The sequence below is a fragment of the Parasphingorhabdus flavimaris genome (assembly GCF_013371215.1).
In the GTDB taxonomy this organism is placed as follows: Bacteria; Pseudomonadota; Alphaproteobacteria; order Sphingomonadales; family Sphingomonadaceae; genus Parasphingorhabdus; species Parasphingorhabdus flavimaris.
In genome coordinates, this window is sequence record NZ_JABWMH010000003.1 from 652501 (window position 1) to 710171 (window position 57671).

Below are 57671 nucleotides of genomic sequence, written 5' to 3' on the forward strand. Positions count from 1 at the left end.
TTTGGTTTTTAAGAGCATCCGGTTTCAGAGATGGGCCGGTAGCTCAGTTGGTTAGAGCGCACCCCTGATAAGGGTGAGGTCGGAAGTTCGAATCTTCCTCGGCCCACCATTTCTAACTAGACAAGTTTAGGGGCCTTAGCTCAGCTGGGAGAGCACCTGCTTTGCAAGCAGGGGGTCATCGGTTCGATCCCGATAGGCTCCACCAGTTTTTCGGTTCAAGAGAACATGCGGGGCATGTTCTCCCGGAAAACTCCCGAGCGACAGCGAAGGGTTGTCGCTAGAACGCATTTCTCCAGAGATGAAGACAAAAGTTTCCTGCAGGTTACGATCTGCAGGCAAGCGAGGCTTCGGCCTCTATTTGACATTGTGAATGGGTTTTTTTAATCGATGCCGTGGCAATTTTGCGGTTTCGGTTCGGCGGTTTTCCGTCGGGTTGAAACACATAATTGGCACAAGTATTCAAATTATTTGAATTACTAAAAGGCTGAGTAATTAATTGTCCGCACTATACAGGCAAGGCCGAATTGGTCATCTGAAGCGCTTTTTTATGCAAGGAGCGTGGGAGGATTGGTCCAATCTTGTTGTTGGTGGTGTGGATTCTCAAGCGTGAGGTAAGAGCATTTGGTGGATGCCTTGGCACATACAGGCGATGAAGGACGTGGCACGCTGCGATAAGCGTTGGGGAGATGTGAGCAATCTTTGATCCAGCGATTTCCGAATGGGGGAACCCATCCTCACCATTTACTTTTGTTTTGAAGTCTTTCGAGATGACAAAATGAGAGTAAATGGGGAAGGATATTACCGAGTTGAATAAAATAGACTTGGTGAAGCGAACCCGGCGAACTGAAACATCTCAGTAACCGGAGGAAAAGACATCAACCGAGATTCCGTTAGTAGTGGCGAGCGAACGCGGACCAGGCCAGTGCCTGATTGTAAATTAGCAGAACATTCTGGAAAGTTTGACCATAGTGGGTGACAGTCCCGTATGCGAAAATGATCAATCAGGACTCGAGTAGGGCGGAACACGTGAAATTCTGTCTGAACATGGGGGGACCACCCTCCAAGCCTAAATACTCGTATGTGACCGATAGTGAACAAGTACCGTGAGGGAAAGGTGAAAAGCACCCCGATTAGGGGAGTGAAATAGTACCTGAAACCGAATGCTTACAAGCAGTGGGAGCCCCCTTGTGGGGTGACCGCGTACCTCTTGCATAATGGGTCAGTGACTTAATCTATCTAGCAAGCTTAAGCCGTTAGGTGTAGGCGCAGCGAAAGCGAGTCTGAATAGGGCGACTGAGTTAGATGGATTAGACCCGAAACCCGGCGATCTAGGCATGACCAGGTTGAAGGTGCGGTAACACGCACTGGAGGACCGAACCATTTAATGTTGAAAAATTATTGGATGAGTTGTGTTTAGGGGTGAAAGGCCAATCAAGCCGGGAAATAGCTGGTTCTCCGCGAAAACTATTGAGGTAGTGCCTCGGATGTTTTCCTATGGGGGTAGAGCACTGGATGGGCTAGGGGGTCGCGAGACCTACCAAACCTAACCAAACTCCGAATACCATAGAGACAAGTCCGGGAGACAGACGGCGGGTGCTAAGGTCCGTCGTCAAAAGGGAAACAGCCCTAACCTACAGCTAAGGTCCCCAAGTCATATCTAAGTGGGAAAGCATGTGGGAATCCCAAAACAACCAGGAGGTTGGCTTAGAAGCAGCCATCCTTTAAAGAAAGCGTAACAGCTCACTGGTCTAAATAAGGGTTCCTGCGGCGAAGATGTAACGGGGCTAAAGATATGCACCGAAGCTTAGGGTTCAGAATTTATTCTGAGCGGTAGCGGAGCGTTCCGTAAGCGGATGAAGCCGAAGGGTAACCGACGGTGGACGTATCGGAAGTGCGAATGCTGACATGAGTAGCGACAAACAGTGTGAGATGCACTGTCGCCGAAAGCCCAAGGGTTCCTGCTTAAAGCTAATCTGAGCAGGGTGAGTCGGCCCCTAAGACGAGCCCGAAGGGGGTAGTCGATGGGAACACGGTTAATATTCCGTGACCTGGTGGAATGTGACGGATCTCGTGTGTTGTCTGATCTTATTGGATTGATCAGGCTTCGAAGAGGTTCCAGGAAATAGCTCCACCATATAGACCGTACCCTAAACCGACACAGGTGGGCAGGTAGAGTATACCAAGGCGCTTGAGAGAAGTATCCTGAAGGAACTCGGCAAATTACCTCCGTAACTTCGGGAGAAGGAGGCCCTGTCAGAAGGCAACTTTTGGCAGGGGGCACAAGCTGGGGGGTAGCGACTGTTTAGCAAAAACACAGGACTCTGCTAAGTCGGCTTCAAGACGACGTATAGGGTCTGACGCCTGCCCGGTGCTCGAAGGTTAAGAGGAGGAGTGCAAGCTCTGAATTGAAGCCCGAGTAAACGGCGGCCGTAACTATAACGGTCCTAAGGTAGCGAAATTCCTTGTCGGGTAAGTTCCGACCTGCACGAATGGCGTAACGACTTCCCCACTGTCTCCAGGATATGCTCAGCGAAATTGAATTCTCCGTGAAGATGCGGAGTACCCGCGGTTAGACGGAAAGACCCCGTGCACCTTTACTGCAGCTTCAGAGTGGCATTAGGAAAGAATTGTGTAGAATAGGTGGGAGGCTTTGAAACTTGGGCGCCAGTCCGAGTGGAGCCATAATGTGAAATACCACCCTATTGTTTTCTGGTGTCTAACCTAGATCCGTTATCCGGATCAGGGACCCTCTGTGGCGGGTAGTTTGACTGGGGCGGTCGCCTCCTAAAGAGTAACGGAGGCGCGCGATGGTTGGCTCAGGACGGTTGGAAACCGTCTGTTAGAGTGCAATGGCATAAGCCAGCCTGACTGCGAGACTGACAAGTCGAGCAGAGACGAAAGTCGGTCATAGTGATCCGGTGGTCCCTCGTGGAAGGGCCATCGCTCAACGGATAAAAGGTACGCCGGGGATAACAGGCTGATGATTCCCAAGAGCTCATATCGACGGAATCGTTTGGCACCTCGATGTCGGCTCATCACATCCTGGGGCTGGAGCAGGTCCCAAGGGTTTGGCTGTTCGCCAATTAAAGTGGTACGTGAGCTGGGTTCAGAACGTCGCGAGACAGTTTGGTCCCTATCTGCCGTGGGCGTCGATAATTGAGAGGAGTTGACCCTAGTACGAGAGGACCGGGTTGAACATACCTCTGGTGTACCAGTCATGCCGCCAGGCGTGCAGCTGGGTAGCTATGTATGGACGGGATAACCGCTGAAAGCATCTAAGCGGGAAGCCTCCCTCGAGATAAGTTATCATAGAGTCGTGGAAGACCACCACGTTGATAGGCTGGGTGTGGAAGTGCGGTAACGCATGAAGCTAACCAGTCCTAATTACTCAATTCGCGCTTGTAGAATCCCGCCATCAACAACAATGTTGGAAACAGCATGTTGTCTGATTGAACGGACAATTAAGCTCGGCCCATGGTCAACATGCACGGATATTACCCCTCGGGATATATCCGGGCGTGATCTTGCCAACATCGATTAAAAGACCCGTGATTACAGCTTATGCGCCTGCTTCATTGCTTGGTGGCCATAGCGCCTGTGCCCCACCCGATCCCATCTCGAACTCGGCCGTGAAACCAGGTTGCGCCGATGGTACTTTGTCTCAAGGCATGGAAGAGTAGGACGTCGCCAGGCATTGCAGCAGGCGCATGGAGATGTAGTCACGAGGAAATAACCCATTCACCTTTTCAAAAGCGGCCTGTCCCCAAAAGGGCCGGCCGCTTTTTTATTTTCTGGATCTGCCAATATGGCCGTCCAGATATGTTGGCGCGGGATGGAGCAGTCCGGTAGCTCGTCAGGCTCATAACCTGAAGGTCGTAGGTTCAAATCCTACTCCCGCAACCAACATTCCCAATACATTCAAAACATTACAAGCCTCGCTGCTACCAGCGAGGCTTTTTTGCGTTCGGACTGTAAGCATATAGTAAGCAAGCTGGATGGGAAATACGGGTATTACAGAGTAATGCGAGGGGATTGTTGCTCTTCGGCTGCGAGGACCGAGATGCCCGCCGACCGTCGGTTCATTCTTGGAAGGCTGCAGTCATGTCAATTCTGCACTGAGAAGCCCATGCGCGGAAAATGAACGACGACGTGGCCAATGATCGCTACAGCAACCGCAAAACAGCGCGGTCCGGGCGCGAAGCCGACATTATGTTCGTCCTGTGCAAAAAACAGCTACTGTGCCGATTGCTGACTGACTGCTTCCGGGAAGGTTGTTGGCGTGAGCGGGCAATCGACTAGCAACGCAAGCTTGCGAATGACGACCCGGCAGGGTTGCGGAGGCTGCGTGTTCCGTGCAGATAAGTTCAGCCTGTTCAAATATGGACATGTGCGATTCAGCTCTGACTAAAGGGATGAGGCGATGAAATGCCGTTGGGGAATAGTGCTTCTTGCGTCTTTTGCGCTCGTGGCATGCGCAGCGCCGGCAACACTCGACCGTGAAGGGACCGGCTCTACCTCTCTGCATGAGAAGACGATCTTCGTCATAAGGCATTTGCAGAAAGAGCGAGGCGACGATCCTTCACTCACTAGCGAGGGTGCAGCAGCATCAGAGCGCCTTGCGAATATGCTGGCGGACAAAGGCATTTCTGCGATCTATGCTACTCCAACTCGCCGGGCGATGGAAACTGCCGCTCCGCTTAGCAAGAAGACCGGTGTCGCGATCTCAGAATATGACGCCAAAAACCCCGAAACTTTGGTCGCCTCCGTCGCAGAAAACGACGGAGCGGTGCTGGTTGTTGGCCACAGCAATACTGTTCCTGACCTGGTGGTCCGTTTCGGCGGGCGTTCGCAACCTCAAATGACCGATCAAGATTACGGGACGGTATTCCTCATCGATGCGGCGGGAGATGTCCACGAGTTCATACTCGATTGAACAACAACGCGGGTCACAAAACCCAACTGTAAGTTCGCTTATAGCCGGGTGCGCGATCTGACCCATGATCGTGGTGTGCAATGTCGGCGCTGGACAGATCGCTTGCCAATGTCCGGCACGCCTTGGCATCCCTGCTTCGACAATGTATGATATGGCTTTAGCCTGCCGCCACCGCACCGACCGAAAGCTTCGCCATGCCAAGCAAGACACTTCGCTCCGCTACTTTTCTCACCGCGCTATTGGTTCCTGCTTCCGCACTCGCCTTGCCGGAAGGCGAAGGGAGAGAGTTGGTGCAGGGTGTCTGCGGCTCCTGCCACGGCACAAGTGTTATCGAGAGGAGTTCTGGTTATTCACGCGAAGATTGGCGTTATCTGACGTCGACCATGCTTGATCTGTCTAACAATGAGGAAGGTCAGGACAAGATTCTTGATTACCTCGCCTCGACATTCCCGCCGAGCACGAACCGCGCTTCGACACAAGTCCGCGGACCACTGACCCTCCGGTTCGAAGAGTGGCAGGTTCCGACATTGGGCCAGCGTTCACGCGATCCGGTCGAGGCGCCCGACGGCAGCATCTGGTGGGTTGGTCAATGGCGCGATATCCTTGGCCGACTGAATCCCCAAACGGGCGAAATGGAAGAGTTTCGATTGCCCGCAGGTGCGAAACCTCATTCGGTGAGCATTGGCCCGAACGGAATGGCGTGGTACACCGGCAATCGCAACGCGACCATCGGTCGGTTTGACCCTGCGACCAAAACGATCACCGAATTTCCAATGCCGGACAAAACTGCGCGCGATCCGCACACGGCGGAGTTCGACGCAAACGGAACTCTCTGGTTCAGTCTTCAGGGCAGCAACATGATTGGCCGACTTGATCCGGAAACGGGAGAAGTTCGACTCGTCCGCAGCCCACGCCCAAATTCGCGTCCTTACGGCGTGAAAATCGCTGCGGATGGAATTATCTGGGTCGCCTGCAACGGCGCAAATTGCCTGTTGCGCATCGATCCGGATACGATGGAAGTCACCGAAATTACTCTGCCGGAAAAAGGCACCACGGTACGGCGACTCGATATCGATGCCGACGGAGATATCTGGTGGGTCAATTCAGGATTGGGGCGCCTGGGACGCTATCGCCCAGCAAAAGGCGAAATCACCGAATGGGCATCCCCAAGCGGACCTCGCTCGCATCCCTACGCAATAGCGATTTTTGATGGCGCAGTCTGGTACAACGAAAGTGGCGTGCGTCCGGACATGCTTGTTCGGTTCGACCCGGAAACCGAGACTTTTCAGAGCTGGCCCATCCCCTCGGGGCCGATCCACGCAGGTATTTTGCGCCACATGCGAACGACTCTGGACCGGCAAGCGTTGTTGATTCATCAAAGTGGAACAAACAATATCGCCCGGGTGACTGTCGTGCGTGATCAGGCCATCCCCTGACGTCGCGCTAATGGTACCTTTTCGCGAATGCCGAGAATCTGCTCAATGTCCGCCAGACCCGCTACGACCCGCTATTATTGCCGCGGCTTGACTCAAACGGGCAATGGACGGTTGATGCCTGGGCACCGCTCGACGGATTTACTTTGAAGGGGGACAATAGGCTTTGGTTTGGTGGAAAATGACGAATGCTATTGCGGTAGGAAGGGACAATCGCAGACTGATCGGCTCTGGCCTGATTGTTAACAGCTCGACGTTTTTCACCGAATGTCTGATTGTAAGATAGTCTGGATTATTTTAGTATAACTGAGATCGGGCGCATTTCGGACCGACCGCTTGTGGGCCGTTAGCGGAATGTCCGCATTTAATCTGCAATACCCATAAAGCGGGCGCTGTGGTTCGCGTTTCAGGAACTTCCGATTCCGCCGCAATTCCGGTCGTTTCAGGACCAAATTTGATCGCCGCGGAGCAGTCAATGACAGAACGGCGCTCGTTTCGGTGTTGGCCGTGTATATGAGAAACTCAAATCGCTTGCTGTTCGCCGCTGCCTTACCGCTTCGCCGATCAGCATCAGGGTGGGACCTGCTCCCAGGGCAGATTTCGCCGAAAGTGCCAACAGATCGAGGCGCGTACTGAATTGGTGTTCTTCGGGCAGGCTGGCATTTTCCATCAAAAGCACGGGGGTGTCTGCGGGCAATCCGGCGTCGATAAGCTGGCGTGAAATGGTGGCCGCTGCCGCTTTGCCCATATAAATTGCGAGCGTTGCCTTTGGATCTGCGAGCGCCTGCCAATCAAGATCGAGCTCTTCATCCGCTTTCGCGTGGGCAGTCACGAATATTAGTTTGCGGGCGAGCCCACGCAAGGTGAGCGATATGCCGGCGCTTGCAGCGGCAGCTGATGCCGCGGTTATGCCGGGGCAGATGTGGCAGGCAATGCCATGATTGGCCAGCGCATCCATCTCCTCTGCTGCACGGCCAAAAATTCCCACATCGCCGCCTTTGAGCCGTACCACTCGCTCCCCGGCCAAAGAGGCATCAACCAGCAAGTCATTGATGCTGCATTGGTCCTTGGAATGGCGGCCAGATCGCTTGCCGACGGGGACAAGCCTTGCAGAGCGCGGCGCAAGTTCGAGCACGCCCTTGCCAACAAGCGCATCGTAGAAAATGACGCTGGCAGCGCGGATCAGTTTCTCGGCCTTGCGGGTCAACAGGTCTGGATCTCCCGGACCTGCGCCGACTAACCAGATCGTTCCGGGCGGGATGACAGTATCGCTCATTCGGCGGCCTCCAATTTCGGTTCCAGTGTTTCCGCCAGCAATTTGGCAAGCGCGGGTCGGCAACTGCCGCAATTTGTTCCGGCGTTCAGGGCGGTTCCGACGTCTTCCAGACTGGTGAGCGATTGCTCGGCAATCGCGCCGACGATCTGCTTCACGCCAACGTTGAAACAGACACAGAGGATCGCGCCTTTGTCCGGCCCGGCAACTTTCGGGCGCGCTGCGAGCAGGGATGGAGCATCCGCCTGTTCGTCGCTGACCAATTGTGCCGCAATCCATTCGCGCGACGGAAGTTGACCGTTGCGCGTCACGAAAAGTGCTGCCGCCAGCCTGCCCCCGCTATCGCGCACGGCAATCCGCCGCATCCCGCGCTTCAGGTCTACTGCTTCCAGACGGTCGCCATCTGGCAACAGTCCGTCAACGTCAATATTGCCCTCGCTCGCCATTTCGGTGAGCCATCCACCCGCTATTCTTGCACTCGTCCAATATAGCAGGGCTGGCAAAGCCGGCCGGTTGCTGCTGACCAGGAAGGCCCGCCATTCCAATTCGACCGCTGCGATATTGCACGAACTGTTTTTATACGCAGGTTGTCCCGATACCGGGTCGACCGTTTGGTCGGGCAACCGGTTGGCACGGCCACCGCCGCTCATCTGATCGGTCCAGTGCATCGGGACGAACATCTCGCCTTTGCGTTGTGCGTCGGTGAGCTGCACCCGAAAAATGCTATTGCCCTGCGGCGTCATGATCCGCGCCAGAGTGCCATCTTCTATAGACCGGTCCTCGGCATCATCCGGGTGAATTTCAACCAGCGCTTCGCGGCGATGTTGTGACAGTCTTGGACTGAGACCGGTTCGGGTCATCGTGTGCCACTGATCGCGATAGCGGCCTGTGTTGAGACGCAGCGGTAATGCGCGATCAACCAGCTCTGAAGCAGGAGGAACAACGGCAACCAGCCTTGCCTTGCCGTCAGAAGAGGTGAATTTCCCCTCGGCAAAAGGAGATACGCCACCCCAGGCTTTCGGCACCCAATCGTCATATTCGCGATCGCTGGTGTCGGCCCACTCCGATATATCCAGTTTGCGCTGGCCATCATTGCGAAATCCGGTTTGCGCTGCATATTCACGGAAGACAGCAGCCGGCCCATCGAAGGAAAATGCGTCGTCAAATCCCATGCGACGAGCGACCTCCTGCACGATCCACCAATCGGCTTTCGCCTCTCCGGGCGGCGCAAATAGAGGGCGCTGACGACTGATGAGCCGTTCGCTGTTGGTGACGGTGCCGTCTTTTTCGCCCCAGGCAAGCGCTGGCAGTTTCACATCGGCATAAGCGGTCGTGTCGGTTTCGGTGATGACATCAGACACCACCACGAAATCGCAGCGGTTCAATGCCTCGCGGACATAATCAGCATCCGGCATCGAGACAGCTGGGTTGGTTGCCATCACCCAGATCGCCTTGATTTTTCCATCATGCACATCGCGAAACATGTCGACAGCCTTGCGGCCGGGTTGTCGTGCAATGGTCGGGCTGTTCCAATATAATTGTACGGCTTCGCATTCGGCGTCGGAAAAGCCCATATGCGCCGCCAGCATCGAAGAAAGCCCGCCAACCTCGCGCCCGCCCATGGCGTTGGGCTGGCCGGTGATCGAAAATGGCCCCATGCCGGGCTTGCCAATCCTGCCAGTAGCAAGGTGCAGATTAATAATGGCATTGCCCTTGTCGGTGCCACCGACGGATTGATTTGCGCCCTGGCTGAACAGAGTGACCATTTTGGGATGGGCGGCGACCAGATCGGCAAGCTTATCGAACAATCCCCGATCAATACCCGCCGCAGCCGGATCGTCCGTCAGCCTGTTCCAGAATCCGGCGGGCGTGTCGACATGATCGCGCAGATAGTCTTCGTCCAGCAATCCCCTTGTCATCATCTCGGCGAGCAAGGCGTTGAACAAGACCACGTCCCCGTCGAGCGCGATGGGTAAATGGAGATCGGCACATTCGGCTGTTTCGGTGCGGCGCGGATCAATAACCACCAGTTTCGTTCCGCGTTCGCTGCGGGCCTTTTCGATGCGCTGCCAGATCACCGGATGACACCAGGCGGTGTTCGACCCGACCAGCAGGATGAGATCGGCTGCTTCCAGATCATCATAGCTGCAGGGCACCACATCTTCGCCAAAGGCCCGCACATGGGCGGCAACCGCGCTGGCCATGCACAGGCGGCTGTTGGTGTCGATATTGGCGCTGCCGATAAAGCCTTTCATCAGCTTGTTGGCGACATAATAATCCTCGGTCAGCAATTGGCCGGAGACATAGAATGCAACGCTGTCCGGGCCATGTTCGCGCACCGTATCGGCAAGGCGCTTTGCCACCAGATCGAGCGCATTGGCCCATTCTACTCGCTCGCCGCCAATTTCCGGATAAAGCAGGCGCCCTTCCAGGCTCACTGTTTCCGCCAAGTGCGTGCCCTTGGAACATAGCCGTCCGAAATTTGCCGGATGCTCCTCGTCACCCTTGATAATGACCTCACGGTCTCCGGTGATTTCGGCTTTTATACCGCAACCGACGCCACAATAGGGGCAAGTGGTGCAAATTTTTGTCACGCTACCCCGGCCAAAGCGGCAACGCGTTCGATATAGATCCGGCCTGCATCAACCTTTACCGGAATGACGGGGACGCAGCCTTTATCTTCGCCCAATGCTTCGCCTGTCAGCAAGGAAATGCGCCAGTTATGTAGCGGACATGTAACGCTGGTGTCGTGCACCATGCCCTGGCTCAGCGGTCCGTCTTTGTGCGGACATTTGTTTGCCAAAGCATGTATGCTGCCGGTGGCGGTGCGGAATATCGCTATTTCCTGGCCACCTTGCACCGGCAGGGTCCGTGCTCCCAGGGCAGGCAGCTGCTCTACGGGTCCGATATCAATCCATTTTGCTTCAACCATCATGCAGGCTCCAGAATTGCAAAGGGCCGGATCTCGGCGATATGCTTGTGCAAGTGGCTTTCCGCACCGGCGACGCGCTCGGCCCAGGGATCTTTCTGATGCACCGACTGGGCAAACAGAAAACGTTCCTGCAGCGCCTTGCGTCCAGGCTCATCTTCAACAATACGGCCCTTGATATAGTCCATACCGACCCGTTCGACCCATGGCGCCGTACGATCCAGATAGCGGGCTTCCTCGCGATACAGCTGGACGAAAGCAGCAATATATTCGAGCGCAGCCTCTTCGGTTTCGGCCTTGCACAGGAAGTCGGTCCCGCGCAGATGGATGCCGCCATTGCCGCCAACGCTCAGCTCATAACCGCTGTCGACACAGATGATCCCGAGATCTTTGATCGATGCCTCTGCACAATTGCGCGGACAGCCCGACACGGCGATCTTGAATTTATGGGGCATCCAGCTGCCCCAGGTCATCTGTTCGGCCTTGATCCCCAGACCGGTCGAGTCCTGCGTACCAAAGCGGCACCATTCGCTACCGACGCAGGTTTTTACGGTGCGCAGCGCCTTGCCATAAGCATGGCCGGAAACCATGCCGGCGGCGTTCAGGTCGGCCCAGATCGAGGGCAGATCCTCTTTCTTGATACCGAATATATCAAGCCGCTGCCCGCCGGTGACCTTGACCAGCCGCGCTTCATATTTGTCAGCAGCATCGGCAATTGCCCGAAGTTCGTTGGGCGTGGTAATCCCGCCCCACATTCTGGGAACCACCGAGTAGGTGCCGTCTTTCTGGATATTGGCATGCATCCGCTCGTTGACGAACCGGCTTTGCGGGTCTTCCTCATGTTCGGTGGGCCAGGCACATAGAAGATAATAATTGAGCGCCGGACGACAGGAAGCGCAACCATCGGGCGTGGTCCAGTGCAGTTCCTGCATTACCTGCGGAATGGATTTCAGCTCTTTTTCAAGGATATTGCGCCGTACATCCTCGTGGGTGAAACTGGTGCACTGGCACATTGGTGTGACCGTCCGTGCGCCGCCATAATCTTCGCCGAGCGAGATGCTCAGCAAGCTTTCCACAAGGCCGGTACAGGAACCGCAACTGGCGGAGGCCTTGCAACCGGCCCGAACGCTATCGAGGTCATTGGCTCCACCATCGATGCACGCGACCACCTGTCCCTTGGTTACGCCGTTGCAGCCGCAGATTTCTGCGTCAAGGGACAATGCTGCAACGGCGCTATCAGGGTCCAGCGTGGCCCCTCCCGAAGCAAAAGCCTGGCCGAAAATAAGCGCTTCGCGGATATCGGATATGTCTTCCTGGCGTTTCAGAAGATCAAAATACCAGCTGCCGTCTGCCGTGTCTCCGTACAGCACGGCTCCGATCAAGCGGTCTCCCTTCACCACAACCCGCTTGTAAACCCCGCGGGACGCGTCGCGCATGACGATGTCTTCGGTGTCGTCGCCACCAGAGAAATCGCCAGCGGAGAACAGATTGATCCCGGACACTTTCAGCTTGGTCGCGGTGACCGAACCGACATATCCGGATGGATCGCTGGTCATGAAATCCGCAAGAGCCCGGCACATTTCCCACAGAGGTGCGACCAGCCCGTAACAGGCGCCACGATGCTGCACGCATTCTCCGACCGCCAATATCGCCGGATCGCTGGTGACCATATCGTCGTCCACGACGATGCCGCGCTCGACTTCCAGTTCAGCCGTTTTTGCAAGATTGACAGACGGCTTGATCCCGACGGCCATGACGACAAGGTCAGCGTCGATTTCGGTCCCGTCCTTCAGCTTTACGCCGGTGACATGGCTATCACCCATTATTTCGGCGGTATCGGCCTGGGTAATGATGGTTTGCCCGCGCCGTTCGAGTTCGCTTCTCAACAGGAAACCTGCCGCTTCATCCAGCTGCCGCTCCATCAGGGTCGGCATCAAATGCAAGACGGTGACCTTCATCCCGCGCAGGGAGAGACCGTGCGCCGCTTCCAATCCCAGCAGACCGCCGCCGATCACGACGGCATGACCGCCGGTCTCTGCTGCTGTCAGCATCTTGTCGACATCGTCGAGATCGCGAAATGTGATAACACCCGACAGCTTGTGTCCCGGTACCGGAATGATGAACGGATCGGACCCTGTGGCAATCAGCAGCCGATCATAAGGCGTCACCCGGCCCGAAGCACTGACCACCTCTCTGGCTTCGCGTTTGATCGCGATGACAGCATCGCCGCTAACCAATTCTATGCCGTTATCATCATACCAGCTTTGATCATTGATGATGATTTCTTCAAAGCTCTTGTCGCCGGCCAGCACCGGTGACAGCATGATCCGGTCGTAATTGACACGGGGCTCAGCTCCGAAAATGGTGATGGCGTAGCGGTCCGCATCGCGGGAAAGGATTTCTTCCACCGCGCGACAACCCGCCATGCCATTGCCTATAACAACGAGACGTTCGCGCTCATGAGGGGAAGCATGTTCCTGCTTATCATCTATTGTAACCGGTGCGTTCATTTACAAATTCCAGTTGTTAGAAACTATATCCCAGCCGCAGCCAGAATTTCTCGGTATCGACGGCATAACTGTCGGCGTTGTAGTTGGCGTATTTGAGACCGACGCTGATGACATTAATTTTGAAGTTGAGAGCCGCGTCAAATTCGGTGCCATAATCGATGCTGCCGATGTCGCTGCTGAAGTCGTGATAGGCCGCACTCGCTGTGATGCCGCCAAGCAGATCGAATTTCTTGGCTATGCTGACATATTTGTCTTCCAGACCCGCTGGCGGCGTGCTGAGAAAAACATCGGCCCAACCGTTGAACTTGTGCAGCGTGGCGAGGGGGGTCTGAAATCGATTTCCCAAACCATCGCTGCCCAGGCTCTCGTATCCCAGCGTCAAACCAAAGCCGGCAACGGCGGTGCCGATGGAACCGGCAACATAATCGACGGAATAATTGTTTGGGTTGGCTTTATAATCCTCTTGCACGGCATAGCTGCCTGCGAGATCCAGTGTGAAATCCTCGACTATCGGAAGCTTTGCGGTAGCCCGCAAACCGTATGTCGCGCTGGAACTGAGCGAAACCGGCTGGCCTGCGTCAAAATCGAGCAAATAGGCAAAGCCCTTCAAATTAAGCGGGCCAAGATTTGCGCCAGCGCCCAAAAATATAAAATTTCCGTCAAAGGCCTCCCGCGTTCCGGCATCCGCGCCAAATATGGTGCGCTGGGAAATCGCGTACGTGGCTTCTAATGTCAGTGGTTTCAGCGCTGTTACAGATCCGCTGACGGCGTCAAAAGTTTGTTCATTCTGCCGCCAGCCAACACTACCGACAAAACGCTGGTCATCAATGTTGAGCCGTTGACGCCCGACAGTGAGACTGCCCATATCTTTTTTGGAGAACTTCAGCTGGATGCGGTTCAGTTCGATATTTTCCGGGTCGGCAACGACCGAAAAAGCTTCGACGCCATTGCCTATATTGGTGTCGTTATAATCATTAATGATGCCCAGCGTCGCTTCAGTCTCGACCAGAAAGGAAAGCCCGAAATCGCTGGCCAATTCTATTCCGGCCCGTGTCCGCAATGTCAGGGAGTCCGCGTCGGTTGCCGGTTGGTCAACATGCTCATAAGCGAGACGCGCGTCGAAAATCGGGTCCAGTGTCAACCCTTCCGCTACGACCACCGGATCACCCGGTGCCGCAAAGGCAAAGGATGGTGTTGCTGCGATTGCAGCGGATAATGATAGATAGGCAACCAGTTTTATCTTTTTCATTTTACCCTCTGAAATTGTCATATTTTTGACCAACACCTTTTCGCTCAAGCTGCTTCTTGCTGCGTGCTTTTGTTCGGATTTCCATGTTCATATTCGGCGAGGAACTGCAGAACCTCCTGCCGGTAGGCATAGAATTTCGGATGTTCGAGCAGCGCCTTGCGGTCGCGCGGCCGTGGCAGATCGACATCAAGTATCTTGCCGATGGTGGCCTGCGGGCCATTGGTCATCATCACGACCCGGTCGGCAAGCAATATGGCCTCGTCCACGTCATGGGTGACCATGATGGCAGTGACTTTCGTGCGGTTCCAAACCTCGATCAAGACATCCTGGAGATCCCAGCGGGTGAGGCTGTCGAGCATGCCAAACGGCTCATCGAGCAGCAGCAATTTGGGTGACAAGGCGAAAGCGCGCGCAATGCCAACTCTCTGGCGCATGCCGTTCGACATGTCGGCGGCCATTTTGTCCATCGCATCGCCAAGGCCCACGCGGTCCAGATAATATTCGATAATGTCCTTGCGTTCCGATCGCGACGTATGCGGATAAACCCGTTCCACGCCAAGAGCGACATTCTGCCGGGCGGTCAGCCACGGCATCAATGAGGGGGCCTGGAAAACGACCGCCTTGTCGGGACCGGCGACGTCAATTTCGCGTCCGTCCAGAACAATCCCGCCATCGCTGATCTCGTTCAATCCGGCAGCCATTGTGAGCACGGTGGATTTGCCGCAACCAGAATGGCCGATCAGCGAAATAAATTCGCCCTTGTCCATCAGGATATTCACGTCCTCGACAACCGTCAGCGGGCCTTTGGGCGTTGGGTAGATTTTCTTGAGCTTGAAAAATTCGAGATAGCGCGTCGTGATCGGACTTTGGGCTGCATCGAGATAGGCCTGCGGCAAGGTTGTCTTTTTGCCTTCTTGCGCGCCTGAAAGGTCCAGGGGCGTGATATCCGGCAGATCCGCGGACTCTGAGGCAACCGCTTTTTGATCGCTGCTCAATATATCAAGGTAGCCAACGATCGTATTGCGCAGGGTTTTATAGGCCGCATCTTCATTCATCGCTTCGCGCTGCCGGGGGCGCTCGATATTGACATCGAATATCTTGCCGATGGTTGCCGAAGGGGCCGGAGTCAGGATGGCGACGCGGTCGGCGAGTAGCAGCGCTTCATCGACATCATTGGTGACCAGAACAATCGTGCGCTTTTCGTGCTTACGGATGCGCTCGATCTCGTCCTGCAATTTTGCCCGGGTCAAGGCATCGAGCGCTGACAAAGGCTCGTCCATCAGCAGGATTTCAGGCTCCATCGCAAGGGCACGCGCAACCGCGACGCGCTGCCGCATGCCTCCCGACAGCTGAGCTGGCTTGCGGTCCATTGCGTGATCCAAGCCAACCAGTTCGATCTTCTGCTTTACCAGTGCCGCGCGCTCTTCTTTCGATTTGTCCTGATGCACCGCATCGACCGCCAGAGCGACATTGGCTTCAACGCTCAGCCAAGGGAACAGCGAATAGCTCTGGAAGACCAGGCCGCGATCCTTTCCAGGCCCCTTGCACGGCTCGCCCTTGACCAGCACTTTGCCGCTATCGGCTTCGGCCAGTCCGGCAATGCAATTTATCAAGGTGGTTTTGCCAGCACCGGAAAAACCCAGAATGGCGATAAACTCTCCCTCGGCTACATCGAGGCTGATATTGTCGAGTACGTCTGTCCGGGTTCCCGATCCGTCAACAAAGGATTTGCTGACGTTTTTCAGGGATAATATGGGCGGGGCATTGGTCATATCTTTTCCCTCAAACCGTACGATTGCGACTGGCGAAATTTTGCAGAAGCATCATGATCCGGTCGAGCAAGAAGCCGATCAGGCCGATCACGATGACCGCGAACATTATCCGGGCGAGCGACTGGCTGGATCCATTCTGAAACTCGTCCCAGACGAACTTGCCGAGACCCGGATTTTGCGCGAGCATTTCGGCGGCGATCAGAACCATCCAGCCCACGCCAAGCGACAGGCGCATGCCGGTAAAAATATACGGGAGCGCCGAGGGCAGGACCAGACGAGTGAGTTTGGCAAACCAGCCAAGCCGAAGCACTTTGCCGACGTTCATCAAATCCTTGTCGATGGATGCCGCGCCGATGGCGGTATTGATCAGCGTCGACCAGAGCGAACAAAGCATCACGACGATCGCGGAAATTACAAAGCTTTTTGGTAAGGTCGGATCCGGATCGGTCATCGTCGCCGAAATCACCATGGTGACAATCGGAAGCCATGCCAGCGGACTGACCGGCTTCATGATCTGTACGATCGGGTTGATCGCGGCATTGAATGTTTTCGAAAGACCGCAGATCAGGCCGAGCGGGACGGCAATGATTGTCGCCAGAAAAAAGCCCAGAGCAACCGTCGCCAAAGATGTCCAGATCTGATCCAGAAAAGTTGGGGAACCGCTATATTCAAAATTCCGCGTTTCGCCACCACTGGCAATTGCCGCTTCATTGCGGGCATCCTGCGCCGCATAAAATTCTGCTTTCTGGTCTTGTGCGGCGGACCATTCGTCAAAAAGAGCAACCCCTTGGGCGGAGACTTCGACCGGCCCCGGAAGGCTGCCGAGCGACGTGTCCACCTGCGGTGCCAGCGCGGCCCATAAGGCGAGAAAAGCCAATATCCCTATAGTCGGAGCCGCAAGACCTTTCAGCCATCCGACAATTTTCTTTGAGTCGATCGGCGAGCTTTTTCCAGCCTTGGGGCTCGGTTTTGTGGATGTTACCGGATCGACCGAAACATCTGCAACGCCAGCCTTCCCTTTTGCCGGAGAAACCCCGCCATTATCGCTGTGAACCTTATCTACAATGACGGTCGCCATGTCTTTGTTTCCTTTATTCATCAGAAGCTTAATTGACGCCGGAAGCGGTCACTTTTTGACCTTTTTTCAATCCGATAGGGAATTTCGCCAGATAGGCATTGGGCGCTTTGCCGTCATAGACGATGCCGTCGATAAAGCCCGATTGCTGGTCCTTGAAACCGTCGGTTTCCGGGATACTATCTGCAGGGATCGCGCCTTCGTCTGCCAGTTTCCTTGCTGCCGCGAGATATAGGTCCGGCCGATAGACAGCCTTCGCTGTCTCGAAATACCATTGATCACTCTGGTCATCGGCAATCTGGCCCCAGCGCCGCATCTGCGTGAGATACCAGATCGCGTCGGAGTAGAAGGGATAGCCCGCATAGTCGTTGAAGAAGATGTTAAAGTCGGGCGCGGGCCGCGTGTCACCAGCCTGGAAGGTAAACTGACCGGTCATCGACGCGCCGATTACGGCTTCGTCCGCGCCCACATAATTGGATCGCGCCAGGATTTTCACCGCCTCTGCACGGTTCTTGCCACCATCAACATCCAGCCATTGCTGGGCCTTGATAATAGCGCGCAGCATGGCGGCTGTAGTGGCAGGATATTTCTCGGCGAAATCTTCACGCAGGCCGAGGACTTTTTCCGGGTTCTTTTTCCAGATCTCATCGTCGGTAATCACCGGAACACCGATTTTCTTTTGTACGGCGGCCTGGTTCCAGGGCTCGCCGACGCAATAGCCGTCAATCGTACCGGCTTCCATCGTGGCGGGCATCTGCGGCGGGGGCGTTACAGACAAAGCCGCCTGCGCACCAACCGTACCACCGACGTCGCCGGGCGTGTAATAGCCCGGTTCGATACCGCCAGCCGCCAGCCAGTAACGCAATTCATAATTATGCGTGGAAACCGGGAAAACCATTCCCATTTTAAACTGCTTACCCTGCTCCTTGTAGCTAGCGATAACCGGCTTCAGGACGGAAGCGCTGATCGGATGCACGGGTTTCCCGTCGGCATTTTTCTTCAAGTCCGGCTCAATCTGGTCCCAGACCCTGTTGGAAAGGGTGATCGCATTGCCATTGAGATCAAGCGAGAGCGGAGCGATGAGATCAGCCTTCGTGCCATAGCCAATCGTTGCCGCGAGTGGCTGGCCAGCCAGCATATGCGCGCCGTCAAGCTGTCCGCCAATCACGCCGTCCAGCAGCACTTTCCAGTTGGCCTGCGGTTCAAGAGTGACGTTCAATCCTTCTTCCGCGAAAAACCCCTTTTCCTTAGCTATAGCCAGCGGCGCCATATCGGTGAGCTTGATGAAACCCAGCTTCAGGGACGGCTTTTCAATCGCCCCGTCGACGGTTGAAGGCTTGACTGATTCGCCGCTGTTTGACGAGCTGTCGCCGCCGCTTCCGCAGGCCGACAAAGACACTGCACAGACAGCCATGAGAAGAAAATTGCGGCGGTTCGATTTCATTGCTCAATCCCTTTTTTATTGCCGGACAACGCAAGGGTGGAACGAAAAAAACACACAAAAAAACCGCCTCAAGCGACAGTCCTTCAGACTGGCTTGGGCGGCGACATTGCCTATTCGATTGTAGATCGTTCTACCATGCGTTTGCCCGTCATTGGACAAACCGGTAAATATACTGCCGAGGATTTTCCCGACCCGAATCAAATACCATCAGCAGATCTAAAAAGGCAAGTCAAAATATTGCGTTGCAGCAAAATCTAGAGTTTTGGCAATGAATCCAGGTAGTTTCCGACTTCCATCGGATCAAAAACACGACCGTCAAAAAACGGATTGGCCCCCAATGTCAACCGCCCCTGAGTCGAACCGACCGGCAAGCTACCGGTTACGCTGCCTTCCAGTTTGGCATTGGCACCAGGTATCGGGGTATCCAGTCCCTTTAACGCCGTACGATAGACATTGGGCCGGAAAACCTCCTCGGCGCGCAACTGATCCTCCGCATTATAGGTTAGATGATCCCAGCGCAGCATTTGCGAATAGAGCCATGCCGCCTGACTTTTCCACGGGAAATTCGCAGCCTCCCGATACTGGAACATGAAATCGGGTACATCAAGTGGCCGCGCACCCGCGGTCAGCATGATCCGGTCCGATATCGCCCGGTTTATCAGCTTCGCCGAGCCATCGAGATAATCCTTGCGGGCAAGTATCTCGGCATTGGTATCCCAATTTGCCGGATCAACAAAATGTCTGGCGGCAAAATGCAGCGCTCGAACCAGACGTTCAATCTTGTCCCGATCATCATCAAGCTTTTCGGCCGGCATGGCCAGCACCTTTTCAACGCCGCGCCGCCAGATTTGCGCCGTGACCAGAACGATACGACCTACGCCGCGCTCGACGGCGACACTGTTCCACGGCTCGCCGACACATATTCCGTCAACCTCGGCATTGGCCAGCGCATCGGCAGCGAACGGCGGCGCAATAGTCACAATATCAACGTCGGTATCAGGGGCGATCCCGCATTGGGCAAGCCAGTAACGCAGCTTGTAATTGTGACCGGAATAACGGTGCACGACACCAAATCGTATGCGATTTCCTGCCGCCGCACGTTTCGCAACTTCGCTCTTCAGCCTTTCGCCGACGGAGACCGGATCACCGAGCATACCGGCTGGCGCTACCTTGTCGGCCAGCGCGTGGGACATTGTAATTGCGTTACCGTTGAGGCTCAGGACGAACGGAACGGCCAGTGCCTTGGCCGGTCGGCCCCGTCCCAGCGTGGTAGCAATCGCAAGCGGCGCGAGCAAATGGGCGGCGTCGGTGTGGCCGTAGAGCAGCCGGTCCAGTACCGATGCCCAGCTGACGTCCCGAATGAAGTTTAAATGAAGCCCCTGTTCTTCGGCAAAGCCATGCTCCTGGGCCAGAATCGGTAAAGCCGCGTCCACCAGTGGCAGGAACCCGATATTCATTTGATCAATGCTCACAGGCCGCCCCCTAATAATTGTTCGGCCATGACGATTGCTTCGGCCACCTCAGCCATTCGTTTGTTGCTGTTCATGGCATGATCGCGCAGCAGTTTGTGGGCTTCCGGCTCGCTGATCTTCCGCTTCTGGATCAGTATTTTTTTGGCTTTATCGACAATCGTTCGGTCGGACAGCGCATCGCGTGCCTCCTTCAGTTCGGCTTGCAACCGCGAAAATGCCTGAAATCGCCTTACCGCCAAATCAAGGATCGGCTTCATGCGGCGTTGTGACAGGCCATCAACAATATAGGCCGAAACCCCGGCATCAATGGCCGCGGCAATCGTGTCGTCATCGGATTGCTCCACAAACATGGCGATTGGTCGCGAAACCGCACGGCTGACGGCAAAATACTCCTCAAGCATGTCGCGGGACGGATTGCCCAGGTCGATCAGGATAACATCGGGGTCTATCGTTTCAATCGCGCGCGCCATCCCCGAACGCTCCGAAATCACAAAAACATCGCGCTCACCCACTTCGGCAAGCCCGTCTTCAATTATGGCCGCGCGAACGGGGTTTTCATCGATTACAGCGATACGCAATTGCGACTCCGATTGCGGAAGTGACTTTAGCCAGTCTAACGCCTTTATGTTCGCAGGTGCAACATGAACGATCAAACTATCGTTAAGATACCAATCGAAGCGGCTCCTTTCCTCGTTGGTGCTAAAAACCGGACAGACCGATTCCGACTCATTTGTTGCCGTCTGAACTCGAGTAAATAGTGAGCTTGGAATGGCTGCTATCATGCACAATCTTCTACCGCGGTCATGACCGCAATTGGGCGCATTTCGGATCGACCGCAATTGGGCCGTTTGCGGACGGTCCGCTATTGGATGCTGGGCGGTGGAAAGCGGACCTTCGGCTAACGCCCCAGGAGCGGTCCTTCGCAGCAATCCAATCCTATGTCCGCTTCGCGCCGAAGTGTTGTCATTCCGAGGGCAGACGGTTGTTCATGTGAGCGGCCATTGCCTGAACTCGATCGGCGCGTTTCATCATCACAAAATTGGTTGGGAAGCAGCAAATCATGCGATCCAAGGTCGGTTTCAGCGCTTAGCTGTTAGCAGGCCTTCTGTTCATGGAAATCTTCAATAAGGCGGATATTGGTGAGCCATGATAGCCACCGATGTCGGCGAACCCATGTATCTATCGGCTACCGGCATCGTTCACATCTTCGCTTGCTAGCTTCCGAGCGAGCCGGTCCGCGCGTCGGCGTTGCTTCTTTTCAAGAATTTTGCGGCTGGCTTCGCCGAGAAGGATGGTATCTGCCATGACCGCGCCGCGCTCGCCGATCGGCCTGTCTTTTCCGGTCGTCGAATCCTCGAACGTCTGCCGTTCGATTTCCGCATTTATTTCGGCACCGATCAATACGGAATATGCCGAGAGGAACAGCCACATAAGAAAAATAACCACCGCAGCGAGCGATCCGTAAGTCGCGTTATAATCGCTGACATTGGCGGCATAATAGCCGAAGCCTACGGTGATCAATAACCAGAGCAGAGTTGCCACTACCGACCCCAGCGAGAGCCAGCGCCATTTTGCGGGGCGGCGGTCGGGTGCATAGCGAAAGAACAAGCCAAAGGTCAGGCTGACCAGAAATCCCGCCGTCAGCCAGATCGCCAGCTTCAGAAAGACCAGCACACTATCGCCAAGATAGCCCTGCAGGAAATTGCTGATATAGGTGAATAGCGAGATTGCGGTCAGGCCGACAATCGCGACCCCCGCCATGCCGATGGTAATCTGCGCGCCAACCAGTGTCGTCATGAAAATATTACGCGATTCATGTTCTTCGTAGATGATATTGAGCGCTTTCATCATCGCATTTGCCGCTCGCGTCGCGCCATAGGTCGAGACAAACAAGGCAAGCGCCAGGCCGAGGCCCTGCGCGGCCTTGTTCGTGTTGACGACCGACAGCATCTGCTCGCGCAGGATGGTAAGCACGGCAGTGGGTAGGATGGCAGACAATTGTTCGATGCTGTTGGTGACCGTATCGGGGTCACCGACGAGGCCGTAGAGCAGTACGATGACGGCGATCAGTGGCACGAAGGCGAGAAAAGCAAAAAACGCAACGCCGGCCGACAGCAAGGGCAGATTGTGAAAGTCGTTCATCACATATAGGCGCTTCAGTATCGCCCACCATGCTTTTGGCGGGAAATGGAGCGGTGTTCGGGCCGTCGCGCCCGGAGTCCGCGCCTCGATATCGTGCGGACTGGAATCTTGATGAACCTCGCCGGATTGCACTTTGTCATCGCCATGCTCAGCGCTCATTGGGTCGCCCCGTTTTCCTCTTGGATTGCTTCGACCGGTTGTCCTGCAGACTCGATCGCCTTATCCGCCTTGCGTCCCTCGGCCAGATGTTCGTTGACGCCGGCCTCGATTCTCTGGGCTTCTTCATTCAGCTGATCGAGATTGTCCTGATATTTTTCGTCAAAATCTTTCTCGCAAGCGCTCAACGATAATATCGAGATTGCCAGCAATATTATCTGTCGCCCCATCAATAGTCCTTCCGGTATCGCAGGTTGACGTTCGAACCGCCAAAGCTGCCGACCGAACTCAGCACCGACAGCGCAGGCGTCAGGCTGATTTCCAGCTGTGTCGCCGTATAGCCGCGCGCATCGGTCACGATCTCGACATAGACGTCATTGGTTATATATTGCCCGGCGGCAATTGATGTGCTGCGGCCCGTGTCCTTGTCTGCACCCAATATGCGCAGGCGATCGATGCCCACCGACGACTGCAGCACACCAAGCGGATTGAGGCCGCCACCACCGCCACGCAATCCGTTGAGGGACGATGCCAGTTGCACGGCCTGGATAGGTGTCAGTTCGCCGATCGAATTACCAAATAATATGCGCGCCATAATCTCGTCCTGCGGCAAGCCGGGTGTCGAACTGAACGCGATTTCCGGGTTCTCGGCGCTGCCCGTGATGTTGACGTTGATGTTCACGTCATCCACTTCACCACTGGCTGTCAGCAGTAACGTCGGGTTGGTCATCGAACCGCCATTGAAGCGCAGGCGCCCTGATTCCAGATCGAAAGACCGACCGGCAAAGCCCAGCGTTCCGCGGATCAGGTCAATACCACCGGTCAGCACAGGCTTGCCGGTGGTGCCGCGCACCTTGATATCGGCGGACCATTCGGAATCGAGCCCCATCCCGCTGACATAAATCTGGTTGTCGGCGATCAGATCGATGTCCAGCTTCCAGTTGCCGGGCACCCCGCTGATCGGTTCCGCATCGCCGGTGATTTTCTTGCGACCCAGAGCAGGCTTGCGCCGCACTCCGGTCAGGGTCGCGACTTTCGTCGATCCTTCATACACGATCTTGTAGCGCGTTTCGGGCAGGCGAATACGGCCACGGATCGTCGCAGGGGTGGTCGAATTGTTGACCAGCTGGATTTCGCCGGTGGCCGATGCGGCAAGATCGCTGCCTTTTGCAAGCGTTGCATTGTCCAGATCGAGTGCCAATTGCAGCGGATAGCCCTTGGCGGAACTCAACGACACAAAACCCTTGCCGCTGATTGTTCCGTCTCCGGCATTGGCGGTCAACTCGGTCACCTCCAAACGGTCGTTGGTGAAGTTGCCATTTATCTTCATATTGGTCAGGCGGGTGCCGTAGGCGTTGTTTTCGTAAACCAGCTTGTTCGCCCGAACCACACCGGTCAGTACCGGTGACTGCACTCGACCGGAGAAGTCTGCCGCCACGCCGATAGGGCCCCGCAGATCCTGATCGGGAAGCGCCGCGAGAGAGAATAAGGTACTCGCCGGTCCATTATAGCGCAGGCCGCCGGATAGCGGCGCGGCAAGCAACCGCGTCGTCCATGATCCGGCAGCAGGTGGAAGCGGCGTCAGGTTTACATGCATCCGGCCAATAGCAGCACCCCTGCGCCGGAATATCGCACGAGCATTGCCGCCATCAGCGAGCAGCCGTCCGACAAAGTGCAGATCCACCGGCTGCGATACCGACGCCAGGCTGGTGCGGGTAAAATTGTCGATCCGCAGGCGCGCGTCCGCTTCCGGAAAGGCGCTGGGCGAGCTTTGGGAAAAATCGAGGCTACCCGTCGCTATTCCCCCGAGACCAAGACCGGGCATCATCGGATTGATCAGCGCCAGGTTGACGTTGTTCAACCGGCTTTGAATATTGAGGCCGCGCCCGTAATCGCCCGCCAACTGAATGCTGCCTTTCGACAAGTCGATGGTCGTGGGGAGCAGGCTATATTTGTCGCGCCCGGGGATGATTCGCGCGGCTTTGCGGGTTTTAAATTCAACGCCGTTGGCCCGGCCGTCAAGCGCCACTCGCCAAAGCTCGGGATCGAGGACGGCGTTGGCCGCAAAACGGAATGGAACCTGATTTCGGCCCTCCGCCATGATTTTCGCTGTGCCTTGTCCGCCAAGATAATCGATTTTTGCCCGCGCGGCAGCAATTTGCAGATCTTGCATTTGCAGGCCCTGGATCTGGACATCGGCAACAACCTGCGGCTGGTCGTAAACAATGATATCGGCATCGATGATGGCCCGCTCGATCGCCAGATTGGCAGGGCCTGGCAATAGGGTTTGGACGGCGGTTGCGGCGATGATTGCCCGCTGCTTCCCGCTGAAGGCGCTCAGGATCACGTCCCCCTCTATCCCGGAACCACTGGCGGCCAGTTGCCCGGAAAATGGACCGGCTCCGGTCTGACGGATGCGGCCTGTCAAACCGACTCCGGCAAACTGGGTTCCGCTGTTCACGTCGACCGTCAGCGGCCCGCTACCCGCGAGAATATCGACATTGGCGTCAAACTCTCCGTAATCGCTATTGCCATCGGCGACGATGGCATAACCCTTGGCATTGCCCCTGATAGTGGCAACCACATTATTCATGCCCACTCCGAAACCAGGGCGCGCAGCGGCTATTACGGCAACCGGGCGGGCCACGCTGCCGCTGACTTTTACGCCGATCGGCCCATATTGGTCAGACATACCCTTGGCTGCAAAATTGATTCCGCCAGACGGCGTATAGCTGCCACTGCCTTGGGTCAGCCGGAAAGATGGAGCTGCAACATTCAGACTGCGGACCCGCGCGATGCCGTCCGTGTCATAGGATAGTTTGGCGACGATCAGGCTGTTGCCGCCGAGAAATTCGCGAGCACCTTCGTTGAATATCTGGCTCGACCGCGCGCGGACTGTGCCGGTCAGTACAAAGGCACCGTTTTTCCCGGACTTCAGATCGATATCGCTATCGATATTGAAGACCCCCACGCTTTCGACCCGGTAGCCGTTGATGCGCCCCTTGAGGCCTCCGGTATAAAGTCCCTGGTTGAGATCGGCAACGATCACTGCGGTTGCGTTAATCCGGTCTGAAACAATCTTGAGATTTTCGGAAAGCAGTCTGCCTTTGGCATATCCGAAGTCGCCGTCCAGCCGCACATTCGTGAGCAACGCGCCGACGCCTTCGTCTAATCCGGCGATCCGTTGTGCTCGCGCCCGCAAGGGAATGCGCCACTGCTCCTCTTTCAACGCTACATTGCCGCTAGCGCGTAAGCCGATCACCGTAGTGTCATCAAAGCCGATGCGCGCTGCATTGATTGTATATGCGATAGCGGGGGCAGCGAAATCACCGTTCAATATCATATTGGCGGTGACGCCGGCGCCATTTACATTGGCTGCAATTACCGATGGCTGAAGCAATCGGAAATCGACGTTGAGATCCTGCATCCGGTTGTTGCCGAGATCAACCACACCGTTGGTCGCCAAAACGAAATTGTCGCTATCAATCCGTCCGTTGATGTCGAACTTCCGGTCCTCACCGGCGGCGGTAAAGTCGATGCGGGTGACTGGCTCGAGCATGTTCTGGCCGGGGCCGGAAACAAATAATCCGGGACGTGCATCGCCGCGCACTGTGAATGTACCGTTCCGTGCCGATATGGCTACGTCTGCGAGCATGTCCTCGCCGCTTTTGCCTTCCAGTGTACCGTTCCATTTGGCCCAGTCTCCCTTGCCGTTCAGTGCGAGGCTCATCGGCTGACCAGTTCCGGAGAAACCGGCTACAAGTCCATTTTCCGGAGCATCCAGATTGAGCGCGAGGTCGAGCTTATTCTGTTCCGGCATGGCGTCGAGTCTGAATTTCAAACTGTCGCCGCCTGCAACGCCCGGCCTTGCAAGCGCCCGGGCTCGTCCGTTTAGAAGCGCGCGGGCATCAGCAATTTTCACCTCCGCCGACAGGCTGAGCATGTGACGTTCGCCAGTTATCACCTTGGCAATATCCAGCTCTCCGACTTCCAGTCTATCAACATCTATATCGAGGTCGGGCAACAGGGGCCCCTCGGACTCTGTTGGTAAAAATTCAGGCATGCGGAGCAGACTAGCTTTCGGAATGATTAGCGAGCGAATATCAACATGACTGCCAATGAAAGCGAAGGGCCGCCAGTCCATTCTGACGGTGTCGGCGGTGGCGAAAACACCTTGCGGATCTCGGATTTTCAGACCGGCAATTTCCATCTCGCCGTAGATGGAACCGCTGATCTCGTCGATCTCCAGTTCCATACCGTTTTCGAACTCGAAGCCCTCAATCTGGTTTGCGACAAAGCGATGTCCGCTGTTGCTGTCCAGCCAGAGATAGCCGGCAATCAGGATCACCAGAACCAGCGCGATCAATGCTCCCGACCAGATCGCAACTTTATGAGTCAAGGGCCCGTAAGCCTCTGTCTCGCTCATGGTTTCGTTATCCGCCATCAGAATGCCTGTCCGATCGAGATATATACCGAAACTCGCGATTCACCCGGTTGCCGGTTTATCGGGGTGGCAACATCGACCCTGAGTGGTCCGAAATTGGTGTAAAAGCGCCCGCCTATGCCGACGCCGTAGCGCAAATTGTCAAAGCCCGGAGTGGAGCTCGTGTAGACTTGCCCGGCATCTACAAAACCGACGATTCCGTAGTCGCCAAAGCGGTAACGGACTTCCGCCGCCGCTTCGACCAGGCTGCGCCCGCCAATCGGACGGTCTTCAGTGTCTTTGGGACCAAGTTCCTGATATCCGAAGCCGCGTACGGATCCGCCACCGCCGGCATAATAGCGCCTGGAGGGTGCGATCAGTTCGCGGTCCGCGCCAGCGATAGACCCGACGCGCGTACGGCCCGCAATGATGATACCGTCATCGACCTGGAAATATGCGGTTCCTTCGAGAAGGCCGCGGCCATAGATTTGCGTGCCGCTGCCGAGCGATGCTTCGGGCGATAGTTTCGCCGACAGACGGAAGCCTTGCGTCGGATCAAGCAAACTGTCGGTCGTATCAAACGTGACCTGCCCCGGCAGCGCGGCGACGTAAAAAGTACGCCGATCCCTTTCGCCGGTAGTAAAATTGAAATCTTGTTCATTGGTGCCGAGAATCTCGAAACCATAGCTATAGGTTAAACGCTTTTGCCAGATTGGGGTGCTGTCGTAGGAGATGCGCCCGGCCAGCTTTCCGGTGAAAGCCTCATAGGCCTCAAAATCACTGTGCAACGCGGAGATTCCCAGTTCGACCGTTCTGTCGCGGCGACCGGCATTGCTGCGCCTGAAAGTCAGCGATGCCCCCTGCTCCTGGGTTCCTGCCACTCCGCTCGCGATCAGCGCGCCTTCTGGCGGGAATAGATTGCGATGGGTCCAGCTGCCTTCCACACGAAAGCCCTGCCCGGTACTATAGCCAGCGCTGCCCGCCAGAGTGCGCGGTGGCCCTGCTACCTGCTCGACATTGATAGTCGCATATTCGGTCCCGTCCGGCGCGGCTTCTCCACTCGCGGTTGGCTTGACCGATACAATTGAAAACAGACCCGTGGCGACCAAGGCCTTGCGGAGGTCGTCGACCATGCGGCTGTCGTAAAGCGCACCTTTTTCGAACCGGCTCAGCACCGCGATATGGTCAGCATCGAAAGCGGTTGTGCCGTTCGTGACTATCTCACCATAGCTGCTACGTGGGCCAATATTGACAGGCAGCATATAATCGCCCGTGCCAGTGTCGGGGTCGAGTAGAATATCTCGCTGGCCGGTTTCAGCAAAAGGATAGCCTTCCTGTGGCAGAACCACTGCAATATTGGCTTCGGCGGCCAAGACCCGCTCGGCGACAATTGGTTCACCCGTTTTCGGTACGAAATTCTTGGTGATCAGGTCTTCGGGGACGACTCTGTCAGCATCGAATATTATCGCGCCGAGATTATAGCGCCTGCCGGGCTCAACCTGGAGTACAACGGTCAGTTTCTCGCCTTCGGTCTCGGGAAGCTCGACCATACCGTTTACCGACGCGTCAAAAAATCCCTGACCGGTCATGATATCGACCAGCAATTGCTGGTCCTCTTGCATCCGGGCCGAAACCATTGCGCCGTTCGCGGCCTTGCCGTCAGCCTCTTCGAGCGCAGAGAGCTCCTCAAACAGGCTGCGAATATCATCCGCACTGACAGGACGCACTTGAGTCTTCCCGCTTTCGTCGAGGCTTTCGAGACCATCTATCCTATAATCATATCGCAATGACGCCGTTTGCTCGCCGTCGTCTGCTTCCGTATACTGGCGCTCATCAAATGGCTCGACATCAAAACCCTCAATCGGTGTCAGCGGATCGTCGATTTCAGGATCATTGACCGGCGCATCGGCAATCAACTCGTCCGGATCTGCATCTTGCAGTGCAGGCAGAGCCGACAGACCATCCTCCGAATCTTCTTGCTGTGTCTCGCGTTCCAGCCTCTGCTGTTCGGCATCCCATTCTTCCACGCTGCCCATCGTAGCATCTGGATTTTCGTCGATTGCCGGGATCGTCCGATCAAATTCGGAATCGTCGATGATCGGCGCACGCGGTTCTGTTGGAGATTGTGGGCTATCCAACGCTTGAGCACGAGAGGGTGTCGCGTTCAAACTGGCCAGTGATAAAATTGCGGTGAAGGCCGGGATCATATTCTTATGACGCATTGTGGTGCCGCACCTACTTGAACGCATATCAGTACCGAGATGCTGTGAAATTGTTTGTCAAACCGAGATGGCCGCAGATCCTCACAAATATCGGCCTCAGCGACAATACGTTCAATTCATCAATTGGTTCCCTGTTGATAACATATTTCCGCTCATCACCCATTAAACGACAGCTTCTCACGCAGTTGTTGCCATTCGAGCTCGAGTAAGCAGCGCGAGTGGAATGGCCGCAATTAGGCACAATTTTCGACTATGATATGGCGGCAATTGGGCGCGAAGCTGACAGGCGGACAATATGGAATACTGACGAAGTGATAGAACGTTTGAAATTTGAGTCTTCGGCTGCTGGTCATTTTGATCGCCGTGCCGGCCGGCGATCCAGATTCTGCTGTCCTACGTAGAACAAATATAGAACATAGGATTTTCCGAATCATGGAAGACGTGTCTTATGCTTATCATCGACAGTGCAATCGTGGCAGCTTTTGCCGCAGTTATCGCAAGCATATCCTCGCTCATCTGGGCATTGCGCCGTAAACCATGAGTTATGTGTCCGAAGACAGGCTCATCTGGATGGCGCTAGTTGCGCTCGAAGGTGTGTTGGAGCAATGCGGAGGCCGTAAAGATAATCTGCAATCGCGTAGCATTGCTGTTTTCCTTGCATATCTTGCGACACGGCGGCCGGTCGCCGTTCGATGATTTCTGGACCTATCTGGCGGATCTTGACCCAATTAGGCGTTCGGCCAATCTCAACCGGTGCATTAATGCCATCTGTCTTCAATTGAAGACCAGGCGGCCGGAGCGAAGTGCATGCCAAAAAAATGTGGAAAGGAAAAACCGATAGGCATATCGTCCCATTATGCTCAGTTACGAAATCAGACAGCGACTTCAATCAATGCTCATCTATGTCGGGGCAGCCTTGATTATTGCAGTGCTGATCGGCTAGCCAATCTAGGGAGTTTTCTATGGCTAAGCTTTCGGAATGGGAACTCTGGGCAATCGCCTCCAAATTTGACGCTGATTTCGGAGACGAAGCAGCTATCCATGCCGCATTCAAAGCTGATGCGATGTTAGAGAGGAACGACCGGGAAGGCTATCAGGCCTGGCTTGCAATTATCGACCTAATCCAACGGCTGGACCGCGATACTCCTGCCGCCGTGCATTAGCCTGGCCCGCCCCGCCCATGTGTAACCTCTACCGAATGACCTCAACTGCGGCCGAGATGAAGAAGCTCTTCGGCGAGTTTGAAGGCAGCCGGTCGAATATTCCATCCTACGACGCGATTTATCCGGATCAAGAAGCTCCGGTATTGACGGCAACCGGCGGCCGGCACTCTCTGGTAAACATGACATGGGGCGTGCCCGGCTGGAAAGAAGGAATGCGCCCGATCACCAATGTTCGCAATCTCACCAGTAATTTCTGGAAGAACATGCTGGTCGATCCACAGCAACGTTGCCTCGGTCCTGTCACAGCGTTTTGCGAGTGGACAGGTAAGAAGGGCAGTAAGAAGAAGGTCTGGTTTGGGTTGAAAGATGAGCCGCTGTTTTCGTTCGCTGGAATATGGCGGGAAACTCATACCGGTCCGCGCATGGCGTTCTTGACCTGCGAACCGAATAGCTTGGTGGAACTTGTTCATCCCAAAGCCATGCCCGTAATCCTTAAACCTGACGATTATGGCGGCTGGTTATCGGGAGGCTACGACGACGCGGTGAGTCTCGCAAAGCCCTTTGATGCAGACGCTATGGAAATCCTCGAGTGAGGTGTCTGCATAAACTCATGCGTATTTGGCAATGTATGGAGTTCCTCCGCAACGTTTTGACCAGCCGCCGGCTACAAGGTAGGGCCAGATAATGATGATAAGCGTGTACCTCGCTTTAGCGAATTCTGTAGTCCCGGCCGGTCAGGCCTTCACATGCACGCCGGTCGCTGTGTGGGACGGAGACGGTCCGATATGGTGCGCAGAAGGACCGAGAATTAGATTGTCTGGTATCGCAGCACGCGAAATTGACAATAGCTGTAGGACTGGACACCCTTGTCCCACCGCAACCGGCGTTGAAGCAAGAGATGGCCTGGTTAAATTGCTTGGCCGGCCGACCGGAATTGGGCCCCACGGTCACATTCAAATAAAGGGACCGGTACTGTCTTGCCAATCATTAGGCGGGGCAGGGGGTAGACGAACAGCTGCTTGGTGCAGTTCAGCCAAGGTTGGCGACATTTCATGTGCGATGGTCAAGGGCGGTTTGGCTCTTAAATGGCACAAATATTGGAAGGGGCATTCATGTTTGTCAGAAGCGAAGAACTAGATGAGAAAATTTAAGAATACGCCGCTTCCTGAGGCTTTTCAGGAAATTACATCAGATAACGAATGGGACGCGTTCAGGAGTTGGTATTTCGATGGTCCTAAAGGGAAGACACTTGTCGATAATTGGACCGGTTCTTATTATTTATCGCCATTAGTCGACATTATTTTCGAGCGCGTTAAGGAGAAAGTCAGAGACGAAATCTGGCAACTGGAAGGCGTCTTTAATGACACGAGCGAATTTAAAATCCTCGATAGCCGCTTAGCCAGTGCAGCAAGATATTACGCCCCCACAAATCAAGTATTCGTAGACGGACCGAATCCTCTGCAGTTTTCCAATGTTGTCATTTCAACCCTTCAAAGCGATCATGTTTTGGTAGCATCTACTAAACCCAAAATCCGCAGTATGGTTGATAAATGGATCGCAGAGTTCGCACTAAGGAAACCGGGCAGAGTGAAGCAATCTGAGGCTTTTGATCTGTGCCGCAATGAGCTTTCCAATGAAGTAAATCCAGACGAGGTCACCACCAATTTGTTCGCTGTCCAATGGCGAGAAAAGGCACCAGCATCTATTAAATTGAGGGGAGCTCCTCGAAAATAAGCCTTAGAGTAAGCCACAAACCTATATTAATCCTCACCCTTTTGTTGTCTCTTATTAACGCGCAATCACACTTAGTAATTCTCTCCACCTTTCCTGGAGAATTCACTAATGTCTGGAATCAAAAATCCGCCCGTCTTTTTTAATCAGCATGAACTAAGTCTTCGCTGGTCCATCAGTGGGCGAACCCTAGAGCGTTGGCGCTACGAGCGCAGTGGACCAAATTACGTGCGCATTGGCGGACGCGTCCTGTACCGGATTTCAGAGATTGAAGAATATGAGCGACAAGGTGATGAGTTCCTGTCTTAGAGCTTCTCGGTGGCGTCAACGTTTCCTAAAGTCGGCCATAAGCCATTCCCTGTTTCTGACTACGAAACTGCCCTGTTGCAGGGCAGGGTAGTTGACAACCTTGCGTCGAACAAATTGCGTATTCCACGCGACATTGCAGAGCTCCCATTCTTTGTGCCATCCAAGCGACGCCTTCGAGACGTATCATATTGTCGGTCTAGAAACGATCTAGAGTTCAGAGCGGCTAGCGGTGAGGGAATGTATATCCCGCATGTGTGGGATATGGATATATTCCTTGTGATAGTGTCGGAAGCATTTCGACAAATTATGGCTGCCGATGCCAACAGCAAGATGTTTGACTGCGACAAAACTGTTTACGTTGTTCCGCGGAATTTGCTCGAAGCAGCAAACAGAAATTCCGGAGGCAGTGACTATCAGGATCTATTCAACTGTATGTCTCGCCTCTCATCAGCGAGGTATACCTTGAAAGGTCCGATAGGTCATTGCCCCAAGGGTGTTCAGCAAGAGATCCGACTTATTAACGGATGGAAGAAAATCTACTCTGACAATAATCGGTTCCCGCGCGGCATGGCAATTCGACTCTCACCGTGGCTCTACAGGCAGTTACTCAGCACTCAAAACCTGTTGGCCGTCGACCCCGCATACATGAAAATACGGTCTGGAATAGGCCGGCGATTATATTCTCTTTGCCGCAAACATGCGCATGGGCAGCCGAACGGAATAAACTTCAAAATTTCGACGTTGCATCAGAAATTTGGCGCTGAACAGAGGCTGCCGCAGTTCACGAAATCGCTCAAAGATTTGGCAATTTCAGCAGTTCCAGGTTATATCCTTGATTGGTTGCCACTGTCGAAAGCTGGTGAAGCTATGCTTAATATACGCCCGGATCCGCATCACGAATTTGTCGGCGCGCTTGTTCGGACTCACCGAGACAACAGACTGATAGAGAAGTGTGAATTTTTAAATGAAGTGACTTTGCAGAAATATGCCCCACTCGATGATACTGATTTTCTGAAAAAGTGCAGTGAGCGTTATCCCGGGGCCAACCTTCTGGACTTGAAAAAGAAATTTATTGCATGGAACGAGGAGAAGGGAACTGAACTTCGTTCTGTAAGTCAAGCATTTGAGAGCTTTGTCCGCTCCGATCTACAGCGCAATGTTAGAGAGGCTGGCTCAGCCTACTAACCTAATCCTTGAATGCCCGCTTCGTTTAAAGTTCTGTTAAATATGTTAAGAATAAGAAGTTACACATCGAAAATGAGCTAAATTAGACCAGTAAATCAACGTATAAGCGAACGTTCTAATTTCTCAAACCCCGCGTTGAGTGTATTTCAAACCCCGTACATCAATACCTCAAACCCCGTCTGTGATTTCTCAAACCCCGTATCGCGTGATCAAAGCGGGGAGGGGGGGCTTTCAAACCTTGGGCTCGTTCAGGAAAAGACCGGCGAGGGACTAAAAAAAGCAAATCAGCGAAATCTCACTAGGGGGGTGAGTCGAGAGTTACGCAGAGCCAATCAGAGGCTGGTCGCGTAGTTATGGCGACCAGAATTGCAAATTATTGGCGTTCAAAACATGGCAAAACAGCTAACATCTCTTGCTGTTTCGCTCTATTTAAGGTCGCGAACTACTTTGTGGCCGTCGGCCACATTCCCCGTCCAAAGAGCTGTTGAGGGGCGATCCGTCTTTCCGGTGCCGAGAACCCGAATAGTTGGCGCTGTATAGCCCAGTCAGTAGGAATATTCGACTCGAGTACGATTTTGCGCGTTAAGGTTGTAGGCTGAGTACCGTCGAGGATGGCCGTCACGATGTCCGGTGCAAGATAGTTCAATCGGATCAGGCGAGCAAAAAACGTGGGTCGGCAATTTTGTTTGTGGGCGAGTTCTTCAATCGACCACTCTCGATGCTCTTCCACCAGTCGCTGCGCTTTCCTTGCGCGCTGCACCAAATTCACGAGTTTCTTGTCGGGATTGGCTACCTGCGAGTTACTTTGTGGTTTGATATGCAGCGAAGGCCAACGTTCTGCCGTCACAGTACGGGCAGCAACTTCAAACTCATAACGGGTGTCGCTGCATGGCCAATCAGCTGGTCGCCCTCGAAAGATAGAGTTGTTATCCCAAAGCAGGAATCGCCGCAATTCCAGCGATCGGACGTAGATTGCTAGTCTCTCCTCACCTACTTCAATCTTATAAATTAGTGCCGCAAACAGCTCTTCCAACTTTTCCGATGGTGTATTGTTAAGACGTATGGCGGCTGCTTTGCCTCGCGTAGACAATTCATGCAGTTCGTCATCATAAACCCCGAGGCCTTTGAGTGCGCTTCGGAGCCTGCCCCGATCGCTAAAAAAATCACAGACCGACGCAAAAATGAGCGTGTCCAGATTGTCTGCGTTACAGCGATAAGCACGGCGATATTCTCGTTGGGACCAATATGCATTGCTTGACACATATGCGCAGTAGGTCTTGCCTCGATGCCAGTTAAGATCCAACCGCATCTTGCGTCCGAGATCATCCCACAATAATCCGGCCAAGAAATGTTTTGTGTCCCTAGCATCAGCAGGACGTTTTTTTCTCTTGGCGCTCAGTGCCTGAGCCGCCTCCCAATCCTCTTGTGAGATGATAGGTTCATGAATTCCCTTATATGTGGTGCCTATTCCTCGAATTTCTCCGACATAAATAGGATTGCGAATTATACCGTATACCGTGCCGGCACTCATAAGAGTTCCACCACGAGCATTGCCTTGTTTTGTCAATTTGACTGAGCTGCAGTATCCAGCTTCTCGCACAGCCGTCATTACAGCTGTGTAGCGCCTAGTTTGCAGAAACTTTTTGAATATAAAACGAACGATCGCTGCTTCGGCCTTGTCGATGCTCAGTCCATCTTTAGTGGAAATGTAGCCAAATGGCGGCAAACCTCCATGGACCAATCCGTGTTTTTTGCGAGTGCGGAGACTATCGCGCGTCCGTTCGGAAATCAGTTCACGCTCAAACTGTGAGAATGTGAGCAGGATGTTCAGGATCATACGCCCCATACTATCGGAGGTATCAAATGCTTGGGAGATCGAGGTCAATGTTATGTTTTGGCGATCAAAAATCTCAATCAAGCGGACGAAATCAAACAGACTCCTCGTCAACCTATCGATTTTGTAGACTACTACCGCATCCACTTTGCCCGCTTCTATGTCATGCATCAGTTGCGCCAGCGCCGGCCGTTCCAATCCGCTGCCTGAATGACCTCCATCATCATAGCGATCAGTCAACTCTACCCAACCTTTATACTGCTGGCTTTTAATGTACGCGCTGCAGATTTCACGCTGTGTCACTAGAGAGTTCACATCATGATCGAGACGTTGGTTCGAGCTTTTTCTTGTGTAGATTGCGCACCGTTTGATCGGACTGGTTTGGTCCACCGACATACGACATCTCCAAAAAAAGATGATGTTCTTCTAAATATTGGGGCAGGGCAATGTCGCCTGCTGTATCTCATCGGTCGACTCCAATTCGCCGGTACTTATACCTTTTTACAAACCCAGTATCAAAGCAAACAACGCCCGCATCAACCAATATGCCATTGGCAAAACCAGCAGGAAAACGAAAAGTCCGAGGGCCCACTCTTCAAGATCGGGAGGGCGCATATAGTCTGGTTACCGCGTAGGGTTTGTGTAGGAAAACGCCAGCATGCTTATCGTTACGGTGCGTTTACGGGGCGGTAAACAGGTAATGCGTTCTTCCGCTCATCAACTGAGGGATGGATTTCTGCTTCTCCGATGAGGCGAGGTTCCGCCCAAGGGACATAGTGCCAAAGTAGCGACCAGCGCTTCCACTCCCGGTGTCTAATATTTTTGGGGATGATCTCCAGCACCCACCAGCCGGCCGTAAGCGATCTGTGAAGCATCCCGGTCGGTGAGGGCGGTTCATATTGATGCTTGCTGCCTTTGCGCGGTTTTCCGTAAGCTAGATGATTGAGCATCTGGGTGCTAATCTTGAGTCCTGCTTTCTTGGCCTCTTCGGCCATCCAGACAAGCGGATATTTGGACAGGGCGCTTTCTTTCTCCGGATAACCGCCGCCGACATCGGAATGGACGCCTGCAAACCAGACCTGCTTGATATCCTGATTCTTAGTCATGCTCTTGTTGAATGGATTTGGTTCGAATTTTTGCGGATCATTCCACTTTGCGACGCGGAACATTCGGCGACGTTCATCAATCGCCAGTGCATGCCGGAACCGTGCCACCGAGGGGTTCTGAAGCGTATATGGCAATGTCTCGAGGCTTGGTATCCAGAACCGGTCAGGGCGAGGCACGAGAACCGAGGCAACAGTCTCCCAGAGACCGATAAGCTCGATCGGAACCCGGCGTGCTCCAATCACGCGGGCAAAGTGCCATGCCAGATCAAGCTGATTGTCTTTCGCCGCTTTCTTGTAAGTTCCAAGCGCGCTGTCACTCATATTGATTTGCTCAGGCTCCAGTAGCCCGATCAAATGAATGAACCCGGCGAGAACTCTTGCCGTCCAGGCGCCCCGGCTGAACCCGAACAAATAGATGCGGTCGCCATTTTGATAGTTTTCAACGAGGAAGCGGTAAGCGCCGAGTACATTTTCATCGAGCCCAAAGCCAAAGGCGAGACCCAATACACCGACCAGTTTCTGGCGGAAGCGCTGCCACGGACTGATCCGGCTGATTGTACCAACACCCGGGCTGTAATAGACCAGCTGCTGTTGGCTTTTTTGCGCGATGCGGTAGAGCTTCAAGACATTGGAAAGATTGCGCCCCAGTTCATTGCCTGTTCCGTCCAGCATGATCACAAGATTACGCGGCGCGAACGACTTACGGGCAGGCTTAGATTTTGTGGACTTCGTTTCCGGTTTTGCTCCTACTCTAGGGCGTGAGGGCATTTTTAGTTACCACTTCATCTGGATAAATCTTGTTGTAGGTAACGTTGATATCGTAATTGTATGTTTAGGTCACTGGTGAGCGCAAACATTTTTAATGGTCGAGGTAAATTTTGAAAAAAAGCACTGGAGGAAATGTCCCACATTCGGATAATCGCAGGCACTAGATATTATGTCCGCTTTGCGCCCCAATTTCGGTCATTGCAGACCATTCTTCGACCGCTCAAAAGCGGACCTCAGGCCGCTCAAGTTGGTTTGGCTTCACCAAGTGTAGGACCCCGTGCCTGAACGGTATGCATCTCAAGGTATATTAGCAAAAAGATTGCCAGGGCCATGATCCTTCAGATGTTGGACGAATTGTCGCACAGCCTTCGCTGATTGAGAGACAGTCAGTTTGCGAGCCAATCCATCCGGCTGTTCGCACACTTCAGCGTAAGTCTTCCCGCCGAATTCGTCGGGACAAAAAATCGTATCCCAATAGAATTCCCTTTGCCCCTTCGGTTCGGTCGCGAGCGTTCCTCTTGTTTCGCCAACAAAGGTCCAGACGTTAACGCCATCGCAGTAGCCGACAACAGCTTGCGCAATGGCGACCTCCCCCGGGCGGCCAACTCTTTCGAGAAATCCCTCAGCCTGCAGAGAATCCCACATCGGTTGCGTTAGGCCACCTGGGAATCCTGTCGAATCTTGCCCCTCAAAAATGAGGCCAGCATGTTCGACGATGCAAGGCGTAAGCAGCTGCCGGTAGGCTGACCGAACCTTGTGGTCGACCATCTTGCTCAACGATATTTCAAGCGGTTCGTTGGTAGCTACGTTGGTGAATTGTAAATCACAGTAATCGCCAATTGGCGTCGGGTCTGCTCTCTGTCCTACGCTCAACGGCTCTTTCCGAAGGATCGCGATCTCATCGCGTTTGAACGAGCTTGAAGTTGCGTAAAAGACCGTTGGTGGTTTCATGCGGACATTTCCTGAAGAACCTTGGCCGTCGCGGCCGTGCGATCATCGCCGTAGGTCGGGATTACGGTGACATTCCGCCGCTCGAACAGCTTAAACTCGAAATCTGAAGGGTTGTGGGAAATAATGTAGGCGCGCTTACCGGAGACACTGTCGGGCAAGGTATCAAGAGCCGCATTAATTAGCTCGAAAAGTAGCGCTACGTTCATATCATTGAAGCTATAGCCGATGAACAGTAACACCCGGTTAAGCAAATCTGAGCGCAGCTTCCAGTCCAAGGGGCCGTCGAATTGCATCCGCCGATAGTAGTGGCGTTCTGATAAAACCATATCTTCTGGACGATTAAAGTCGCCGTGGTATTTCACCACCTGCGAAATGTTCCCATTGCTGATCATTTCTCGCTCGGAGGTTATGGCAACGGCCTCTCGCCCGCAGAGACGCAGCGACCGTTCTATAAAATCATCGTAGTTAGTGGTGTAAAAAAGATTGCATTGATCCAGCGACGCCATAGTCTGATGCAGTGTTGAATCTGCAAGCTCACCATCAGACGGATCCATTCGTCGAACAAGCCAGTTTGTAAGTGGTGAAAAGCTGCCTTTTGTAAGCCTAAAATACTCCAGAATTTGAAGATCGCTTCCTCGCATCCTGAGGAGGTCAGGTTCGGGATATTTCATGATTTTGCAGGCCACATCGACCAGTTCGCGCCAAGATGGTCCCGTCACCTCTTCGCCGCGAAAATCCCATTTGAACGACATCGAAGCACCAGCTCCAATGAAAGGAATGACTCTACCGGCTCGATAAAGGGACCTCAGCTCTTGCGGGCAGGACTCCATTACGCAGGCTTCTTCGCAATAAGGCGCGTCAGTGAGTGATGATGCGGAATACCATTGTGTGGATGTGTCTCATGCAAATCAGTATCTGTAAGTACCTGGGTGTGCCAACCGCCGAACTTCCCCGCATACCAATCATGTGGCATTAGCAGTGGTTCAAAGCCGGGGTGAGCTGAGAGGTCCTGTGAGCGATCGTTAAACGCTACGAGTATCACCGTCCCTTCAGGCTTAGTGAGGCGCTGCACATCATTTATCAAAGCGACAGCTTCTGCTTCAGAATTCATGCAATGTAGCAATCCGTAGGCGACGACCACATCATACGTCCCGTCAGATTGCGAGGCAGCAAAACTCGTAGCGTCTGCGATGTGCCAGTCAATAGGACTATTTCTAAATATGGATTTGCCATTCGTTATCGCATCCTGCGAACAGTCAACTGCAATCGCGGCCGCCCCGGCTGCTGTGAACGCACTCGCGTTCTTGCCTTCACCACACCCTAGGTCGAGAATGACATTTCCTCTTACAGAATGTTCGTCGAGAAACAGCTTAACAAGGCTGCCTGGGCTTTCGCCCCAAAAACACGGGACAGCGGAATACCCGTCATCGTAACCACCGTTTTTCATTGTCTCAATCCTAATTTGGCCAGCATCTCATTGATTGCCTTCTCATATTCAACCAACCCAATCCAGTTATAAAGAATGACGTCGGCGTCTTGAATAATGTATCTCACTTGGCCTTCGACAGGCGCGTTATAGAGATCAACGAAAGAGTCAAAATCAATGTCCCTCAAACCATAGTCTTCACGCATCCGATACATTTCAAATGCGACATCAGGCGGGGTGTAGACGTACATGAGAGCCAACGGGACGTCCGACATCTCTTTAAGCTCTGCCAGCGTCTCTGGATGACGAATTCCATCGATGACGATCCGTTCGCCCGCTATTTGCCTCGCGGCGCTATCAAGAGCAGCTGCTAATTTCCTTGGCCCATCTGGTTTCGAAATGAATTCGAACGCCGCCTTTTGAAAGACAGCTCGATCAGACGCGGGCACTGGAGGAATACCAATTAGCTTAGCCAGCACCTCACCGCTGTTGATCTGTTCGTAGCCAGCTCGATCGATTAACGCATTTGTAGTTGCGGACTTGCCCGAGCCAATCGCGCCAACGACACAGGCGATATGACGGCCTCGAAACACGTTTTGACGCTGTATTCTGTAACTAGGAGTGGTGCGAAGAGCTTGGGGATAGAACTCCCGAATACAAAGCTGCGACCAATACTCAAAGTCTGAAAGATTGAGTGGCTCATGCCTGGTATCAATCCAGCGAAGACGGTTGATGGACGCCTCTCCTCGTTGTGGCCTCTCCCATTTAGAAAAATCCTCAACCCAATATCGCATGACAATGGCTAAATGACGGACACCAACCGCTGAGGAATTGTCATTTAAGACGCCCAAAATTTCTAACTTCTCTGGGTCAATCTGCGGGCGCCCAGAGGGCAGATTAATCTCCTCGCCAATCTCACGAACTGCGTTTGCTCGAATTCCCAAATCGGTCTGCGTGAAAAGGGAAAGATCGGCGTCAGTAACGTGACCACCAAAGCCAACGCACCTCGCGCCTCGCAGAAATGAGGCTGCACGGTTGTATTGCCCACGGACGAACGAGAGGATTTTCGTCTCGTGTTGAACGATCGTGTATGTAACGAACTGCTTGAGATCATCACGGGTTTCAGCCTCAGTTCGCGGAAGGTACGTCACCAACCGTCGGTCGAGAAGCTTCTCTGGCGACTCAAACGGGCCCAAGCCGATGCCCTGGAAATCCAAAATCGAGCGATATTTGTCTCGGTGAATCGCCAACACCTTTTCCGAACTTGGTGGTGCTTCACGTCGTGGGGCGGTATAGACTTCGAGCCCTTTATCGGCGGCGCCCTCCTTGCCGAGAAGGTCGCGCAAGAAAAATTGACCTTTTGCAATTCGGACAAATTTAGATTCCGTACCGTTGCGGAGAATTTCCATGCTCAGCCGCGACTGCATGGATTTCTGAGGCGTCTTACTAATGTCCTGATCATCAAACAGTTGATCATCCAGGCCACGATCTACTAGCTCGGCTGCGCGTAGTGGCCGACCTACTTTACGCAGGACTGTCTCAGCAACCCAAAGGTATGTAGCTTCCCCTATGTTGGCCAATGTTTCGCTCTTTTTCCCTCTCGAAGATGCACTTCGTTATGAAACTTGGCTCAAGCCATTGAGAAATGCCAGCCTACTCAGAGGTACTTATAGACTGATAGGACGTGGGTACGAAAGAAAATTGATTGGGAGGAAAGTCGGGCGTCTAATATCCGATCATTTCACCTAAAAGCGGCCTGTTCGCAATCGGCCTAAAAGTGGCCGTCTTTGTCAGGTCAGCGGTATGATCGCTCCCTACCCAATTGCTGCCATTCCAGTATTTATCAGAATTGAGGCCTTGCTACCGGATTGCTTTTGAACTTTGTTTGCGACCTCTTCCATCGTAGCTAGCAGCCGGTTAATTTCAGAAACGGAATTCACCATAGCTGGTTCGTATCGAGAGATCAGGTATTCACGATTGTTAGCTAACGTTTTTAGATGGTCGGCAGTTTTCTTGCGTAGCACCAAGCCGTTGTTCGTAGATAATTCAGCGCGTCTTTGCATGTCGTGCTGTAGCGCGCGAATTTCACTCGGCTTCATTCCGTTTTGGAGCAAGAAACTGTTGAGAAACAGCTCGATCGCTTGAATAGCGCAAAGTCGAAAGGGAGCAGTTGAAAGAGGCTGTTTGGTCTTGAGTAGTCCACGCAGCGCAGTGGCGGCTTGCCGATATTCTTCAGCCAACGCTAAAATTTCTTGCGGCTGAGATACCTCGCCGGGATAGGGTTGTGCTGGACTGGACATATCTCAACACTTAATATCGAAGCGCTCAATATTGAGTTAAGACATGAATTGGATGCCTATCGTTCAGCAGCTTTCAGGCTTTCATCTATGAGAGTTGTGATGTCGTTCGCCGCAGCGATAATAGGTTCTGTCGCCAAATGAGCATAGCGGGCCGTCGTCTGAACCTGCGTGTGCCCAAGTAGCTTGCCGATCATTGGGAGGCTCATGCCGTTGCTAACCGCAATCGAGGCAAAAGTATGCCGCAAGTCATGAATGCGTGCATCTTTAAGCCCAGCCCGTCCGCGCACACGTTGCCAGAACGGCTGGAGGTCGGTGAGATGGGCACCGGGATTGCGACCTACAATGACATATGGGTTGTCAGCGTACCGTTCAATTTGCTCAATCACATCAACCGCCGCCTGCCCAAGATGTACTGTTTTTGCACCGGTTTTGGAGTCAGGAAGATTCAACACATTATTGTCGAGGTCGACCCACTGCCATTCGAGTTTCATAATTTCGTTGAGCCTGCAGCCGGTAAATAGCAGCAGTCGAACAGCTGCGATGGCGGATGGTAACTCGATATGTTCATTTTCCATTTCGGCCAGCACCCGCCCGATGGATTGCAGCTCGCCTGCCGAGTAGTAGCGCTCACGCTTTTTTTCGGGATATTTTTTGATGTGGCGACGCGGGTTTGTTCCGTCAGGTCTCAATCCCCAGAGCTCAGCAAGGTTGAACATTTTCGATATAATCTCGAGATTGCGGTTTGCCTGATACGGCCGGTGCCGCCAATCATGATGAAATTTGGAGATGTCGGCTCGGGTGACATCAGTGATCCGCAATGACCCAATGGCAGGGAGTATAAACAGCTTCAGGTTACGCCGATATTCCTTAGCCGTGCTCGCTTTGAGATGGACGGCACAGTGTTCATCGTCAAATCTCGAGGCGAGTTCGCTAACGGTGAGGGCAGTGCGGCGCTCGCGCTTTTCTTGCAGTGGGTCGATGTCGTTGCGTATCTTCGCGAGGTTGTTCATCGCTAAACCTCGAGCCTGGTCGACCGTCATTGCTCCATATTGCCCGAGCGACATGCGGCGTGATGTCCGGCCATGCCGATATTGTAATACGAACTTGATCCGGCCGGTTGGAAACACGCGAACGCCAAAACCAGAGAGCTCGCTTTCCCAAATGAAATAGTCCTTGTCCTTTATCTTTAATCCTTCAATCATCCGCTTCGTCAGTTTCGTCATTTTTAGCCTCCTGTTACCAGCCGGCTTTCGAGGGTCTCAACTGTAAGCATATAGTAAGCAAGAGGATGAGAACCGGTGCGAAAGTCTGCGTAGCCACACAGCCAAAACAGCGGCAAACAGTCAAGCTAAGCTATTGAAAATAAGGATTATTGCGTAGTATTGCGCAAAAGAAGGTAGGGATGAAGCTGAGCCCTCATAACCTGAAGGTCGTAGGTTCAAATCCTACTCCCGCAACCAAATAAAATAGGCCCCGCTACATACAGCGGGGCCTTTTTTGTGGCCGGGATATACGAACGGAACGCTTGTAAAATGTCCGCTTTCTGGCAGCTGAAGGGAACCAGTTGGCCAGTGGCTGCGTTATCGGAGCAGTTGTAGCAAAATCGGAAGTTCCCAATGACCCCGCAGATCATGATTGTCGAAGACGAGTTTCTCATAGCCATGGAGATGGAGCAGATCGTCGGCAATCTGGGTTACAACTGTATCGGCGTTGCCGATGACACCGAATCGGCGATCGAACTGGTTTTGAAAAAGCCCGATATTGCGATGGTCGATGTCAATCTGAGCGACGGGCCGACCGGTCCGGAAATCGGGGCACGCCTTGCCAATGAATATGATGTCAAGGTCGTGTTTGTTACCGCCAATCCCAAGCAGCTGGGGAACGGCGTCAAGGGCACGCTTGGCGCGTTGACCAAGCCTCTGGAGATCGAGGTGTTGAAAGACATGCTGGATTATCTGGTGAAAGTGGCAAACGACAGGGATGACGCTGAACCGCCGCGGAGAATGCAACTGTTCAACTGACAGACGTCAGCGCGCCAGGCGCGAAGCCTGTACTTCCATCATGATCTGCAGTCCGGTTGGCAGCCATGATCTTTCGAGCGATCCCCCAAGCTGCTGGGTGACCGACATATCGACAAGCTTTGATCCAAATCCCGAACGGGCCGGCGCGCCGGAAATGGCAGCCCCTCCGCTTTCGGTCCAATTGAACCGCAACATGCCCCCATCGGGTGAAATCACCACATCGACGCGCCCGTGCTCGGCGGCAAGTGCGCCATATTTCATCGAGTTGGTTGCCAGTTCATGGAAAACCAGAGCAACCGGTGTTGCTGCGCGATCGCTGACCACTATATCACCTCCCGAAATCGTGAGCCGCTGGTCTGTAAAGGCCGGGTAGGACGCAAATATCTCCGACAGGAGATGCCGGATCGTGACTTCCTTGCTATCCCCCTCAGGCTTGTCATTATGCGGACGGACATATTCGTGGGCGCGCCCCAATGCGGCGATCCGGCCTTTCAACGTGTCAGCCATCGCGGCCAATTTTTCGTCCCCGCGAAGGGTCATGCTGACCAGACCGGATATTATCGCAAATATATTCTTGATCCGATGGCTGAGTTCCTGGCTGAGTATCTCGTTGTGGCTGGCAATCTGCTTTGCGTCTTCGATATCGGTGCATGTGCCGATCCAGCGCTGTATCTTTTGATCCGGCCCGATAATCGGTAGCGCACGCCCGAGAACCCAGCGATATTGGCCCGAGCGGTGACGCAGCCGATATTCGACTTCATAAGGTTCGCCGGTGGCAAGGCTGAGCTTCCATCGTCTCCAGGCCTCCGGTTGGTCATCGGGATGGAACATGTCAGCCCAGGCTTCGCCGTCGGTCGATCCGGCGGGGGCTCCGGTAAATTCATACCAGCGCGCATTATAATAGTCATGGTCACCGTCGGGCAGGGTCGACCAGACCATTTGGGGCATCGTGTCGGCAAGAGCGTGAAAGGCATCGCCGCTCAGCTGCAACGCCCCCCGCTCCTGAAGTTGGGAGTCGCTATGCCGCCGGTCTCGATATTCGTCGAGCCGGAAATTCTTGATTTCGCTTCGGGTGGGCATGATCAGCTTTCACTGTATATTGGGAGGAAATCGGGCGGTGCGTTACATTTGTTATCGTCGCCCCCGAACTGATCGATTTAGTATATTCTCGTCAAAAGTAACCAAATATTTTGCTCGGAAGGACGCTTTTTTGGAGCGGCTATCTGGTCGCGGAGGTTTGACGCTGGCTTTGCGGTCTGCGGCGACTGATGACGATTGCCCCGCTAGCTGGTTTGCGGCATGGATATTTCGGGGTTTCGAACCGGGGCAAATAGCGGGAAAGACAGGCTTGAACAATATTCTACCGATTTTCAGCTTTTTGAAATCGAAATCCGAGGCCGGACAGAAGACCGTTCTTGTGACCCTGGTCGCTGTCACCGGCGCATCAACGCGCAATCCCGGTGCGCATATGGCGGTCGCCGAAGACGGGAGTTTCGCCGGCTCATTTTCCGGCGGCTGCGTCGAAGCGGCGGTGGTGGCCGAGGCTCTTGAAGTTGCGACAAGCGGCCAGCCGCGCGAAGTCCGCTTTGGTGCAGGTTCCCCCTATCTGGATATACGCCTGCCATGCGGTGGCAATATTGACTTGCTGTTTACGCCGGTCGTCAGTGGCACGATCATCTGCGATATATATGACCGGATCAGGAAGCGGCAGCCGCTGACCATCATCCTCGACAGCGAGAACCCTGAGATCTGTTGCGTCGCGCAGACATCGAACAAGGTCTCGGTAGAGCGCAAAGCTTCACAACATTTCGTCCACCATATCCCGGCAGCGAGAATCATCATCCTGGGGCAGGGGCCCTCTGTGGCAAGTCTGGCGGGATTATGCGCCAGCTATGGCATCGACTGCGACATATTGTCGCCGGATCCGGTGGTTATCGATCAGGTTGAAGGCCTGGCCAACTCTGTCAATCTGCTGAAGACACCGGATGCGACCCCATTGCTCGACCCCGACCCGTGGACCGCCTGCATATTCTATTTCCACGATCATGACTGGGAAGCGCGATTGATGAAACAGGCCCTGTTTTCTCCCGCCTTTTATGTCGGCGCGATGGGCAGCCTTAAAACGCATGGCATTCGCCAGCAATATCTCGCCCAAATCGGAGTTTCGGAAGCAGAGCAGAAGCGCATGTCGGCGCCGATCGGCTTGATCCCGTCGACCCGCGACCCGGCGACTCTGGCATTGTCGACCCTGGCAGAGGTTGTCGAAAGCTATCATCGACATTTTGGTTGCAACGCTTGAGTAGAAGTTGTTGTTCGCTGTTCCTTCCGGCCAGAAACTGGAATAGGGTTGGGCATTGGTGAATTCAGGGTTGGGGAAATATGATGAGATATAGTCTGGTTTCGGTTATCGCTGCGTTGCTTTTTTCAGGCGCGGCTCATGCGCAGGCAGGCACGGGAGAGTCCGCCGATGACAAATGGGACGTCAACGCACCCAAGGGAGCGATGATCAAGCAGGTCTCGATCAACGTGGACGAAGGCAGCTGGATCGACGTTGATGTCAGCCCTGATGGCCAGAGCATGGCATTTGCTCTGCTCGGCGACATATATACGATGCCGATCGTCGGTGGCCGGCCGGTGCGGGTCGCCGAGGGCCTAGCCTGGGAAGTGCAGCCCCGTTTTTCTCCCGACGGCAAGAGAATAGCCTTCACCTCCGATCGCGGCGGCGGCGACAATATCTGGATCATGAACCGCGATGGCAGCGACAAGAAGCAGGTTACCAAGGAAGAATTCCGTCTCCTTAACCAGCCGAGCTGGAGCCCCGACGGCCGCTATATTGTTGCGAAAAAACATTTTACCACGTCGCGCTCGCTCGGTACCGGAGAAATATGGGTCTATCATGTTTCGGGCGGCGGCGGCGTGCAGCTGGTCAAGAAGCCTGGCGACAAGCACCAGAAGGAACTGGGAGAACCGATCTACGCGCCGGATGGCCAATCGGTCTATTATACCAAGAATATCACGCCGGGCGGCACGTTCATCTATGCTCAGGACAGTAATAGAGACCTGTTCAACATCGAAAAATATGATCTCGAATCCGGTGAAATAACCACGGCGGTCTCCGGCCTCGGCGGGTCGGTGCGTCCGAACCCGTCACCCGACGGCAAGAAGATTGCCTTCGTCCGCCGCGAGATGACCCGGTCCAAACTCTATGTGAAAGATCTTGAATCCGGAATTGAGCGCAAGATCTATGATGATCTTGATCAGGACGTTCAGGAAACCTGGGCCGTCACCGGAGTATATCCGAATATGGACTGGACGCCCGACAGCAGCGAGATCGTTTTCTGGGCCGGCGGCAAGCTCCGCCGGGTTTCCGCAAGCAACGGCGCATCGTCGATCATCCCGTTTCAGGTCAGCGACACCCGCGGCGTGGCCAACGCGCCCCATCCCGAAATTGCGGTCGCGCCGGACAGCTTTGTAGCCAGGATGCCGCGCTTTGCTGCTGTATCGCCCGATGGCCGTCAGGTGGTGTTTGAAAGTCTCGGCAAGCTATATCTTAAACCGATGGCGGGTGGTTCTGCCAAACGGTTGACCAATTCCGGTGCGGAGCTGGAGTTGTTTCCGTCATGGTCGCGCGATGGTCGTTCGATCGTGTTCGTTGGCTGGACCGACGCGAAGCTGGGGCAGGTCAAGACCGTTGCGGCAGGCGGCGGTTCTGCACGAACAATTACCAGCCGTCCGGGCCATTATGCCCGTCCGCAATTTTCTCCGGATGGCAAGACGATCGTTTTTGAAATGCAGGGTGGCGGTTATCTGACCTCTCCGGAATGGTCAGTTGATGACGGTGTTTACCGGGTCTCAACGTCAGGCGGTGCACCGGTGCGGGTATCAAGGGGCGCTGCCAGTCCGCAATTTGGCGCGACCAGCGACCGCCTTTTCATGGTTGACAGCGAAGAGGACAAGCGCGTGCTGATAAGCACCGATCTCAACGGTGAAGCGAAGCGCACTCATGCCAAAGGCGAGATGACCAACGACTATATCATTTCGCCAGACGGGCAGAATGTCGCTTTCCGTCAGAGCTATGAAGCCTATGTCATGCCGTTGATGCCGGGCGCCCAGGCGGTTGAGGTCAGCCCGACCAGCAAGTCACTCCCGGTAATCAGAGTCAGTGCCAGCGGCGCGGACTATATCCACTGGTCGCAGGACGGCAAGCAGTTGCACTGGAGCCTCGGTTCCACGCTTTATTCCGAGGCAACCAGCCGTCTGTTCGTCGACGGACCGGCGAACAATGATGCAGCAAAATATCAGCCGCAGACCAGCGGCCTGTTGCTCGAGCGGCAAATCGCGGCAGAAAAACCGTCGCAGACGGTGGCTCTTTCCGGCGCTCGTCTGGTGACGATGGCAAAAAGCGACGGCGGGATCATCGATGATGGTGTGATAGTCATACGCGACAACCGGATCGTTGCCGTCGGATCGCGCGCAGATGTCAGCATTCCCGCTGGTTCCCTGCAGGTTGACGTCACCGGCAAAACGATCATTCCCGGTCTGATTGACGCCCATGCGCACGGGGCCCAAGGCAGCGACGAAATCGTTCCGCAGCAGAACTGGTCTCTGTTACAGAATCTCGCGCTCGGCACGACGACCATTCATGATCCGTCGAGCCGCGCCAGCGAAATATTCGTCGCCAGCGAAATGCAGCGGGCCGGGATAATCCTCGGCCCCCGGATATTCTCGACCGGCGAGATTGTCTATGGCGCGAAAGCGGCTGACGTTTATGCCGAGATCAACAATCTCGACGACGCGCTCGCCCATGTCCGCAGACTCAAGGCGCAGGGTGGCAGCAGCGTCAAGAACTACAACCAGCCCCGCCGCGAACAACGCCAGCAGGTGGTAGAGGCCGCGCGCCAGGAGAACATGCTTGTGGTAGCCGAGGGCGGTTCGCTGTTCGGCATGGACATGGCGCTGGTCGCCGACGGCAATTCGACGCTGGAGCATAATATCCCGCTAGACATCTTTTACGACGATGTCGTGCAGATGTTTTCCCAGTCCGACACCAATTACACGCCGACGCTGGTTGTCAGCTATGGCGGGCTGGCCGGCGACCCCTATTGGCGGCAGGCCACCAATGTCTGGGAGAACCCGCTGCTGGTCCACACGCCGCCCAAGATTCTGGCAGCGGCCACGGCCCGCCGCACCACGGCGCCCGAGAGCAATTTTGTCGATGATGACAATGCCCGCGAAGCCAAAAAACTGGCGGACGCAGGCGTGAAAGTCGCTATCGGCGCGCATGGTCAACAGGCGGGGATTGGCAGTCACTGGGAGCTGTGGTCCTTTGTCCGCGGCGGGATGCAGCCGGTCGAGGCGCTTGCCGCAGGAACTATTGAATCTGCCAGATCCCTTGGCATGGATGCCGATATAGGTTCGCTAGAGCCGGGCAAGCTCGCCGATTTGCTGGTGCTCGATGCCGATCCTACCGCCGATATCCGGAACAGCGACAAGATCGATCGAGTGATGCTCAACGGGCGTATGTACGATCCGCTGACGATGAATGAGGTCGAGACCGGCTCACGCAAACGCGTTCCGCATTGGTGGGAGTGAATTTATCAGGGGTGCGGCGATTACCGCACCCCTGACTTTGATTTCGCAGCTTAAAGTATAATTATCTCTATTCAAATAAAACGACCAAGATTGCATGAACACCAGTTTAACAGGCAGGGTATTTCGCTGAATGCCAGGTGAACAGTGCGTTCAGGAACTCGATTCATCTCCATTTACACTCATATTGCCTCTGACGAGGGACCCTAATCTCGCGCGCATTCGTTTGTTGTTCGAAACATTAGGAGAAATGAGATGACCAATAACCTCAATGCCCCCGTTGATAGCGCCTTTCCGGTTAAACCCGCCAGCCGCTTATCCATGATAAGCATGTTGGCGATTTCGGTCGGCCTCGCCGCCGCACCTGTCCATGCTCAAGATATGGCAGAGCCTCTTGGGGCCACGCCCGCACCGATGCCCGCACCAGATCTTGTCGCCCCACAGTCTGCACCGGCATCGGCACCGACGACTGGCTCACCTCCGGTGACCAGCCCTTCGATGACGAAGGCCAACACAACACCACAGATCGCCCCTGACCGGGCCGATGATTTGGCGGAAAAAGGTGGTTTCGATGCAAAAACGGTAGCGCCCGAAGCGCTTGCCCAGATCGAAAGCCAGCAACAGGCGCGCAAGGCTGCTGCCGCAAAGGCAACAGCAGCGCAGGCTGCAACGACCGCCATGGCCACAGCCAGGCCGGCTCCCGCTCGCGCAACCAGTGCACCTGAGGCCGGGAGCGCGTCACAGGGCGGGCCCGCTTTGGATGGTGATGAATCAGCGGCCGTCGCGGAGGTCACGGCTGACGCAGCAGCAGCCACCCCAATGATCGCACCGGTTTCGCAACCGGCGGTATCGCAAGAAGCCATCCCGGTTGACGATGCTACCGACTGGGGCTTGCTCGCTGCTTTGGCAGCCCTGCTTGGTATTGGCGGAGCCGGTGCCTATGCCGTCGGCCGCCGCCGCAAAAGCAACGACCGGTCTGCTGCTGAAATCCCCGAAGCAGACGTGCATGGCAGAGATACCTTTCCTGCCGCGATAAATGAGGCGATCATGCCCGAATTGCGCGACGACACGGCTGAGCCAAAGGTACATTCACCGGCTACTGCAGGGCGACCTGTCGCCAGCAATGCGGGTATCAAGACCAAGGTTGCGTTCGCTAACTTTGTTGCGGACCTCCCGGAATTTGAGAGTCCGGCTGGCGAGGCCAGCCGCGGTACGACCATTGGACAGCGACGCGTCACTGCTGCTCCGCGCCCCTATCTTGGTGAGGCAGACCTGTCTCGTCCTGAAGGATATTTCATGGCCCACGTCGACGCCATGCCGACGCCGCAGAACCCCTTTCTGACTCGGCAAAATCGCCTGAAGCGCGCACGCGCGCTGGACGCCAGCCTGGCAGAGATGAAGGTGTCGGTTGGCAATGCCCGCAGGAAAATGTACCAAGCGATGGTAAGTCCGCGGGCCTTGGAACCGGCCTTTAGCTGAGCCCGCTGGTCACAGCCTGGAGGAAAGGGTGGTCCGATGATTCGGGTCACCCTTTCCTGCACCCGATCCTGTTATCCAGGCTTTCATCATGACGACGAATCTGGCGGTGCTATTATTTCCGGTAATCGAGCGGTGGATCGCGGTCACCGAGTAACGATTTATACTTGTAATCGGGTCCCCTCGCGTCGTCGAACTCGGCCTTGGCCTTGGCGCGCAGTTCGGGGTTCGTGTAAAGCTCAATTGCTGCGAGAGCGAGCGTCTTGGCCGCAACCTGTGTACCCTTGAACCCAATCGACATGCCGCTGGCCGCCGAACTTTGCCAGCTGTGAGCCGAAGTGCCCGGCACCCATGTTGCGGTCCTTAGGCCAACCGTCGGGGTGGCATAAGATACATCGCCGACATCGGTCGAGCCATAGCCGAGAGATTTTTCGTAGGGCTGGATTTCCTTTTCGCTGCCCAGCTTGTTGTTCGGCTTGTCAAAGCTGGCGTAGATGTTCTCGGCAAATTCCTGTTCTGCCGGCGTATACTGGATACCGCCGACTTTGCGCAATTTCGCGTCCATCATTTTCGCCAGCGATTCATTGACCAGCAGCGGATTGTTGCCGTGAATGACCTCCCAGTCGACCTTGGTTCCCGTCCCCAGCGCCGCCCCACGTGCGGCTTCTTCGAGACGGGTCCAGATCGCGTCGACACCTGTCGGATCGGGATGACGGACATAATAGAAGACTTCCGCAAAATCGGGCACAACATTGGGTGCGGTGCCGCCTTCGGTGATCACGTAGTGAATCCGGCTTTCCTGAGGGACATGTTCGCGCATCATGTTGATCATCATGTTGAAGGCTTCAACCCCGTCGAGAGCAGAGCGGGCCTTGTCTGGCGCGCCCGCTGCATGGGCAGAAGTACCACGGAATCGGAATTTGGCCGAGCGATTGGCCAGCGTCGTCCGCGCGGCGGCCGAATTCTCATCACCGGCATGCCAGTGCAGGGCGAAATCGACATCGTCAAACAATCCGGCGCGGACCATATAGACTTTGCCGCTGCCGCCTTCTTCGGCCGGGGTGCCATAGAGGCGAACGCGACCCGGAGTACCTGTCTGTTTCAGCCATTTGCTCACTGCGATTGCGGCTTCGACCGATCCGGCCCCAAACAGATTGTGGCCGCAGGCATGGGCAGCGCCCTTGCCCTCGATCGGGGTGCGGGTGGCGACTGCATCCTGATTGATCCCGGGCAAGGCATCAAATTCTGCAAGGATCGCGATGATCGGTCCGCCGCTGCCAAATTCTGCAGTAAAGGCGGTGGGGATATCTGCAACACCGTCAGTGATCTTGAAGCCGTTGGCCTTGAGTGATTGCTGGAGAAGACCGCTGGATTTTTGTTCCTGATAACCAACTTCCGCCCATTCCCAAAGCTTGCGGGCGGTTTTGGCCGACTCCGCTGACCGGGCGTCAACCAGGGCGGATATGTCGGACATGACATCTGTCTGTTGGGCTTGAGCCATGGCGGGAAGCGCCGCAAGGGCGAAAATCAGGGAATAACGGATCATGGGAACCTCATATTGGAACTATATCCCGCGAATGATGGCATAAACAGGAACCGGTAGGCAATCTTTCTTCTAACCGTCGCTGTTCCGGGGAATTTCCGGTCAGTTGCAAAAACTACACTCGCAGGTGCAGCATTTCATATTGCAACTTAATTTAATCGGAGGCTTAACTAGGCAATAAAATCAAACCTGAATGGAGTAACTTCATGCGTAAACTATCCTCCCTGATCCTTGCGGCAACCGCATTGACCCTCACCGCTCCAGCGGCATTCGCTGCCGATGCCGAGCGTAACGATCGCCTTTATGATGCCAGTGGCGCCAGTGTTGCCAAAGTGAACCGGGTAAACGATAACGGTGATATCCTGATCATCTACAAAGGCAAAGTGCGCATGATAGCGGCTTCCACGCTTTCGAACACTGACGGCAAGCTGACGACCAGCATGACCAAAACGGAAATCCGTCGTCAGGACTAATCGTCAAACGCTATTGATCGCGACGATTAATTTTGATTGTTGAGACAGAACGGCCGGGGCTTGATCAAGCACCGGCCGTTTTGCCATGTTCCGCATGGATCAGGTCTTGCGGCCGGTTAATGTTCAAAAACAGGCGATCGTCGGGCCACGTCACCGCAACTGCGTCTGCCTTCGCGGCCAGCCAGCGAAGGGACGGGGCTTTGTCAGCCTGACCGTAGTCGGCGCGAATGCTGTCGACAACGTCGCATTGCCAATAGGCAAAGGCCGGCTGGGTCCGCAAATGATCCCGTGCCACCGCGCAGGAGCCGCTCGCCATGAGCCGTCCGACCAGGTCGGCTGGTGCATGGGGCGCGTCTACCGGAATTGTGACAAAGCCGGATATGGCGGGCTGGAGCTTCTGCAACGCCGCCGCCGCCGAGAAAATCCCGCCGACCGGTCCATCGGGGAAAGCCGGGTCGTCGCTGATGATATCGAGGCCGGTACCGTAGCTCTTTGAAGCGGACAGGAACAGGCGATCGACCTTGTTGGCAAACCGGTTGATCAGAATATCGATCAATCGTTCCCCGCCCAGCTTGATGACCGCCTTGTCTGTGCCCATCCGGCTTGATTGCCCGCCGGCAAGAATCACGAGGCAGACAAGCGGATTGGTGATCATGAGAGAGGTTCCCGTTGAAGCATGATGCTCCAATCTGGCCTTAGCTTCCCACTCTGTCCAGCAATTCCCCGATCAGGTCCCTTGGTTCTGCATCGGTCGGCCGTTCTTCTGCTGCGGATTGCTCCAAATCGGCGGTGAGCCTGCGATCAAAAAGCGAGCGATTTGGCATCCGGCTCTGGCGGGCAGGTTTCGCAGATGCCCACTGTCGGCCATCTGGCGCGGTCTGGCGCGCTGGATAGATGAAACCGTTGACGGGAAACGCCGTGGTCCCGAGATTCTCAATCGGCGCATACCAGATGCGGATCAGGCTCCAGTCATTTCGCGCCGATACATCCTGTGCCGCGACCCGCCGCTCGATCTGGCCCCGCTTGCCGTTGATCGGTGACCAGTTGGCGTGGCTGATCAATATATTGCGATCGTCGACAATGTCGCGAACCACCGCGACATGTCCCAATTGCATTGCGCCATGGCTGGGCAGGGACAATACCGCGCCTTCGACCGGCATGGCCCCGCGCTGATATTTGCCGGCGGCTTGATCCCACCAGCTATGCGCGTCACCATAGATCTGGATACCGCTTAGCTCTCTAGCGAACGGGACGCATTGCAGATAATCATTGGCCCTGGCCTGTGTCGGCATCATCACAGCCTGCACCACCAGCAGAATCGGAACGATCGCGTTCCGGATCAGAATAGCAGAATTTTTGAGAGCCATTGCGTGCATCCGCTGGCACATAAGCGCCAGACGCCAAATCAACGCTAACGAATAATGTGAATCATCCGTAAACCATGTCGGAGCGAGGGTGCGTTCTATCGCAGTTTGACGGTTCCGTCCGATACTTCGAAGTGCAACGCGTTGTCCGGAATGTCCCTGAACAAGGCTGGTTCGGTTCCGGTCAGCCAGACCTGGCCTCCCCGTTCCGCAAGCTTGTCGAAAAGCGCCGCCCGGCGCTGTGGATCGAGGTGGGCAGCAACCTCGTCGAGCAGCAGGACCGGCCGTTGTTCGCGTTGTTCGGCAATCAGGTCGGCATGGGCCAGTATGATCGAAAAGAGCAGCGCTTTCTGTTCCCCGGTGGAGCATTTGTCGGCTGGTTGCTGTTTGGCGGAATGAAATACATCCAGGTCGGCGCGATGCGGGCCGCGCAACGTTCGGCCCGCTGCTCTGTCCGCAGGCCGGTTCCGCCGGAGCATGTCGTGAATAAGATCCTCGCTTCGTAACTGGTCATCGGCCAAGTCCAATGTCGGCGTTGCAAAAATACTGCTGTCTGCTTCTTCGAGCAGCAAAGCCAATGCCAGAACCATCCTGTGCCGGGCTTCGGCGACCAGCGAGCCAAATTGCGCCAATTGCCCGTCCAGTCCATCGAGCCAGCTCATGTCGGCCAGATGGCCATCGGCGAGCAGCCGATTGCGTTCCCGGCGTGCGGCTTCGTAGCGGGCGCAATTGCGGGCATGGGCCGGCTCGAGTGCCATGACCAGCCGGTCGAGAAAGTTCCGCCGCCCTGCCGCGCCTTCCATGAACAGGCGATCCATCGCCGGGGTCAGCCACAATATCGAAAGCCATTCGGCGAGATCATTGGTCGGGGCCGTCGCTTCGTTGATCCTTGTTCTGCGTCGTTCCGGTGTGCTTGCGTCGGTGCCGGTGCCGATTTGCACATCGCCCAACTGTGCGGCAACGGCGAAATCGCCCGCGCCATTCTGCCGCGCCATGTCGCGCAGGGCCGCCCGCCGCAGTCCGCGCCCCGGAGCGAGCAGCGACACCGCTTCCAGAATATTGGTTTTGCCGGCGCCATTTTCTCCGCTGAAAACCAGGAACCCTGGCGCTGTTTCGAGACGCAGTTCCTGATAGTTGCGAAAGTTGTGCAGAGAAAGCTGGGACACGGTCATGGCAGAGCCCTCCACTAGCTTTCGCCGCCCGCAAAGAGAAGCGAATTCGGATCGGGTCTTGGGCCGGTTCATTCGTCGTTCATCGCACCCCAAAATTTAGGAAAATACGCCAATAGTAAGCTTTTCAATGATCGGCGGTCGGATTCGATAGAGGCTAAGTGATTGAATATAAGCAGTTTATAATAACTGGCATGGGCTGTGCAATGTGGGAAGCATCTTCGCAACGCAGCGAAACAAAATTTTAAAACGAAGGGAAACCGAAATGATCTCCAACATGTCTCACAGCGTGACTGCCGCCGTAGCCGCTTTCTTCTCCGCCTCCTTGCTGATCGCAGCCAGTGTCGGCCCAGCGGTCGGCAATGCCGCCTCGATCATCGCGTAATTCAAATCCTACAAGGAAAGGACCGATCATGTCTCATAGTCTTCAAAATTCATTTCTCGCCACTTTCGCTGCGGTTATGTCCGCCGCGTTGTTCATAGGTGCCAGCATCATGCCAGCATTCAACCTCTTAACGTCGGGAGTGATCTGATGTCCGGCAAGAAAAGCACCCAATCGCAACCGAAAAGCTGGCCCGAGCCAATATCTACAAGCACAGAAAGCAACCGTCCGATGAAAACCAAACTCAAACTCGACAAAGCCAATGGCAAGCTGATGGGCGTATGCTCGGGGCTTGCAAACTGGAGCGGAATGGACGCAAATCTTTTGCGGGTCATCTTCGTGCTCGCCACGATCTTCGGCTTTGGTTCCGCAATTATCATCTATCTGGCGATCGGGCTGATTGTCGACTGAAGGACATATCCGCTCCTCGTTGAATGATATAACATACGGGAAATATTGAACAAATAATGTGGACCCCTCCGACAAATCCGTGTAATTGACGATCACATTACAGTTGCCGGAGCTTAGATGTCTGCAGGTCATAACCATAGCCATGGGCATATACCCCACAGCCATCATGATCGGCATGGTCCGCACGGCCATATGCCCAAAGATTTCAGCCGCGCCTTTGCTTTGGGCATCGCGCTCAATGTAATTTACATCATAGTCGAAGTGACATTCGGCTGGCTGGCCGGCTCGATGGCACTATTGGCGGATGCGGGGCATAATCTATCCGACGTTCTCGGCCTTGCGGTTGCATGGGCAGGCGCAGAGCTCGCCAAACGACCGCCAAGCAAGCAATTCACCTATGGCCTGGGCGGATCATCAATTCTTGCCGCTCTGCTGAACGGTCTATTCCTGCTGGTGGCCTGCGGAGCGATAGCCTGGGAAGCAATCGGGCGGTTCAGCGCGCCGAGCGAAGTTGCCTCGACCACCGTAATCATTGTGGCATCACTCGGGATCGTCATCAACTTCGGAACCGCGATGTTGTTCATCCGGGGACAGAAAGACGATATCAACATCCGCGGTGCCTTTTTGCACATGATGGCTGATGCCGGCGTGTCGGCCGGCGTCGTGGCTGGCGGAATAGTCATCTATTTTTCCGGGTTGAACTGGATTGATCCGCTGCTCAGCTTGCTTATCGTTGGCCTGATATTCTGGAGCACCTGGGGTTTGCTATCCGAAGCGGTGCGGATGTCTCTGGCGGGAGTGCCGCGCGACATTGATGTTGAAGACGTGATGAAATATCTTGCGTCACTGCCGGGCGTGGAAGCGGTTCATGACCTTCACATCTGGCCGATGAGTACGAGCGAGACCGCAATGACCGCCCATCTGGTCATTCCGCGTGGGCATCCGGGCAAAGATTTTCTCTTCGAAACGCAAAAACAGCTGAAGGTTCGATTTTCTATCCATCATATCACGATTCAGATCGAACTGGAGGATGAAGAGGCCGAATTGTGCCAGGTGGACTGTGGTCGGCAAGGCTGAGCAAATCGCCTACAAGCATCTAAATCGACGATGTTTTTTCAAGAAAATCGGGTTCCGTTAACATTTACACAAGTGTCCCTTGCTAATCATCAGTCAGGACCATCCTATTGTTTGTACAATGATACAGGCATTCAGGGCGATCTGTTCGGACCAGACAATGCTAGCGACAGGGATTTCAACCATAATGAAAAATAGAATGGAAAGTCGCGCAATCAACAAGGCGTTAAAGCGAGACGATCCACGGGCGTCCTTGCGCACCGACGTTGAAATAGGCGCGGTCATCCGTGAACCGGGGCTCGGCAGCGTTGATATAACCATTCTGGACCTGTCAATCACCGGTTTCCGGATGCTCTGCCTGAC

At 54.7% G+C, this 57671-nt stretch carries 42 protein-coding genes, 3 tRNA genes and 2 rRNA genes (1 of these 47 running past the window's edge); 20 read left to right on the forward strand and 27 right to left on the reverse strand.

What is annotated here, in order from left to right:
- The first annotated feature begins 32 nt into the window (after positions 1–32).
- The 8 genes from HUO14_RS12015 (at position 33) to HUO14_RS12050 (ending at position 6369) form a co-directional block, all read left to right on the forward strand.
- Positions 33–109: transfer RNA gene (locus HUO14_RS12015), tRNA-Ile, on the forward strand.
- Positions 110–129: 20 nt separating this feature from the next.
- Positions 130–205 (forward strand) — tRNA-Ala (locus HUO14_RS12020).
- Between the two features lie 396 nt (positions 206–601).
- Positions 602–3404, forward strand: a 23S ribosomal RNA gene (locus HUO14_RS12025).
- A gap of 174 nt (positions 3405–3578) precedes the next feature.
- Positions 3579–3693 (forward strand): 5S ribosomal RNA (rrf, locus tag HUO14_RS12030).
- Positions 3694–3826: 133 nt separating this feature from the next.
- A tRNA-Met gene (locus HUO14_RS12035) sits at positions 3827–3903 on the forward strand.
- A gap of 234 nt (positions 3904–4137) precedes the next feature.
- Positions 4138–4299, forward strand: a complete 162-nt coding sequence (locus tag HUO14_RS12040; RefSeq protein WP_176280045.1) for a hypothetical protein — start codon at positions 4138–4140, stop codon at positions 4297–4299.
- Between the two features lie 121 nt (positions 4300–4420).
- Positions 4421–4933 carry a SixA phosphatase family protein gene (locus HUO14_RS12045; protein WP_176280046.1) on the forward strand — a complete coding sequence of 171 codons (513 nt, stop codon included), beginning with the start codon at positions 4421–4423 and terminating at the stop codon, positions 4931–4933.
- 194 nt (positions 4934–5127) lie between these two features.
- A complete protein-coding gene (locus tag HUO14_RS12050; RefSeq protein ID WP_176280047.1) occupies positions 5128–6369 on the forward strand; it encodes a Vgb family protein in 1242 nt (413 codons plus the stop codon).
- A 469-nt stretch (positions 6370–6838) separates the two neighbouring features.
- On the opposite strand, the gene cobA is transcribed toward HUO14_RS12050, so the two are convergent.
- From cobA to HUO14_RS12120, 14 genes are all read right to left on the reverse strand, one after another.
- The gene (cobA, locus tag HUO14_RS12055) at positions 6839–7642 is read right to left on the reverse strand and encodes a uroporphyrinogen-III C-methyltransferase (RefSeq protein WP_176280048.1); all 804 of its coding nucleotides are present in this window, start codon (positions 7640–7642) and stop codon (positions 6839–6841) included.
- Complete coding sequence (locus HUO14_RS12060) at positions 7639–10233, reverse strand: molybdopterin-dependent oxidoreductase (RefSeq protein WP_176280049.1); 2595 nt, start codon at positions 10231–10233, stop codon at positions 7639–7641. The genes cobA and HUO14_RS12060 overlap by 4 nt, the downstream gene beginning before the upstream one ends.
- Entirely contained in the window at positions 10230–10571 is a 342-nt protein-coding gene (nirD, locus tag HUO14_RS12065; RefSeq protein WP_176280215.1) for a nitrite reductase small subunit NirD, read from the reverse strand. The genes HUO14_RS12060 and nirD overlap by 4 nt, the downstream gene beginning before the upstream one ends.
- Positions 10571–13078, reverse strand: a complete 2508-nt coding sequence (gene nirB / locus HUO14_RS12070) for a nitrite reductase large subunit NirB (RefSeq protein WP_176280050.1) — start codon at positions 13076–13078, stop codon at positions 10571–10573. The genes nirD and nirB overlap by 1 nt, the downstream gene beginning before the upstream one ends.
- A gap of 16 nt (positions 13079–13094) precedes the next feature.
- Positions 13095–14327 (reverse strand): alginate export family protein, encoded by a 1233-nt coding sequence (locus HUO14_RS12075; protein ID WP_176280051.1) that lies wholly within the window; start codon positions 14325–14327, stop codon positions 13095–13097.
- Positions 14328–14371: 44 nt separating this feature from the next.
- Positions 14372–16099: an ABC transporter ATP-binding protein gene (locus HUO14_RS12080; protein ID WP_176280052.1), complete on the reverse strand. Its 1728-nt coding sequence runs from the start codon at positions 16097–16099 to the stop codon at positions 14372–14374.
- A 10-nt stretch (positions 16100–16109) separates the two neighbouring features.
- Positions 16110–17177 carry an ABC transporter permease gene (locus HUO14_RS12085; RefSeq protein ID WP_217907999.1) on the reverse strand — a complete coding sequence of 356 codons (1068 nt, stop codon included), beginning with the start codon at positions 17175–17177 and terminating at the stop codon, positions 16110–16112.
- Positions 17178–17205: 28 nt separating this feature from the next.
- Positions 17206–18618: a CmpA/NrtA family ABC transporter substrate-binding protein gene (locus HUO14_RS12090; RefSeq protein WP_176280053.1), complete on the reverse strand. Its 1413-nt coding sequence runs from the start codon at positions 18616–18618 to the stop codon at positions 17206–17208.
- A 254-nt stretch (positions 18619–18872) separates the two neighbouring features.
- Positions 18873–20090, reverse strand: coding sequence for a CmpA/NrtA family ABC transporter substrate-binding protein (locus tag HUO14_RS12095; RefSeq protein WP_418889440.1), 1218 nt, complete (start codon positions 20088–20090; stop codon positions 18873–18875).
- Positions 20087–20668: an ANTAR domain-containing response regulator gene (locus tag HUO14_RS12100; RefSeq protein WP_176280218.1), complete on the reverse strand. Its 582-nt coding sequence runs from the start codon at positions 20666–20668 to the stop codon at positions 20087–20089. Before HUO14_RS12100 ends, HUO14_RS12095 begins: the two co-directional genes overlap by 4 nt.
- Positions 20669–21269: 601 nt before the next feature.
- Complete coding sequence (locus tag HUO14_RS12105) at positions 21270–22391, reverse strand: YihY/virulence factor BrkB family protein (RefSeq protein ID WP_246255542.1); 1122 nt, start codon at positions 22389–22391, stop codon at positions 21270–21272.
- Positions 22388–22618 carry a hypothetical protein gene (locus tag HUO14_RS12110; protein ID WP_176280054.1) on the reverse strand — a complete coding sequence of 77 codons (231 nt, stop codon included), beginning with the start codon at positions 22616–22618 and terminating at the stop codon, positions 22388–22390. The genes HUO14_RS12105 and HUO14_RS12110 overlap by 4 nt, the downstream gene beginning before the upstream one ends.
- Positions 22618–26832, reverse strand: coding sequence for a translocation/assembly module TamB domain-containing protein (locus HUO14_RS12115; protein ID WP_176280055.1), 4215 nt, complete (start codon positions 26830–26832; stop codon positions 22618–22620). The genes HUO14_RS12110 and HUO14_RS12115 overlap by 1 nt, the downstream gene beginning before the upstream one ends.
- Positions 26832–29033 carry an autotransporter assembly complex protein TamA gene (locus HUO14_RS12120; protein ID WP_246255545.1) on the reverse strand — a complete coding sequence of 734 codons (2202 nt, stop codon included), beginning with the start codon at positions 29031–29033 and terminating at the stop codon, positions 26832–26834. Before HUO14_RS12120 ends, HUO14_RS12115 begins: the two co-directional genes overlap by 1 nt.
- A 962-nt stretch (positions 29034–29995) precedes the next feature.
- Here HUO14_RS12120 and HUO14_RS12125 point away from each other — a divergent pair.
- The 4 genes from HUO14_RS12125 (at position 29996) to HUO14_RS12140 (ending at position 33421) form a co-directional block, all read left to right on the forward strand.
- Positions 29996–30196 carry a hypothetical protein gene (locus HUO14_RS12125; protein WP_176280056.1) on the forward strand — a complete coding sequence of 67 codons (201 nt, stop codon included), beginning with the start codon at positions 29996–29998 and terminating at the stop codon, positions 30194–30196.
- A gap of 17 nt (positions 30197–30213) precedes the next feature.
- Positions 30214–30789 (forward strand): SOS response-associated peptidase, encoded by a 576-nt coding sequence (locus HUO14_RS12130; RefSeq protein ID WP_281365399.1) that lies wholly within the window; start codon positions 30214–30216, stop codon positions 30787–30789.
- Between the two features lie 544 nt (positions 30790–31333).
- Positions 31334–31930 carry a hypothetical protein gene (locus HUO14_RS12135; protein WP_176280058.1) on the forward strand — a complete coding sequence of 199 codons (597 nt, stop codon included), beginning with the start codon at positions 31334–31336 and terminating at the stop codon, positions 31928–31930.
- 315 nt (positions 31931–32245) lie between these two features.
- Positions 32246–33421 (forward strand): replication initiator protein A, encoded by a 1176-nt coding sequence (locus tag HUO14_RS12140; protein ID WP_176280059.1) that lies wholly within the window; start codon positions 32246–32248, stop codon positions 33419–33421.
- 442 nt (positions 33422–33863) lie between these two features.
- Here HUO14_RS12140 and HUO14_RS12145 read toward each other — a convergent pair whose 3' ends face one another.
- From HUO14_RS12145 to HUO14_RS12180, 8 genes are all read right to left on the reverse strand, one after another.
- Positions 33864–35651, reverse strand: coding sequence for a recombinase family protein (locus HUO14_RS12145; protein ID WP_176280060.1), 1788 nt, complete (start codon positions 35649–35651; stop codon positions 33864–33866).
- Between the two features lie 272 nt (positions 35652–35923).
- Entirely contained in the window at positions 35924–37039 is a 1116-nt protein-coding gene (locus HUO14_RS12150) for a DUF2235 domain-containing protein (RefSeq protein WP_343046099.1), read from the reverse strand.
- Positions 37040–37426: 387 nt separating this feature from the next.
- Complete coding sequence (locus HUO14_RS12155; RefSeq protein WP_176280062.1) at positions 37427–38080, reverse strand: non-canonical purine NTP pyrophosphatase; 654 nt, start codon at positions 38078–38080, stop codon at positions 37427–37429.
- Positions 38077–38832 (reverse strand): SIR2 family protein, encoded by a 756-nt coding sequence (locus tag HUO14_RS12160; RefSeq protein ID WP_217908000.1) that lies wholly within the window; start codon positions 38830–38832, stop codon positions 38077–38079. The genes HUO14_RS12155 and HUO14_RS12160 overlap by 4 nt, the downstream gene beginning before the upstream one ends.
- 77 nt (positions 38833–38909) lie before the next feature.
- Positions 38910–39527 carry a class I SAM-dependent methyltransferase gene (locus tag HUO14_RS12165; protein ID WP_176280064.1) on the reverse strand — a complete coding sequence of 206 codons (618 nt, stop codon included), beginning with the start codon at positions 39525–39527 and terminating at the stop codon, positions 38910–38912.
- A complete protein-coding gene (locus HUO14_RS12170; protein WP_176280065.1) occupies positions 39524–41086 on the reverse strand; it encodes an HTH domain-containing protein in 1563 nt (520 codons plus the stop codon). The genes HUO14_RS12165 and HUO14_RS12170 overlap by 4 nt, the downstream gene beginning before the upstream one ends.
- A gap of 234 nt (positions 41087–41320) precedes the next feature.
- On the reverse strand, positions 41321–41806 hold the full coding sequence (locus HUO14_RS12175; protein WP_176280066.1) for a HEPN domain-containing protein: 486 nt from the start codon (positions 41804–41806) through the stop codon (positions 41321–41323).
- A gap of 56 nt (positions 41807–41862) precedes the next feature.
- Entirely contained in the window at positions 41863–43029 is a 1167-nt protein-coding gene (locus tag HUO14_RS12180) for a tyrosine-type recombinase/integrase (RefSeq protein ID WP_176280067.1), read from the reverse strand.
- 393 nt (positions 43030–43422) lie between these two features.
- Here HUO14_RS12180 and HUO14_RS12185 point away from each other — a divergent pair, with 393 nt between their 5' ends.
- The gene (locus HUO14_RS12185; protein ID WP_217908001.1) at positions 43423–43827 is read left to right on the forward strand and encodes a response regulator; all 405 of its coding nucleotides are present in this window, start codon (positions 43423–43425) and stop codon (positions 43825–43827) included.
- A 6-nt stretch (positions 43828–43833) separates the two neighbouring features.
- On the opposite strand, the gene HUO14_RS12190 is transcribed toward HUO14_RS12185, so the two are convergent.
- Positions 43834–44907, reverse strand: a complete 1074-nt coding sequence (locus HUO14_RS12190) for a sensor histidine kinase (RefSeq protein WP_176280068.1) — start codon at positions 44905–44907, stop codon at positions 43834–43836.
- A 268-nt stretch (positions 44908–45175) separates the two neighbouring features.
- On the opposite strand from HUO14_RS12190, the gene HUO14_RS12195 reads away from it, so the two are divergent.
- The 3 genes from HUO14_RS12195 (at position 45176) to HUO14_RS12205 (ending at position 50895) form a co-directional block, all read left to right on the forward strand.
- Positions 45176–46126, forward strand: coding sequence for an XdhC family protein (locus HUO14_RS12195; protein WP_176280069.1), 951 nt, complete (start codon positions 45176–45178; stop codon positions 46124–46126).
- A gap of 80 nt (positions 46127–46206) precedes the next feature.
- Positions 46207–49419 carry an amidohydrolase family protein gene (locus tag HUO14_RS12200; RefSeq protein ID WP_425500486.1) on the forward strand — a complete coding sequence of 1071 codons (3213 nt, stop codon included), beginning with the start codon at positions 46207–46209 and terminating at the stop codon, positions 49417–49419.
- A gap of 252 nt (positions 49420–49671) precedes the next feature.
- A complete protein-coding gene (locus HUO14_RS12205; RefSeq protein ID WP_176280071.1) occupies positions 49672–50895 on the forward strand; it encodes a hypothetical protein in 1224 nt (407 codons plus the stop codon).
- Positions 50896–51007: 112 nt separating this feature from the next.
- Here the strand turns inward: HUO14_RS12205 and HUO14_RS12210 are convergent, their stop codons facing one another.
- Positions 51008–52438: an amidohydrolase gene (locus HUO14_RS12210; protein WP_176280072.1), complete on the reverse strand. Its 1431-nt coding sequence runs from the start codon at positions 52436–52438 to the stop codon at positions 51008–51010.
- Positions 52439–52641: 203 nt separating this feature from the next.
- Between HUO14_RS12210 and HUO14_RS12215 the strand changes: the two genes are divergently transcribed.
- Entirely contained in the window at positions 52642–52908 is a 267-nt protein-coding gene (locus HUO14_RS12215) for a hypothetical protein (protein WP_176280073.1), read from the forward strand.
- A 64-nt stretch (positions 52909–52972) separates the two neighbouring features.
- Here HUO14_RS12215 and mobA read toward each other — a convergent pair whose 3' ends face one another.
- From mobA to recF, 3 genes are all read right to left on the reverse strand, one after another.
- Entirely contained in the window at positions 52973–53563 is a 591-nt protein-coding gene (gene mobA, locus HUO14_RS12220; protein ID WP_176280074.1) for a molybdenum cofactor guanylyltransferase, read from the reverse strand.
- A 40-nt stretch (positions 53564–53603) separates the two neighbouring features.
- Positions 53604–54275: a CHAP domain-containing protein gene (locus HUO14_RS12225; protein ID WP_176280075.1), complete on the reverse strand. Its 672-nt coding sequence runs from the start codon at positions 54273–54275 to the stop codon at positions 53604–53606.
- A 95-nt stretch (positions 54276–54370) separates the two neighbouring features.
- Positions 54371–55444, reverse strand: coding sequence for a DNA replication/repair protein RecF (recF, locus tag HUO14_RS12230; RefSeq protein ID WP_176280076.1), 1074 nt, complete (start codon positions 55442–55444; stop codon positions 54371–54373).
- A gap of 610 nt (positions 55445–56054) precedes the next feature.
- Here recF and HUO14_RS12235 point away from each other — a divergent pair.
- The 3 genes from HUO14_RS12235 to HUO14_RS12245 form a co-directional block, all read left to right on the forward strand.
- On the forward strand, positions 56055–56234 hold the full coding sequence (locus HUO14_RS12235) for a PspC domain-containing protein (protein ID WP_176280077.1): 180 nt from the start codon (positions 56055–56057) through the stop codon (positions 56232–56234).
- A gap of 117 nt (positions 56235–56351) precedes the next feature.
- Entirely contained in the window at positions 56352–57311 is a 960-nt protein-coding gene (locus HUO14_RS12240; protein WP_176280078.1) for a cation diffusion facilitator family transporter, read from the forward strand.
- 157 nt (positions 57312–57468) lie between these two features.
- On the forward strand, positions 57469–57671 hold the 5' portion of the coding sequence (locus HUO14_RS12245) for a PilZ domain-containing protein (RefSeq protein ID WP_176280079.1). Its footprint extends 175 nt past the window's final position; 203 of the gene's 378 nt are visible here — the first part of the coding sequence; it begins with the start codon at positions 57469–57471; its stop codon lies off the right edge, out of view.

Bases quoted from the DNA above. Each gene is read 5' to 3' on its own strand.
- HUO14_RS12200 (WP_425500486.1), top strand. From the start codon at position 46,207: ATGATGAGATATAGTCTGGTTTCGGTTATCGCTGCGTTGCTTTTTTCA.
- HUO14_RS12090 (WP_176280053.1), bottom strand. From the start codon at position 18,618: ATGAAATCGAACCGCCGCAATTTTCTTCTCATGGCTGTCTGTGCAGTG.
- HUO14_RS12210 (WP_176280072.1), bottom strand. From the start codon at position 52,438: ATGATCCGTTATTCCCTGATTTTCGCCCTTGCGGCGCTTCCCGCCATG.
- HUO14_RS12175 (WP_176280066.1), bottom strand. From the start codon at position 41,806: ATGTCCAGTCCAGCACAACCCTATCCCGGCGAGGTATCTCAGCCGCAA.
- HUO14_RS12125 (WP_176280056.1), top strand. From the start codon at position 29,996: ATGGCTAAGCTTTCGGAATGGGAACTCTGGGCAATCGCCTCCAAATTT.
- HUO14_RS12085 (WP_217907999.1), bottom strand. From the start codon at position 17,177: ATGGCGACCGTCATTGTAGATAAGGTTCACAGCGATAATGGCGGGGTT.
- cobA (WP_176280048.1), bottom strand. From the start codon at position 7,642: ATGAGCGATACTGTCATCCCGCCCGGAACGATCTGGTTAGTCGGCGCA.
- HUO14_RS12050 (WP_176280047.1), top strand. From the start codon at position 5,128: ATGCCAAGCAAGACACTTCGCTCCGCTACTTTTCTCACCGCGCTATTG.
- HUO14_RS12080 (WP_176280052.1), bottom strand. From the start codon at position 16,099: ATGACCAATGCCCCGCCCATATTATCCCTGAAAAACGTCAGCAAATCC.
- HUO14_RS12105 (WP_246255542.1), bottom strand. From the start codon at position 22,391: ATGAGCGCTGAGCATGGCGATGACAAAGTGCAATCCGGCGAGGTTCAT.
- HUO14_RS12155 (WP_176280062.1), bottom strand. From the start codon at position 38,080: ATGAAACCACCAACGGTCTTTTACGCAACTTCAAGCTCGTTCAAACGC.
- HUO14_RS12075 (WP_176280051.1), bottom strand. From the start codon at position 14,327: ATGAAAAAGATAAAACTGGTTGCCTATCTATCATTATCCGCTGCAATC.
- HUO14_RS12110 (WP_176280054.1), bottom strand. From the start codon at position 22,618: ATGGGGCGACAGATAATATTGCTGGCAATCTCGATATTATCGTTGAGC.
- HUO14_RS12240 (WP_176280078.1), top strand. From the start codon at position 56,352: ATGTCTGCAGGTCATAACCATAGCCATGGGCATATACCCCACAGCCAT.
- recF (WP_176280076.1), bottom strand. From the start codon at position 55,444: ATGACCGTGTCCCAGCTTTCTCTGCACAACTTTCGCAACTATCAGGAA.
- HUO14_RS12040 (WP_176280045.1), top strand. From the start codon at position 4,138: ATGAACGACGACGTGGCCAATGATCGCTACAGCAACCGCAAAACAGCG.
- HUO14_RS12225 (WP_176280075.1), bottom strand. From the start codon at position 54,275: ATGGCTCTCAAAAATTCTGCTATTCTGATCCGGAACGCGATCGTTCCG.
- HUO14_RS12235 (WP_176280077.1), top strand. From the start codon at position 56,055: ATGAAAACCAAACTCAAACTCGACAAAGCCAATGGCAAGCTGATGGGC.
- HUO14_RS12045 (WP_176280046.1), top strand. From the start codon at position 4,421: ATGAAATGCCGTTGGGGAATAGTGCTTCTTGCGTCTTTTGCGCTCGTG.
- mobA (WP_176280074.1), bottom strand. From the start codon at position 53,563: ATGATCACCAATCCGCTTGTCTGCCTCGTGATTCTTGCCGGCGGGCAA.
- HUO14_RS12145 (WP_176280060.1), bottom strand. From the start codon at position 35,651: ATGTCGGTGGACCAAACCAGTCCGATCAAACGGTGCGCAATCTACACA.
- HUO14_RS12185 (WP_217908001.1), top strand. From the start codon at position 43,423: ATGACCCCGCAGATCATGATTGTCGAAGACGAGTTTCTCATAGCCATG.
- HUO14_RS12160 (WP_217908000.1), bottom strand. From the start codon at position 38,832: ATGTCGTTCAAATGGGATTTTCGCGGCGAAGAGGTGACGGGACCATCT.
- HUO14_RS12180 (WP_176280067.1), bottom strand. From the start codon at position 43,029: ATGACGAAACTGACGAAGCGGATGATTGAAGGATTAAAGATAAAGGAC.
- HUO14_RS12130 (WP_281365399.1), top strand. From the start codon at position 30,214: ATGTGTAACCTCTACCGAATGACCTCAACTGCGGCCGAGATGAAGAAG.
- HUO14_RS12215 (WP_176280073.1), top strand. From the start codon at position 52,642: ATGCGTAAACTATCCTCCCTGATCCTTGCGGCAACCGCATTGACCCTC.
- nirD (WP_176280215.1), bottom strand. From the start codon at position 10,571: ATGGTTGAAGCAAAATGGATTGATATCGGACCCGTAGAGCAGCTGCCT.
- HUO14_RS12120 (WP_246255545.1), bottom strand. From the start codon at position 29,033: ATGCGTCATAAGAATATGATCCCGGCCTTCACCGCAATTTTATCACTG.
- HUO14_RS12115 (WP_176280055.1), bottom strand. From the start codon at position 26,832: ATGGCGGATAACGAAACCATGAGCGAGACAGAGGCTTACGGGCCCTTG.
- HUO14_RS12205 (WP_176280071.1), top strand. From the start codon at position 49,672: ATGACCAATAACCTCAATGCCCCCGTTGATAGCGCCTTTCCGGTTAAA.
- nirB (WP_176280050.1), bottom strand. From the start codon at position 13,078: ATGAACGCACCGGTTACAATAGATGATAAGCAGGAACATGCTTCCCCT.
- HUO14_RS12165 (WP_176280064.1), bottom strand. From the start codon at position 39,527: ATGAAAAACGGTGGTTACGATGACGGGTATTCCGCTGTCCCGTGTTTT.
- HUO14_RS12190 (WP_176280068.1), bottom strand. From the start codon at position 44,907: ATGCCCACCCGAAGCGAAATCAAGAATTTCCGGCTCGACGAATATCGA.
- HUO14_RS12135 (WP_176280058.1), top strand. From the start codon at position 31,334: ATGAGAAAATTTAAGAATACGCCGCTTCCTGAGGCTTTTCAGGAAATT.